Annotated in this window: 48 protein-coding genes and 1 pseudogene (1 of these 49 running past the window's edge); 24 read left to right on the forward strand and 25 right to left on the reverse strand. The window is 72.2% G+C overall.

Translation table 11 applies throughout. From position 1 onward, the window contains the following. The 6 genes and pseudogenes from ACIRVH_RS09150 to ACIRVH_RS09175 form a co-directional block, all read left to right on the forward strand. Positions 1 to 453, forward strand: a 453-nt coding sequence (locus tag ACIRVH_RS09150; RefSeq protein ID WP_403949983.1) for a BMP family protein, incomplete at its 5' end; no start/stop codon positions are given. Between the two features lie 233 nt (positions 454 to 686). Continuing rightward, positions 687 to 2,360: an ABC transporter ATP-binding protein gene (locus ACIRVH_RS09155; protein ID WP_403950953.1), complete on the forward strand. Its 1,674-nt coding sequence runs from the start codon at positions 687 to 689 to the stop codon at positions 2,358 to 2,360. Beyond that, positions 2,357 to 3,478 carry an ABC transporter permease gene (locus ACIRVH_RS09160; RefSeq protein WP_403949985.1) on the forward strand — a complete coding sequence of 374 codons (1,122 nt, stop codon included), beginning with the start codon at positions 2,357 to 2,359 and terminating at the stop codon, positions 3,476 to 3,478. Before ACIRVH_RS09155 ends, ACIRVH_RS09160 begins: the two co-directional genes overlap by 4 nt. Further along, positions 3,478 to 4,740 carry an ABC transporter permease gene (locus ACIRVH_RS09165; RefSeq protein ID WP_403949987.1) on the forward strand — a complete coding sequence of 421 codons (1,263 nt, stop codon included), beginning with the start codon at positions 3,478 to 3,480 and terminating at the stop codon, positions 4,738 to 4,740. Before ACIRVH_RS09160 ends, ACIRVH_RS09165 begins: the two co-directional genes overlap by 1 nt. Before the next feature lie 56 nt (positions 4,741 to 4,796). Beyond that, positions 4,797 to 5,142, forward strand: a pseudogene (locus tag ACIRVH_RS09170) (cytidine deaminase). A gap of 72 nt (positions 5,143 to 5,214) precedes the next feature. After that, on the forward strand, positions 5,215 to 6,498 hold the full coding sequence (locus ACIRVH_RS09175; protein WP_393468036.1) for a thymidine phosphorylase: 1,284 nt from the start codon (positions 5,215 to 5,217) through the stop codon (positions 6,496 to 6,498). 62 nt (positions 6,499 to 6,560) lie between these two features. On the opposite strand, the gene ACIRVH_RS09180 is transcribed toward ACIRVH_RS09175, so the two are convergent. Next, entirely contained in the window at positions 6,561 to 7,481 is a 921-nt protein-coding gene (locus ACIRVH_RS09180; protein WP_403949989.1) for an AEC family transporter, read from the reverse strand. 68 nt (positions 7,482 to 7,549) lie between these two features. On the opposite strand from ACIRVH_RS09180, the gene ACIRVH_RS09185 reads away from it, so the two are divergent. Then, on the forward strand, positions 7,550 to 7,936 hold the full coding sequence (locus tag ACIRVH_RS09185; RefSeq protein WP_403950956.1) for an STAS domain-containing protein: 387 nt from the start codon (positions 7,550 to 7,552) through the stop codon (positions 7,934 to 7,936). On the opposite strand, the gene ACIRVH_RS09190 is transcribed toward ACIRVH_RS09185, so the two are convergent. Together ACIRVH_RS09190 and ACIRVH_RS09195 are read right to left on the reverse strand one after the other, a co-directional pair. Next, a complete protein-coding gene (locus ACIRVH_RS09190) occupies positions 7,820 to 8,833 on the reverse strand; it encodes a sigma-70 family RNA polymerase sigma factor (protein WP_403949992.1) in 1,014 nt (337 codons plus the stop codon). The genes ACIRVH_RS09185 and ACIRVH_RS09190 overlap by 117 nt on opposite strands. Positions 8,834 to 8,984: 151 nt before the next feature. After that, positions 8,985 to 10,274, reverse strand: coding sequence for an MFS transporter (locus ACIRVH_RS09195; protein ID WP_403949994.1), 1,290 nt, complete (start codon positions 10,272 to 10,274; stop codon positions 8,985 to 8,987). 63 nt (positions 10,275 to 10,337) lie between these two features. Between ACIRVH_RS09195 and ACIRVH_RS09200 the strand changes: the two genes are divergently transcribed. After that, positions 10,338 to 11,297 carry a LysR family transcriptional regulator gene (locus ACIRVH_RS09200; RefSeq protein ID WP_403949997.1) on the forward strand — a complete coding sequence of 320 codons (960 nt, stop codon included), beginning with the start codon at positions 10,338 to 10,340 and terminating at the stop codon, positions 11,295 to 11,297. Positions 11,298 to 11,323: 26 nt separating this feature from the next. Here the strand turns inward: ACIRVH_RS09200 and ACIRVH_RS09205 are convergent, their stop codons facing one another. After that, the gene (locus ACIRVH_RS09205; protein ID WP_403949999.1) at positions 11,324 to 12,085 is read right to left on the reverse strand and encodes an alpha/beta hydrolase; all 762 of its coding nucleotides are present in this window, start codon (positions 12,083 to 12,085) and stop codon (positions 11,324 to 11,326) included. 121 nt (positions 12,086 to 12,206) lie between these two features. Between ACIRVH_RS09205 and ACIRVH_RS09210 the strand changes: the two genes are divergently transcribed. Beyond that, entirely contained in the window at positions 12,207 to 13,382 is a 1,176-nt protein-coding gene (locus ACIRVH_RS09210) for an adenosine deaminase (RefSeq protein ID WP_403950001.1), read from the forward strand. 151 nt (positions 13,383 to 13,533) lie between these two features. After that, positions 13,534 to 13,887: an ATP-binding protein gene (locus tag ACIRVH_RS09215; protein WP_403950004.1), complete on the forward strand. Its 354-nt coding sequence runs from the start codon at positions 13,534 to 13,536 to the stop codon at positions 13,885 to 13,887. Between the two features lie 77 nt (positions 13,888 to 13,964). On the opposite strand, the gene ACIRVH_RS09220 is transcribed toward ACIRVH_RS09215, so the two are convergent. From ACIRVH_RS09220 to afsQ1, 5 genes are all read right to left on the reverse strand, one after another. Then, on the reverse strand, positions 13,965 to 14,168 hold the full coding sequence (locus ACIRVH_RS09220) for a PspC domain-containing protein (RefSeq protein WP_403950006.1): 204 nt from the start codon (positions 14,166 to 14,168) through the stop codon (positions 13,965 to 13,967). A gap of 114 nt (positions 14,169 to 14,282) precedes the next feature. Beyond that, the gene (locus ACIRVH_RS09225; RefSeq protein ID WP_403950009.1) at positions 14,283 to 14,840 is read right to left on the reverse strand and encodes a VanZ family protein; all 558 of its coding nucleotides are present in this window, start codon (positions 14,838 to 14,840) and stop codon (positions 14,283 to 14,285) included. Positions 14,841 to 14,933: 93 nt separating this feature from the next. Beyond that, on the reverse strand, positions 14,934 to 15,545 hold the full coding sequence (locus ACIRVH_RS09230) for a hypothetical protein (protein WP_403950012.1): 612 nt from the start codon (positions 15,543 to 15,545) through the stop codon (positions 14,934 to 14,936). Then, positions 15,542 to 17,122, reverse strand: coding sequence for an ATP-binding protein (locus tag ACIRVH_RS09235; protein WP_403950014.1), 1,581 nt, complete (start codon positions 17,120 to 17,122; stop codon positions 15,542 to 15,544). The genes ACIRVH_RS09230 and ACIRVH_RS09235 overlap by 4 nt, the downstream gene beginning before the upstream one ends. Further along, entirely contained in the window at positions 17,119 to 17,796 is a 678-nt protein-coding gene (gene afsQ1, locus ACIRVH_RS09240; protein WP_403950017.1) for a two-component system response regulator AfsQ1, read from the reverse strand. The genes ACIRVH_RS09235 and afsQ1 overlap by 4 nt, the downstream gene beginning before the upstream one ends. A gap of 230 nt (positions 17,797 to 18,026) precedes the next feature. Between afsQ1 and ACIRVH_RS09245 the strand changes: the two genes are divergently transcribed. Next, entirely contained in the window at positions 18,027 to 18,764 is a 738-nt protein-coding gene (locus ACIRVH_RS09245) for a SigE family RNA polymerase sigma factor (protein WP_403950019.1), read from the forward strand. Between the two features lie 148 nt (positions 18,765 to 18,912). On the opposite strand, the gene ACIRVH_RS09250 is transcribed toward ACIRVH_RS09245, so the two are convergent. Together ACIRVH_RS09250 and ACIRVH_RS09255 are read right to left on the reverse strand one after the other, a co-directional pair. Continuing rightward, a complete protein-coding gene (locus tag ACIRVH_RS09250; RefSeq protein ID WP_403950021.1) occupies positions 18,913 to 19,551 on the reverse strand; it encodes a uridine kinase in 639 nt (212 codons plus the stop codon). Positions 19,552 to 19,652: 101 nt separating this feature from the next. Beyond that, a complete protein-coding gene (locus ACIRVH_RS09255; protein WP_403950023.1) occupies positions 19,653 to 20,885 on the reverse strand; it encodes an MFS transporter in 1,233 nt (410 codons plus the stop codon). Between the two features lie 67 nt (positions 20,886 to 20,952). On the opposite strand from ACIRVH_RS09255, the gene ACIRVH_RS09260 reads away from it, so the two are divergent. Together ACIRVH_RS09260 and ACIRVH_RS09265 are read left to right on the forward strand one after the other, a co-directional pair. Next, positions 20,953 to 21,945: an ArsR/SmtB family transcription factor gene (locus ACIRVH_RS09260; protein WP_403950025.1), complete on the forward strand. Its 993-nt coding sequence runs from the start codon at positions 20,953 to 20,955 to the stop codon at positions 21,943 to 21,945. A gap of 84 nt (positions 21,946 to 22,029) precedes the next feature. Next, positions 22,030 to 23,424, forward strand: coding sequence for an FAD-binding oxidoreductase (locus ACIRVH_RS09265; RefSeq protein ID WP_403950026.1), 1,395 nt, complete (start codon positions 22,030 to 22,032; stop codon positions 23,422 to 23,424). Here the strand turns inward: ACIRVH_RS09265 and ACIRVH_RS09270 are convergent. After that, entirely contained in the window at positions 23,398 to 24,630 is a 1,233-nt protein-coding gene (locus ACIRVH_RS09270) for an MFS transporter (protein ID WP_403950028.1), read from the reverse strand. The genes ACIRVH_RS09265 and ACIRVH_RS09270 overlap by 27 nt on opposite strands. Positions 24,631 to 24,774: 144 nt before the next feature. Here ACIRVH_RS09270 and ACIRVH_RS09275 point away from each other — a divergent pair, with 144 nt between their 5' ends. Next, entirely contained in the window at positions 24,775 to 26,142 is a 1,368-nt protein-coding gene (locus ACIRVH_RS09275; RefSeq protein WP_403950030.1) for a hypothetical protein, read from the forward strand. Between the two features lie 101 nt (positions 26,143 to 26,243). Here the strand turns inward: ACIRVH_RS09275 and ACIRVH_RS09280 are convergent, their stop codons facing one another. From ACIRVH_RS09280 to ACIRVH_RS09305, 6 genes are all read right to left on the reverse strand, one after another. Next, a complete protein-coding gene (locus ACIRVH_RS09280; RefSeq protein ID WP_403950033.1) occupies positions 26,244 to 27,497 on the reverse strand; it encodes an ATP-grasp domain-containing protein in 1,254 nt (417 codons plus the stop codon). Beyond that, positions 27,494 to 28,717, reverse strand: a complete 1,224-nt coding sequence (locus tag ACIRVH_RS09285) for an ATP-grasp domain-containing protein (RefSeq protein ID WP_403950036.1) — start codon at positions 28,715 to 28,717, stop codon at positions 27,494 to 27,496. Before ACIRVH_RS09285 ends, ACIRVH_RS09280 begins: the two co-directional genes overlap by 4 nt. Before the next feature lie 85 nt (positions 28,718 to 28,802). Beyond that, the gene (locus tag ACIRVH_RS09290; protein WP_403950039.1) at positions 28,803 to 29,900 is read right to left on the reverse strand and encodes a hypothetical protein; all 1,098 of its coding nucleotides are present in this window, start codon (positions 29,898 to 29,900) and stop codon (positions 28,803 to 28,805) included. A 59-nt stretch (positions 29,901 to 29,959) separates the two neighbouring features. Further along, complete coding sequence (locus tag ACIRVH_RS09295) at positions 29,960 to 31,303, reverse strand: aldehyde dehydrogenase family protein (protein ID WP_403950042.1); 1,344 nt, start codon at positions 31,301 to 31,303, stop codon at positions 29,960 to 29,962. Between the two features lies 1 nt (position 31,304). Next, complete coding sequence (locus ACIRVH_RS09300) at positions 31,305 to 32,522, reverse strand: DUF362 domain-containing protein (protein ID WP_403950044.1); 1,218 nt, start codon at positions 32,520 to 32,522, stop codon at positions 31,305 to 31,307. A 66-nt stretch (positions 32,523 to 32,588) separates the two neighbouring features. Then, on the reverse strand, positions 32,589 to 33,260 hold the full coding sequence (locus ACIRVH_RS09305; protein ID WP_403950046.1) for a cyclase family protein: 672 nt from the start codon (positions 33,258 to 33,260) through the stop codon (positions 32,589 to 32,591). A 459-nt stretch (positions 33,261 to 33,719) separates the two neighbouring features. Here ACIRVH_RS09305 and aroF point away from each other — a divergent pair, with 459 nt between their 5' ends. The 7 genes from aroF (at position 33,720) to ACIRVH_RS09340 (ending at position 41,929) form a co-directional block, all read left to right on the forward strand. Beyond that, a complete protein-coding gene (gene aroF / locus ACIRVH_RS09310) occupies positions 33,720 to 34,766 on the forward strand; it encodes a 3-deoxy-7-phosphoheptulonate synthase (RefSeq protein ID WP_403950958.1) in 1,047 nt (348 codons plus the stop codon). A gap of 473 nt (positions 34,767 to 35,239) precedes the next feature. Further along, positions 35,240 to 36,352: a phenazine biosynthesis protein gene (locus ACIRVH_RS09315; RefSeq protein WP_403950048.1), complete on the forward strand. Its 1,113-nt coding sequence runs from the start codon at positions 35,240 to 35,242 to the stop codon at positions 36,350 to 36,352. Between the two features lie 2 nt (positions 36,353 to 36,354). Beyond that, positions 36,355 to 37,830, forward strand: coding sequence for an isochorismate synthase MenF (locus ACIRVH_RS09320; protein WP_403950051.1), 1,476 nt, complete (start codon positions 36,355 to 36,357; stop codon positions 37,828 to 37,830). Beyond that, a complete protein-coding gene (gene larE, locus ACIRVH_RS09325; RefSeq protein WP_403950053.1) occupies positions 37,827 to 38,729 on the forward strand; it encodes an ATP-dependent sacrificial sulfur transferase LarE in 903 nt (300 codons plus the stop codon). Before ACIRVH_RS09320 ends, larE begins: the two co-directional genes overlap by 4 nt. Further along, the gene (gene larB / locus ACIRVH_RS09330; protein ID WP_403950056.1) at positions 38,719 to 39,531 is read left to right on the forward strand and encodes a nickel pincer cofactor biosynthesis protein LarB; all 813 of its coding nucleotides are present in this window, start codon (positions 38,719 to 38,721) and stop codon (positions 39,529 to 39,531) included. Before larE ends, larB begins: the two co-directional genes overlap by 11 nt. Next, complete coding sequence (gene larC / locus ACIRVH_RS09335) at positions 39,528 to 40,742, forward strand: nickel pincer cofactor biosynthesis protein LarC (protein ID WP_403950059.1); 1,215 nt, start codon at positions 39,528 to 39,530, stop codon at positions 40,740 to 40,742. Before larB ends, larC begins: the two co-directional genes overlap by 4 nt. Then, entirely contained in the window at positions 40,739 to 41,929 is a 1,191-nt protein-coding gene (locus ACIRVH_RS09340; protein WP_403950061.1) for an NAD(P)/FAD-dependent oxidoreductase, read from the forward strand. The genes larC and ACIRVH_RS09340 overlap by 4 nt, the downstream gene beginning before the upstream one ends. A gap of 65 nt (positions 41,930 to 41,994) precedes the next feature. Here the strand turns inward: ACIRVH_RS09340 and hisC are convergent, their stop codons facing one another. Continuing rightward, positions 41,995 to 43,101, reverse strand: coding sequence for a histidinol-phosphate transaminase (gene hisC / locus ACIRVH_RS09345; RefSeq protein ID WP_403950064.1), 1,107 nt, complete (start codon positions 43,099 to 43,101; stop codon positions 41,995 to 41,997). Positions 43,102 to 43,318: 217 nt separating this feature from the next. Between hisC and asnB the strand changes: the two genes are divergently transcribed. The 3 genes from asnB to ACIRVH_RS09360 are packed head-to-tail and all read left to right on the forward strand — an operon-like array spanning position 43,319 to position 48,778. Next, positions 43,319 to 45,157 (forward strand): asparagine synthase (glutamine-hydrolyzing), encoded by a 1,839-nt coding sequence (asnB, locus tag ACIRVH_RS09350; protein ID WP_403950067.1) that lies wholly within the window; start codon positions 43,319 to 43,321, stop codon positions 45,155 to 45,157. Next, positions 45,157 to 46,719, forward strand: coding sequence for an AMP-binding protein (locus tag ACIRVH_RS09355; protein ID WP_403950070.1), 1,563 nt, complete (start codon positions 45,157 to 45,159; stop codon positions 46,717 to 46,719). The genes asnB and ACIRVH_RS09355 overlap by 1 nt, the downstream gene beginning before the upstream one ends. Before the next feature lies 1 nt (position 46,720). After that, positions 46,721 to 48,778 carry a condensation domain-containing protein gene (locus ACIRVH_RS09360; RefSeq protein ID WP_403950961.1) on the forward strand — a complete coding sequence of 686 codons (2,058 nt, stop codon included), beginning with the start codon at positions 46,721 to 46,723 and terminating at the stop codon, positions 48,776 to 48,778. Between the two features lie 49 nt (positions 48,779 to 48,827). Here ACIRVH_RS09360 and ACIRVH_RS09365 read toward each other — a convergent pair whose 3' ends face one another. The 6 genes in view from ACIRVH_RS09365 to ccrA are tightly spaced (at most 49 nt apart) and all read right to left on the reverse strand, a layout consistent with a single transcriptional unit that may run on beyond the window. Continuing rightward, the gene (locus tag ACIRVH_RS09365) at positions 48,828 to 49,754 is read right to left on the reverse strand and encodes a diiron oxygenase (protein WP_403950072.1); all 927 of its coding nucleotides are present in this window, start codon (positions 49,752 to 49,754) and stop codon (positions 48,828 to 48,830) included. After that, on the reverse strand, positions 49,751 to 52,576 hold the full coding sequence (locus ACIRVH_RS09370) for a condensation domain-containing protein (protein ID WP_403950074.1): 2,826 nt from the start codon (positions 52,574 to 52,576) through the stop codon (positions 49,751 to 49,753). Before ACIRVH_RS09370 ends, ACIRVH_RS09365 begins: the two co-directional genes overlap by 4 nt. 49 nt (positions 52,577 to 52,625) lie before the next feature. Further along, on the reverse strand, positions 52,626 to 53,894 hold the full coding sequence (locus ACIRVH_RS09375; protein ID WP_403950076.1) for an MFS transporter: 1,269 nt from the start codon (positions 53,892 to 53,894) through the stop codon (positions 52,626 to 52,628). After that, on the reverse strand, positions 53,878 to 54,126 hold the full coding sequence (locus ACIRVH_RS09380) for an acyl carrier protein (protein ID WP_403950078.1): 249 nt from the start codon (positions 54,124 to 54,126) through the stop codon (positions 53,878 to 53,880). The genes ACIRVH_RS09375 and ACIRVH_RS09380 overlap by 17 nt, the downstream gene beginning before the upstream one ends. Continuing rightward, on the reverse strand, positions 54,119 to 55,645 hold the full coding sequence (locus ACIRVH_RS09385) for an amino acid adenylation domain-containing protein (RefSeq protein WP_403950080.1): 1,527 nt from the start codon (positions 55,643 to 55,645) through the stop codon (positions 54,119 to 54,121). Before ACIRVH_RS09385 ends, ACIRVH_RS09380 begins: the two co-directional genes overlap by 8 nt. Then, positions 55,642 to 56,759, reverse strand: partial view of a crotonyl-CoA carboxylase/reductase gene (gene ccrA, locus ACIRVH_RS09390; RefSeq protein ID WP_403950083.1) — the 3' portion only. It continues 226 nt past the right edge of the window; the window shows 1,118 of its 1,344 coding nt (coding positions 227-1,344); its start codon lies off the right edge, out of view; the stop codon is at positions 55,642 to 55,644. The genes ACIRVH_RS09385 and ccrA overlap by 4 nt, the downstream gene beginning before the upstream one ends.

The raw sequence follows: 56,759 nt of genomic DNA on the forward strand, positions 1-56,759 counted from the left end.
CAGTACCTGACGCAGACCGCCCAGGAGGGTGGCTTCGCCAGCCCGGACAAGGGCGAGAACGCTGCCAACGGCCAGATCGACGCGGGTGCCGACGTCCTCTTCGCCGCCGCCGGCCTCTCCGGCCAGGGTGTGATCAAGTCCGCCGCCGAGCACAAGGTCTGGGCCATCGGCGTCGACTCCGACCAGTACAAGCAGGCCGCGCTGGCCAAGTACAAGAACTACATCCTGACCTCGGCCCTGAAGAACGTCGAGGGCGCGGTCTACAACCTCTCCAAGTCCGTCATCAAGGACAAGAAGCCGCTCTCGGGTGACATCCGCGGCTCGCTGGACAACGGTGGTGTCGGCCTGGCCGACTCCAACCCGACCTTCAAGGGCAACGCCGCCATGCAGGCCGCGGTCAAGAAGGCTGAGGAAGGCATCAAGAACGGCACCATCACGGTGAAGACCTCCTGACGATCCAGTCAGAGGCCTTGGCCAACAGAACGCTGTAATGGCAGCGTTACGGCCACGGAACGGGGTGCGGAGAGGATGACCTGCCCGCACCCCGTTCGCGCGGCAGAATGCTCGGAACGGATCGGATTCTTGCTCGGGGCGAAGTTCTCGATCAAGGTCGGTCAGATCCGGGCACTATTTAAAGCAGGGGCGCTACGCGCGTAGAGCGGCCCCTTTCCCGAGGAGAGTGCGCCATCGACGCGTCCAGCAGCCCTCCGCTCACCGCTCCGTCGACAGTCGCGGTCGAGCTCGCGGGCATCACCAAGCGATTCCCGGGTGTCGTGGCCAACCACGACATCCGCCTGTCGGTCCGCAAGGGCACCGTCCACGCCCTCGTGGGCGAGAACGGCGCCGGCAAGTCGACCCTGATGAAGATCCTCTACGGCATGCAGAAGCCGGACGAGGGCACCATCCAGGTCGACGGCGAGCAGGTGAGCTTCTCCAGCCCCGCCGACGCCATCGCCCGCGGCATCGGCATGGTCCACCAGCACTTCATGCTGGCCGACAACCTGACCGTGCTGGAGAACGTGGTGCTCGGCAGCGAGAAGCTGTACGGCATCGGCGGTGGCGCCCGCAAGAAGATCAAGGAGATCTCCGACCGCTACGGCCTGGGCGTCCGCCCGGACGTGCTGGTCGAGGACCTCGGTGTGGCCGACCGTCAGCGCGTGGAGATCCTCAAGGTCCTCTTCCGCGGCGCCCGCACCCTGATCCTCGACGAGCCGACCGCCGTGCTGGTCCCGCAGGAGGTCGACGCGCTCTTCGACAACCTGCGCGAGCTGAAGTCCGAGGGCCTGTCGGTCATCTTCATCTCCCACAAGCTGGGCGAGGTGCTGTCCGTCGCCGACGACATCACCGTCATCCGGCGCGGTACGACGGTCGGGACCGCGATCCCCTCCCAGACCACCCCGCGCCAGCTGGCCGAGCTGATGGTCGGCAGCGAGCTGCCCACCCCGGAGACCTCCGAGTCCACCGTGACCGACCGGGCGGTGCTGGAGGTCAGGAACCTCACCGTGCACGCCCGCGGCGCCGTCTCCATGGGCACGGAGGAGGAGCCCTCCGCCGAGGGCCTCACCGAGTTCGCGCCCGCCGGCGAGGTCAAGAAGGTCCTCGACGACGTCTCCTTCACCATCCACGCCGGCGAGGTCATGGGCATCGCCGGTGTCGAGGGCAACGGCCAGACCGAGCTGATCGACGCGCTGATCGGCACCAAGCACGCCGACTCCGGCTCGATCCTCTTCCTGGACGAGGACATCACCCCCTGGCCCACCCGCAAGCGCCGTCAGTCCGGCGTCGGCTACATCCCCGAGGACCGCCACCGCCAGGGCCTGCTGCTGGAGGCCCCGCTCTGGGAGAACCGCATCCTCGGCCACGTCACCGAGAAGCCCAACGCCAAGGGCTTCTGGCTGAACCCCAAGGGCGCCCAGGACGACACCCGCCGGATCGTCGAGGAGTACGACGTCCGTACCCCCGGCATCGACGTCACCGCGGCCTCCCTGTCCGGCGGCAACCAGCAGAAGCTGATCGTCGGCCGCGAGATGAGCCACGACCCGAAGTTCCTGATCGCCGCCCACCCCACCCGTGGTGTGGACGTCGGCGCCCAGGCGCAGATCTGGGACCGCATCCGCGAGGCCCGCCGCGAGGGCCTGGCCGTGCTGCTGATCTCCGCCGACCTGGACGAGCTGATCGGCCTGTCGGACACCCTGCGCGTCATCTACGACGGCAGGCTGGTCGCCGACGCCGACCCGGCCACCATCACGCCGGAGGAGCTGGGCTCGGCCATGACGGGTGCCGCGTCCGGTCACCTGGAGCACGAAGAGACCGCCCCCGAGGGCGACGACAACGCCGGTCCGGAGGACGAGGCCCGATGAAGAAGTTCGACAAGGAGCGGGTGCTCGTCGCGGTGGCCGGCCCGGTCATCGCGCTCGTCCTGGCGATCGTGCTGACCTCCGTGGTCCTGCTCGCCTCGGGCAAGAACCCGATCGAGCCGTACATCCTGATGCTCCAGCAGCTGCCGTACTCGGACATCCAGGTGCTGATCATCAACCAGGCGTCCCTGTACTACATCGCCGCCATCGCGGTCGCCCTCGGCTTCCGCATGAACCTGTTCAACATCGGTGTCGACGGCCAGTACCGCCTCGGCGCGGTGATGGCCGCCGTCGTCGGCGCGCACGTGGGCCTGCCCGCCGTGCTGCAGGTCCCGCTGCTGCTGATCGTCGCCATGGCCACCGGCGCGTTCTGGGCCGGCATCGCCGGTGTCCTGAAGGTCACCCGAGGTGTCAGCGAGGTCGTCGCCACGATCATGCTGAACTCGATCGCCACCGCCGTCATCGGCTACGTCACCCTCACCGACGTGTGGGGCGTGCAGGTCGGCGACAACGTGACGACGGGCGTCATGAAGAAGTCCGGCTGGTTCCCGGGCATCAACCTGGGCTCGGACGTCGGTGAGATCTACGGCCTGGTCTTCCTCGCCGTCCTGCTCGGCATCGGCTACTGGGTCGTCCTGAACCGCACCCGCTTCGGCTTCGACCTGCGCGCCACCGGCGCCTCGGAGACCGCCGCCGCGGCCTCCGGTGTCGACGCCAAGCGCATGGTGCTGACCTCGATGCTGATCTCCGGCGCCATCGCGGGCCTGGCCGGCCTGCCGCTGCTGCTCGGCGACACCCACACCTACAGCCTGAGCTTCCCCGCGGGCCTCGGCTTCACCGCCATCGGCATCGCCCTGCTCGGCCGCAACAACCCCGGTGGCATCGCGCTGGCCGCCCTGCTGTGGGCCTTCCTCGACAAGGCCTCGCCCGCCCTCGACTACGCGACCCCCGTGGCGTACGACAAGGAGATCGCGACGATCATGCAGGGCCTGATCGTCTTCGCGGTCGTCATCTCGTACGCGGCCGTCCAGCAGTGGGCCCTGCGCCGCCAGCAGCGCCAGGTCGGTGCCGAGCTGGCCGCGGCCGCCGCCCAGAACACCAACAAGGAGGTGGCTGCCTGATGTCCACCGCGACCATCGCCAAGCCGCAGGCGAAGCAGCCCGGCAAGGGCGGCCGCCGTATGTCCCTCCCGGTACTCCTGCTGGTCATCGCGGGCGTGCTGGTGCTGACCTCGATCGTCCGCATCATCACCGGCGCGGACGGCATCACCTCGGTCGGCCAGATGTCCACCGCGCTGCAGCTCGCGGTCCCGATCGGCCTCGCCGGCCTCGGCGGCCTGTGGGCCGAGCGTGCGGGCGTCGTCAACATCGGCCTCGAGGGCATGATGATCCTCGGCACCTGGTTCGGCGCCTGGGCCGGCTACCAGTGGGGCCCGTGGGTGGGTGTCGTCTTCGGCATCATCGGCGGCGCGCTCGGCGCCGTCCTGCACGCCGTCGCCACCGTCACGTTCAACGTCAACCACATCGTCTCCGGTGTGGCGCTGAACATCCTGGCCCTCGGCGTGACCCGCTACCTGTCGAAGTTCACCTTCGCCAACGCCCCGCAGGGCTCCACCAAGCAGTCCCCGCCGATCGACTCCCTCGGCGAGTTCAGCATCCCGGGCCTGTCGGACTGGCTGAACACGCTCAACGAGAAGCACTGGTTCCTGGTCTCCGACATCGCCGGCCTGCTCGGCGGTCTGGTCACCGACCTGTCGCCGCTGACCGTGATCGCGGTCGCCATGGTCCCGCTGACCTGGTGGGTGCTGTGGCGGACCTCCTTCGGTCTGCGCCTGCGCTCCTGCGGTGAGAACCCGGTGGCGGCCGAGTCCCTCGGCGTCAACGTGTACAAGTACAAGTACATCGCAGTGATCATCTCCGGCGGCTTCGCCGGCCTCGGCGGCGCGTTCCTGTCCATCGTCGCCTCGAACGTGTACCTCGACGGCCAGACGGCCGGCCGCGGCTACATCGGTCTCGCCGCGATGATCTTCGGCAACTGGATGCCGGGCGGCCTGGCCCTCGGCGCGGGTCTGTTCGGTTACACCGACAGCCTCAACCTGCGCGGCGGCACGGTGAACGTCCACGCGCTGATCCTGCTGCTGGCGATCCTCCTGGTGTTCGGCGCCGCCTACCAGGCGTGGAAGAAGAAGTACGTCCCCGCCCTCATCACGGCCGTCATCGCGGTCCTGATGTTCGTCTGGTACTCCTCCACCAACGAGGTTCCGCGCCAGCTGGTGACGGCGACCCCGTACCTCGTCACGCTGCTCGTCCTCTCGCTGTCCGCGCAGAAGCTGCGCATGCCGAAGGCGGACGGCCTGCCGTACCGGAAGGGGCAGGGCAAGTGACCGCCGCGGCCGCCGACTTCGACTGGGAGGCGCTGCGCGCCGAGGCGCGGGAGGCCATGTCCCACGCCTACGCCCCCTACTCGGGCTTCCCGGTCGGTGTGGCGGCCCTGGTCGACGACGGGCGCACGGTCACCGGCTGCAACGTCGAGAACGCCTCCTACGGCCTCGGCCTGTGCGCCGAGTGCGGGCTGGTCTCGCAGCTGCAGCGCACCGGGGGGCGGCCGCCTCACGCACTTCACCTGCGTGGACGGCACGGGCGGGCTGCTCGTCCCGTGCGGCCGCTGCCGCCAGCTGCTCTACGAGTTCGGCGGCCCCGACCTGCTGCTGGACACCCCGGCGGGCGTCCTGTCGCTCTCCGAGATGCTGCCCCAGGCCTTCGGCCCGGACCATCTCACCAAGTAACTCCCGTACGGCCCCCCTGACCTGCGCAGGGGGGCCGTGCACTTCGCACCTCCCGGAAGGAAGCCATCAGCCATGGCCATGGACGCCATCTCCGTCATCCGCACCAAGCGGGACCGCGGTGAGCTGACCGACGAGCAGATCGACTGGGTCATCGACGCGTACACCCGCGGCGAGGTCGCCGACTACCAGATGGCCGCGCTCAACATGGCGATCCTGCTCAACGGCATGAACCGCCGCGAGATCGCCCGCTGGACGGCGGCCATGATCTCCTCCGGGGAGCGCATGGACTTCTCCTCGCTGTCCCGCCCGACCGCCGACAAGCACTCCACGGGTGGCGTCGGCGACAAGATCACCCTTCCGCTGGCGCCCCTGGTGGCGGCCTGTGGTGCGGCCGTCCCCCAGCTCTCGGGGCGCGGCCTCGGCCACACCGGCGGCACCCTGGACAAGCTGGAGTCGATCCCGGGCTGGCGTGCGCTGCTCTCCAACGAGGAGATGCTGCACGTCCTCGACACCACCGGCGCCGTCATCTGCGCGGCCGGTGACGGCCTCGCCCCCGCCGACAAGAAGCTGTATGCCCTGCGCGACGTCACCGGCACGGTCGAGGCGATCCCGCTGATCGCCTCCTCGATCATGTCGAAGAAGATCGCCGAGGGCACCGGCTCCCTGGTCCTGGACGTGAAGGTCGGCTCGGGCGCCTTCATGAAGACGATCGAGGACGCGCGGGAGCTCGCCTCGACGATGGTCGGCCTCGGCACCGACCACGGCGTGAAGACGGTCGCCCTGCTGACCGACATGTCCACCCCCCTCGGCCTCACCGCGGGCAACGCCCTCGAGGTCCGTGAGTCGGTCGAGGTCCTGGCCGGCGGCGGCCCGGCGGACGTCGTCGAGCTGACGATCGCGCTCGCCCGCGAGATGCTCGACGCCGCCGGCGTGAAGGACGCGGACCCGGCGAAGGCCCTGGCCGACGGCTCGGCGATGGACGTCTGGCGCCGGATGATCGCGGCCCAGGGCGGCGACCCGGACGCGGTGCTGCCCACGTCTCGCGAGCAGCACGTCATCAAGGCCCCCTCCTCCGGCGTCCTCACCCGCCTGGACGCCTACGACATCGGTGTCGGCGCCTGGCGCCTCGGCGCGGGCCGCGCCCGCAAGGAGGACCCGGTGCAGGCTGCGGCGGGCATCGAGATGCACGCCAAGCCGGGCGACACGGTCACCGAGGGCCAGCCCCTCCTGACCCTCCACACGGACACCCCCGAGCGCTTCGAGTACGCACTCCAGGCGGTCGAGGGTTCGTACGACATCGCGGCCCCGGGCACGGACTTCACGGCTTCGCCGGTCGTGCTGGAGCGCATTGCCTGATCAGGGGGTTTCCCGCTCGGGCGAAGGGGATCGGTGGATCTGCACCGGTCCCCTTCGTCGTGTCACCCCAGGACCGCCGCAACCGCGACCAGCACCGGCACCGACACCACCGTCGACAGCAGGATCGACTCCCGGGCCAGGGACTCGGCCACCCGGTAGCGGCTGGCGTAGGTGAACAGGTTCTGGGCGGCGGGCAGGGCCGAGGTCACCACCACGTCCAGGAGCGTGGCGCCGTGCAGGTCGAAGACGCCCCGCGCCAGCACCCACGCCACCAGCGGTTGCCCCAGCGACTTCAACGCCACCGACAGCAGGACCGGTCGGCGGTCGCGGCCCCGGCCGGGGGCCTTGCTGCCGTGCAGGGACATGCCGAAGGCCAGCAGGGCCGCCGGGACGGACATGTTGCCGATCAGGGTGAGCGGGTCCATGACCGGATCGGGGACCTTCCAGCCTGCCGCCGACACCACGACGCCCGACAGAGAGCCGACCGCTATCGGGTTGCGCAGCGGGGTCAGCAGACGGCGCCCGAGCGTGCCCTTCTCGCCCATCCCCGAGAGGTCGAGGACCGTCAGGGCGACGGGGGTGACCAGGACGACCTGGAAGAGCAGTACCGGCGCCACCAGGGACGCGTCACCCAGGACGTACGCGGCGATCGGGATGCCCAGGTTGCCCGAGTTGACGTAGCCGGAGCACAGGGCGCCGATCGTGGTGCGGCCCACGCCCCAGCGGCGCAGCGCGCCGATCGCCACGAAGACCCCGGAGACCGCTGCCGTGCTCAGGGCCGTCACCAGGAGCCGGCTGGAGAACAGCACCGACAGGTTGGCCCTGGCCAGGGTCGTGAAGAGGAGCGCCGGGCCCGCCACGGTGAACGCCAGCGCGGTCAGGACCTCGCGGCCCTGGTCGCCGAGCGAACCGCGCCGCCCGAGTACATACCCCACCCCGATGACGACCGCGATCACCGCGAACCCGCTCAGCACCCCCTGCACGGAGCCCACCCTCCGGCGGAGCAGGGGGGCGGGTCAATGTGATCTCCGCCCGGGTGCGGGCCGGCGCGATGAGTTACGGGCTGCTCGCCGGTCTACCGCACGTGGATGAGAGGACACCTGCCGTGCTCGTGCCGGCCGGCCCCGTCACCAGGGACGAGGTGACGGGGCTGTGCGACGACGTACGGGCGCTGCTGCAGGTCACCGGGGCCGGGACCGTCGTCTGCGACGTGGGCGGGCTGGGGCCGCCCGGTCTGGGCGTGGTCGATCTGCTCGCCCGGCTGGAGCTGGCCGCACGGCGGGCCGGGGGCCGGATACGGCTGCGCGACCCGGACCCCGCGCTACACGCCCTCCTCGATCTTGTCGGGCTCCGCTTCCAGGTGGAGGGGGAGGCCGAAGAGCGGGAACCAGCGCTGGGTGTCGAGGAAGAAGTGGAACCCGGTCAGCCGGCCGTCTGAGATCTCCAGGACCTGGATCGACCACGGTGTGAAGCCGCCCGCCTCCGGGTCCGGCTTGTACTGGGCGAAGCCCGGCAGCCCGTTGACCTGCACGGGCAGCAGGCGGGAGCCGGCGCAGGCGGCGCCCAGCGTGGTCATGAAGCCGGTGATGTCGTCGTGGCCGGTCAGCCACAGGTCGAACGGCGGCATCGTCATGACGGCGTCCTCGTGCAGCAACGCCGTGAGCGCCGTCATGTCGTAGCCCTCGAAGGCCTTCACATAGCGCTCCAGGAGCTTCTGCTGCTCCTCGTCGAGCGGGTCGGAGACCGCCGCCTCGGCACCGGCCTGCTCCCGCTCGGCGAGCGTCGCCCGGGCCCGCTGCAGCGCGCTGTTGACCGAGGCGACCGTGGTGTCCAGCAGCTCGGCGACCTCGCTCGCCTTCCAGGCCAGCACCTCGCGCAGGATCAGCACCGCCCGCTGCTTGGGCGGCAGTTGCTGCAGGGCCGCCATGAACGCCAGCCGGATCGACTCCTTGGCGACGGCCGCCTCCGCCGGGTCCTCGACCGTCGGCAGCACACGCGCGTCCGGCACCGGCTCCAGCCAGGTGTTGTCCGGGCGGGGGGCGAGGGCCGCCTGCGCGAGGGGCGTCGAGTCGGTGAGGTCCATCGGGCGGGCCCGCTTGTTCCCGGCCGTCAGCATGTCCAGGCACACGTTCGTCGCGATCCGGTACAGCCACGAGCGCAGGGAGGAACGGCCCTCGAACTTGTCGTAGCTCCGCCAGGCCCGCACCAGGGTGTCCTGCACCGCGTCCTCGGCCTCGAAGGAGGAGCCGAGCATGCGGTAGCAGTACCCGGTCAGCTCGGTCCGGTGCTTCTCCAGTGCGACGTCCAGGTCCGCCGTCGCCGTGCTGTTGCCCATCGTCCACCCACCCCTGTGGCCGTTCTGTTCACGCGCCTTCGCGCTCCAGCACTTCGGAAGCTACCGCAGCCCACTGACAATGGCCCCCCGAGCGCGGAAAAGCGCAGTTCAGACCGGTTGCTTCACGGAGTTGAGCGGACCTGGCGCCGGCTCAGTGCGCCGCCACCGGCTGCCGCCGGGCCGCCACCCGGGCCGCCCGGGAGCCGAGGGCCGTGATCGTCACGACCCCGAGGATCGCGAGGACGCCGACGGTGACCGTGCCGGCCCAGCCGCCCGAGTGGAAGGCCATCGCGCCGACCGTGCTGCCCGCGCTGGACCCGACGTAGTACGCGGACTGGTAGAGGGCCGAGGCCTGGGCGCGGCCTCGGGTGGCCGTCCTGCTGACCGCCGAGGAGGCGACCGCGTGTCCCGCGAAGAAGCCCGCGGTGATCAGCACCAGGCCCAGCAGGACCAGGGGCAGGGAGTCCGCCAGGGAGAGCAGCAGGCCCGCCGCCGTCGTGCCGCCGGCCAGGTACAGCGCACCCCGGCGGCCGAGGCGGCCCACCAGACGGCCCGCGGTCGACGCCGACACCGTACCCACCAGGTACACCAGGAAGATCGAGCCGACGATGCCCTGCGGGAGGGAGAAGGGGGCCTCCGTCAGCCGGTACCCGATCACCGTGTACACACCGCCGAACACGGTCATGAACAGCGCGCCGATCGCGTACAGGCGGCGCAGCAGCGGGTCGGAGAGGTGGTCGCGGACCGTGCCGAGCAGGACGCGGGGGCGCAGCGAGCCGGGCCTGAAGTGCTTCGGCGCCGGCAGCAGCAGCCGGAACGCCACCGCGCAGGCCACCGCGATCGCGCCGATCACACCGACGGCCACCCGCCAGCCCCACTCCTGGGCGACCCAGCCGGTGATCACCCGGCCGCTCATCCCGCCGACGCTGTTGCCCGCCACGAACAGCCCGATCGCCGTGACCAGCGCCTTCGGCCGGACCTCCTCGGCCAGGTACGCCGTCGCGGAGGCCGGCAGACCGGCCAGCGCCGCGCCCTGCACCGCCCGCAGCACCACCAGCGCGCCGATCGACGGCGCGAACGGCACCAGCAGCCCGACGCTCACCGCGACCGCCAGCGAGGCCGTCATCACCGTACGGCGGCCGAAGCGCTCCGACAGGGCGCTCATCGGCAGCACGAACAGCGCCAGACCGCCGGTCGCGGCCGCCACCGTCCAGCTCGCCTCGCTCGCTGCGACCCCGAACTCCCCGGAGATCAGCGGCAGCAGAGCCTGCGTGGAGTAGAGGAGGGCGAAGGTCGCGACTCCGGCGAGGAAGAGGGCGAAGCTCATCCGGTGGTAGCCGGGGCCGCCCGGCGCCATGCGGGAGTCGGACGCGGAGTCGGAGGAACGGACGGGCGAGACGGCGTCCACGCTGGTGGACGCCCCGGTACTGGCGGGAGACATGCCTCGAAGCTACGTACGGATCCGTTCATCCGTCCAATGCATGGATTCGCCATAATCGTTCCCATGGTGCATCAGCAGAGCTCACAGGCACGACTGTCACCGTCCAGTGACACAGAAGACATGGCCGAGATGTCGAGGTTGCTCGCCCCCCGCCTCGCCTATTTCGCAGGCGTCGCCCGCACCGAGCACGTCACCCGCGCCGCCCACGAGATGAACGTCCCCCAGTCGACCCTCTCGCGCGCGATGGCTCGCCTGGAACAGGACCTGGGCGTCGACCTGTTCGCCCGCCACGGCCGTACGGTCTCCCTCACCACCGCCGGCCGCACCTTCCTCGTCTCCGTCGAGCGCGCCCTCGCCGAGGTCGAGCGCGCCGCCGAGGAGGTCCGCGCCGACGCCGACCCGGCCACCGGCAAGGTCGCCTTCGGCTTCCTGCACACCATGGGCGCCGAGACCGTACCCGGCCTGCTGCACGCTTTCCGCGCCGACCACCCGCGCATCCGCTTCAGCCTGGTCCAGAACTACGGCGAGGCGATGCTGGAGCGGCTGCGGGCAGGAGAGCTGGACCTCTGCCTCACCTCTCCGGTCCCCGACGCGCCCGACCTTGTCGCCCGCCGCCTGGACGAACAGAAACTCCGGCTGGTCGTCCCGGCCGACCACCGCCTGGCCACCCGCCGCCGCATCCGCCTGGCCGAGGCGTCGGACGAAACCTTCGTCACCCTGGAACCCGGCTACGGTCTCCGCCGCATCACCGACGACCTGTGCAGAGAGGCAGGCTTCCGCCCGAAGGTCGCCTTCGAGGGCGAGGAGGCGGAAACCCTGAGGGGTCTGGTGGCGGCGGGTCTGGGTGTCGCCCTCCTGCCCCCGCCGACCGTCCCGAGACCGGGCGTCGTGGAATTGACGGTGACGGCTCCGAGGGCGGCCCGGGAGATCGGCGTCGCGTGGCTGGCCGACCGCCCGGACACACCCCCCGTGGCCGCCTTCAAGAAGTTCCTGCTCTCAAGAAGGGGAAGTCTCCTGCCCTGAGGGGTACGGGGCCGTGTCGGACATGCCTACCGTCTCAACGACTTACCGAACCCCGCAGCCAACGGCATCCGAAGCCCGATGGGCGGTGGAGCAGCCAGCGCGTCCTCCACAGGCCGTGACACCGAACACCCGAACAACGCCCCCATCACGAAGTCCACCGCAAGACTCAGCACTTCGTCCCGATGCTGATGCAACCCATGACCGTCGGAGTGCACTTCGAACCGGCACACGTCCCGGTTCGCCTTCTTCGCGCGAGCCGCCAGCCGGAACGACAACTCGGGGTCGGTCCGTTCGTCGTTCGTGCCGTGCACGACCAGCACCCGCCGCCCCACCAGCTGCTTCACCGGCTCGACCGCCGCGGCCACGTCCTCCTCCGGCAGCCAGGGCGCGAGCGCGACGACCGAGTTCACCGCCTCGTGCCCGCCGGCCCGCAGCGCCGCCCGTCCGCCCATGTCGAGTCCGACCAGACACACGGGAACGTCCCCGTACCGCCGTACGACCTCGTCGGCGGCCCACTCCGCGTCCCCCGCGAGATGCGCCTCGCTGCCGTTCCAGCCCCGGTAGCGGTAGTGGACGGCATGGACAGCCAAGCCCTCCGCGCGGCCCGCGCGGGCGAACCTGCGGCCGAGGGAGCGGACGAGGGCCGTCGCCTGGAGGGGCGACGGCCTGCGGGCGGAGACCTCCTCGCCCCCGGGGAGCAGCAGCACCGCTCCGCTCACTGACGTCGGCTCCGGGCCGACTGCCCTTCCCAGCCTGGCCGTTCGGACCGGCGTCGCTTGCTGTCCCATGACAGAACAGTGTCAGAAGCGACGGTGTACGAAACCCGTCCGTGCGGTCACCGTTAAATATCGACGGAAAAGTACATGCCGTACAGCGGCTCTCTACGCGCGTAGGCGCTACAGTGCGGCAATGACGAGCCAGACTGCACCGACTGGGACCGTCCCGACGCACGTCCCGACGCCGGACCAGATCCGCCGGGCCCCCAAGGTTCTGCTGCACGATCATCTCGACGGCGGGCTCCGCCCCGGAACCGTCGTCGAACTCGCCCGGGAGGCCGGCTACTCCCAGCTCCCCGAGACCGACCCCGACAAGCTGGGCATCTGGTTCCGCGAAGCGGCCGATTCCGGCTCGCTGGAGCGGTATCTGGAGACCTTCTCGCACACCGTCGGCGTGATGCAGACCCGGGAGGCGCTCGTCCGGGTCGCCCGGGAGTGCGCCGAGGACCTCGCCGAGGACGGAGTCGTCTACGCGGAGGTGCGGTACGCCCCCGAGCAGCACCTGGAGGGCGGGCTGAGTCTCGAAGAGGTCGTCGAGGCGGTCAACGAGGGCTTCCGGGAGGGCGAGCGGCTCGCCCGGGAGAACGGCCACCGCATCCGGGTCGGCGCGCTGCTGACCGCCATGCGGCACGCGGCCCGTGCCCTGGAGATCGCCGAACTCGCCAACCGCTACCGGGACCTGGGTGTGGTCGGCTTCGACATCGCCGGCGCCGAGGCCGGCTACCCGCCCACCCGGCACCTGGACGCGTTCGAGTACCTCAAGCGCGAGAACAACCACTTCACCATCCACGCCGGCGAGGCCTTCGGACTGCCGTCCATCTGGCAGGCGCTGCAGTGGTGCGGTGCCGACCGGCTCGGGCACGGGGTGCGGATCATCGACGACATCGAGATCCGCGAGGACGGCTCGGTGCGGCTCGGGCGGCTGGCCTCCTACGTCCGTGACAAGCGCATCCCGCTGGAGCTGTGTCCCAGCTCCAACCTGCAGACCGGGGCCGCCTCCTCCTACGCCGAGCACCCGATCGGGCTGCTGCGGCGCCTGCACTTCCGGGCGACGGTCAACACCGACAACAGGCTGATGTCGCACACCAGCATGAGCCGGGAATTCGAGCATCTCGTCGAGGCGTTCGGTTATACGCTCGACGATCTCGCATGGTTCTCCGTCAATGCGATGAAATCAGCGTTCATTCCTTTCGATGAACGGCTGGCGATGATCAATGACGTGGTCAAGCCCGGATATGCAGAGCTGAAATCCGAGTGGCTGTTCCAGCAGACCGCCTCCACCAGCGGTTCTTCCGGATCCGAGGGGTAGCGGCGGGGCGAACGACGGCACGAAATGCGGACGCGCTTTCACAAGTCGTCCGCATTTCGGTGTTTGCGGGCGGCGGTCCGGCATGTTTACGGTCGTGGACCGCTCAGAACGTTTGTTGTCTCCTGTCTCCGCATTCAAGGACGCATTCACCATGAAGCAGTCTGCTGCCAAGACCCTCGGTGTCGCCGCCCTCGGTGCCGCCTTCGCCGCCGTCGGTGCGGGCGCGGCCAACGCGGCCCCGGCCCTTCCCGACACCTCGCAGGCCCTGGACACCGTCACCAGGACGCTGCCGGCCGAGAACGTCGGCAAGGCGCTGCCGGGCGCCACTGAGGCGCTCACCCAGGGGCAGGGTGCCCTCGGTGGTGGGCTGGCCGCCGCGCAGCCGACCGTGCAGAAGGTCCTCGCCGACGGCCCGACCGCGCCGGCCGCCGGCCTGCTCGGCGGACTGCCGCTGCAGGGTCTGCCCACGCACGGTGTGCCGGTGAACGGCATCCCGCTCGGCTGACGTCCGCCGCGCGCACGACGCCGCTGGGGCGCCCCGGAGAGGTCCGGGGCGCCCCAGCGGCGTTCGCGTGCCCGGACTCACCAGGCGGTGGCCTTGGCCTGGTCCTCCGCCGGCAGCAGGATCCACAGCGCTATGTAGAGCAGGAACTGCGGGCCGGGGAGCAGGCAGGAGAGCAGGAAGACGACCCGCATCGTCGTCGCGGAGGTGCCGAAGCGCCGGGCCAGCGCGGCGCACACTCCGCCGATCATGCGGCCGTGGGTGGGGCGGGCGAGGCTGGACATCTGCGGCTCCTTCTGGGTTGATCGCTCGTTCGCTGACGCGTCGGGTGAGGCTCTCCCGTCGATCGCCTCAACTGTCCTCCACGGTACGGAGACGAAGGGGGGCGAAGCGTCGCTCTACGGGGCGATCCCGACCCTGGGAATCGTCGGGGTACGACCCTGAGGGAGGTCCTCCTGGACGGTGACCTGCTCCGCCTCGTGGGGTGCGCGCTCGCCCCGGCGCCGCAGCCAGGCCCGGCCCGCGGGCACCACGGCCAGGTGGGCCAGGATCACTCCCACGGTGTTCAGCAGCAGCGAGTCGACGTCCACGACCCTGCCCGGCACCCCGGTCTGCAACAGGGCAATGCCCAGCGAGATCAGGGCGCCCGTGGCCGCCGTACGGACCAGGGAGGTGAGCGGGGAGACGTCGAGCCTGCCGGACATCGGCAGCAGCACACCCAGCGGCGCGAGCAGCGCCAGCCCCTCGCCGAGGCGTCTGGCGGCCTCGGGCCAGCCCAGCGCCAGATCGGCCCGGATTCCGGCCAGCGGGCGCAGGTTGGCGGGCATCACCCAGGGGACGTCCAGAGGTCGCAGCATCAGCCAGGCGACGAGCCCGAGGTGCGCGACGAGGAGGACACCCCCTGTCACACGGATGCGGATCGCGGCACTGCCGCCGATGGAGCCTTGACGCTGCACGCCCCCCTAGACGCACCCCTGTGCACGATCGGTTCCGCATCCGTCACGCGGATGCACATGAGGTGTCCGCCACACCCGCCCGCGCGCGGCCGTTCAGCCGGCCGTGACCTCGCTGGACGGCGGCTCGGTCGTCCCCGGGCGGTTGCGGACGTCGTCGGTGCACTCGTAGCGGCGCAGCGGGGCGGTGCCCGGGCCGCCCAGGACGACCGAGCCGTCGCCCTCGGTCGCCGCCGAGTCGGACAGCGTGCACACGAGCTGGGCGAGGGCGTAGGAGGTGAGCTGTTCCGGCGCGGTGCTCAGCCTGAGCGTGTCGTCCGGGTCCTTCCGGCCCGGCCCGCTCACGCTCAGGCCGCCCGGGACGTACGTCGTGTAGCCCGCCGCCTTCTGCCCGGCCGACGGGGAGGCTGCGAGCTGGTCCAGCAGGCCCTGCGCCACGATCACCCGGCGCCGCTCGTCCGGCGTGCCCTCCGGGACCCGGACGGTCCGGTCGACGGCGACCAGGGACGAGCCGCACAGCAGGAAGACCTGAACGGCCACCCCCTGCGAGGACTGCGTCGACACACCCGGCCCGGACGGCGTGCACGGCACCCGGGAGGGCGCAGCGCCGAAGTCCGTCGGCACCTCGGTGGGCCGGATCCCGCAGCCGGTGAGCAGCGCGGCCAGGAGGGGCACCGCCAGCAGGCTGTGTACGGTCCCTGCTCTCATGACCCCTCCTTCCCGGAATTCCCGTCGTCGTTCTTGGCGCCCTCGTCGTTCTCCTCCGTCAGCCGTGCGGCGTCCCGCGGCAACCGCAACGTGAACACCGCACCCCCGTCGGGGGAGTTGGCCGCGGTGATCTCACCGCCGTGGATGTGGGCGTTCTCCAGGGCGATGGACAGGCCCAGGCCGCTGCCCTCCGAACGCGGCCGGGAGGCGCTGGCCTTGTAGAAGCGGTCGAAGACGTGCGGCAGGACGTCCTCGGGGATACCGGGCCCGTGGTCGCGCACCGCGATGACCAGGTCGTCCCCGTCGATGCGCACCGACACCCGCACCGGCGATCCGCCGTGCTTGAGCGCGTTGCCGATCAGGTTGGCCAGTATGACGTCCAGGCGGCGCGGATCGAGGCGGGCGTGGGCCCCGCGCTCGGCGTCCAGCTCCACGGCGTCCAGCCAGGCGCGGGCGTCGATGCAGGCGGTGATCTGGTCGGCGATGTCGACGTCGTCCAGGACCAGACGGGCGGTCCCGGCGTCGAAGCGGGTGACCTCCATCAGGTTCTCGACCAGGTCGTTCAGCCGCCGCGTCTCGCTGACCACCAGCCGTACGGCCGGCTCGATCATCGGGTCGATGCTCCCGGCGTCCGCGTCCAGCTCCTCCTCCAGCACCTCCGTGACGGCGGTGATGGCGGTCAGCGGCGTCCGCAGCTCGTGGGACATGTCGGCCACGAAGCGCCGGGACGCGTCGTCGCGCGCGGCCATCTCGGCCACCCGCTGCTCCAGCGCCTCGGCCGCGTTGTTGAACGTCCGTGACAGGTCGGCGAGTTCGTCCGTGCCCGAGACCCTCAGCCGGGTGTCCAGCCTGCCCTCGCCGAGCCGCCGGGCGGCCACCCCGAGCCGGTGCACCGGCTTCAGCACGGTCGTGGCGGCGGCCTGCGCGAGCAGCGCCGAGCCGATCAGCGCGAGACCCGTCGCGATCCCCAGCGACCAGGCCAGCGAGTTGAGGTCCTTGGCCTCAGGCTCCAGCGACTTGGCCATGTAGCCCGTCGGACCGCCGCCGATCAGCCGGGTGCCGGCGACCAGATACGGCGTGCCGTGGTTGTCGACCCGCTGCCAGTACAGGTGGTACGGCGACTCGTTGGAGTCGGTCACCTTCTGCCGCTTGTTCACCGCGGCCCGCAGCGAGCCCGGCACGTCGTCCAGCGCGAAGCCGTTGATGCCGCCCGAGTTGCCGTACACCGTGTCGCCGCTCGGGTCCTGGGCCACCAGCAGCACGCTGAACCGCTGGCTGCTGCCGGCCATCTGGCCCGCCGCGTGCTGCAGTTCGTCCTGCGAGGGGTGCACCGGCAGCGCACCCGCCCGGTTCTGCATCTCCTGCTGGAAGTCGCGCAGCACCGCGTCCTGGGCGCGGGTGAGCACGGCCTCCCGGTTCAGCCAGTACGCGATGCCCGACGCCGACACCGCGGCGGTGAGCGCGACCAGACCGAAGACGACGACCAGTCGCAGCCTGAGGCTGGTGAACCGCAGCCGCGACAGACTTCCCTTGCGCCCCGCGGCCCAGCCGCGCAGCCCCCCTTGCGTATCGGTCACTGAGGAACGTCCAGGCGGTAGCCGACACCACGGACGGTACGGATCAGGGTCGGCGACGAGGGCACGTCCTCCACCTTGGCGCGCAGCCGCTGCACACACGCGTCCACCAGGCGCGAGTCGCCCAGGTAGTCGTGCTCCCACACCAGCCGCAGCAACTGCTGCCGGGACAGCGCCTGACCGGGCCGCCGGCTCAGTTCCAGCAGCAGTCTCAGCTCGGTCGGCGTGAGCTGCAGGTCCTCGCCGTTCTTGGTGACGGTCATCGCGGACCGGTCGATGACCAGGCTGCCGAAGGCCGCCGAGTCGCTGGACTCGCGTTCGCCGCGGCGCAGTACGGCCCGGATCCGGGCGTCCAGCACGCGGCCCTGCACCGGTTTCACGACGTAGTCGTCGGCGCCGGACTCCAGTCCCACGACCACGTCGATGTCATCATTACGGGCGGTCAGCAGGATGATCGGCAGCTGGTCGGTGCGCCGGATGCGCCGGCACACCTCGAATCCGTCGATGCCGGGCAGCATCACGTCCAGCACGATCAGATCCGGTCGCTGCTCACGCAGCAGCTTCAGACCGTCCTCACCGCTGGCAGCGGTGGCCACCCGGTGACCCTGGCGCGTCAGAGAGAGCTCCAGGGCCGTGCGGATGGCGTCGTCGTCCTCGATCAGCAACAGGGAAGGCACGGGCTCATTCTGGCCCATGGACGGGCTCTCGTACGACCTGCCGACACCATGCTCTCCCTACCGCCACCTCCTGTGCGCGCTCTGTGACGGCCCTGGGCCGGACCCCTGTGACAGGTCTGTGACAGTCGACGGACACGGCCATGAAGGTCGCTCGGCAAGCTTTTCGGCACAGGCAAGGAAGTAACGCCGAGCAAGCCGGACACCGGAAGTCCACGACGGGGGAGCGCGAGATGAACACGCTGCACAGCATCAGCACCAGCGCAGTGGTCACGCGTCTGCACGACGTGCACCGGGGTTCCGAGAAGTCCGGCGCCGTGAGCGGGCGGGGGTGCGCTCGCGGCGCCGGGCGTCAGCACACCGGTTACATGACGGTGGTTGACACGTACACGGGGGAGACGCACGGGGGATCCGCGTACAGGGAGGACTCGGGGGAGCGCCGTTCGCTGACCGAGGCGGAGTTCACCGCCTACGTCCAGGAGCGCCGCGCCTCCCTGTACGCCACCGCCTACCACCTGACCGGTGACCGCTTCGAGGCCGAGGACCTGCTGCAGAGCGCGCTGTTCTCGACGTACAAGGCGTGGGACCGGATCAGCGACAAGGCGGCGGTCGGCGGCTATCTGCGCCGCACCATGACCAACCTGCACATCAGCGCCTGGCGGCGCCGCAAGCTCAACGAGTACCCGACCGAGGAACTGCCGGAGACGCCCGGCGAGACGGACGCGATGCGCGGCACCGAGCTGCGCGCGGTCCTGTGGCAGGCGCTGTCCCGGCTGCCCGAACTCCAGCGCACCATGCTGGTCCTGCGCTACTACGAGGGCCGCACGGACCCGGAGATCGCGGAGATCCTCGACATCAGTGTCGGCACGGTGAAGTCCAGCATCTGGCGGTCGCTCCGCCGGCTGCGCGAGGACGAGGTCCTCAGCTTCGGCCGTGACGAGGAGGACGCCTTCGGCGAACTGGTCGCCTGAAGGTTCGGGGGGAACGACGGGGGACCAACGGGGGACCACTGGGGGGTGGGCCCACGGGGGAAACGGGGAAACACGGGGGAGCACCGAGAAGCGGGACTGGAGGGCCGGGGGGTCCGTCCAGTCCCGCTTTGCGTGCTCGCGCGTTCTGTTACGCCGCCGTCTGCTGCCGCGCGTGCCGCCCCGCGGCGGCGGCGGCCGCCAGCCGGCCCAGCGCCTCGTCCCGGTCGCAGGGGTGAGCGCCCAGCGCGACCTGGCGGGTCACGATCGACCGCTCCGCGCGCATCAGCCGCCAGCCGCGGCGCAGCAGGAACGGGACCGACTTGCGGCTCTCCCTGAGGTCGCGCAGGAAGCGCCGGCGGAAGGTGGTGACCGGTCCGCGGGTCAGGCACAGCGCGTCCGCCAGCACCCCCAGTTCACGGCAGCGTTCCACGATCTCCGCGGCGAAGATGCCCTCTGCGATGAACAGCGGGGTGCGCCCGATGTGCAGCGTCTCCTCGCCGGTACGGGCGCTCAGCGAGATGTCGTACACCGGCACCGGCGTCGACCCGGAGGCGCACAGGCGGGTGATGGCCTCGACGGCGACGTCCGCGTCCCACGACTCCGGATGGTCCCAGTCGATGTCCGCACTTCCGTCCACCAGCGGCAGCGTCGGGTCGTCGCCCTCCTTGTAGAAGTCGTCGAGGCGCAGGACCGGAAGGCCGGAGCGGGCGGAGAGAAGGGACTTGCCGGAACCGGACGGGCCGCACAGGAGTACGACCCGGGTTGGTACGGGCGGATGGGAACCCACTGTGCTGTCCTTCTCACCTGCGGTTTCATGGGCGGTCTGGGGGCTCCGGTCGGGAACCCCCGGGCCATTATCCCTGCCGCGGCGCGACCCGGGAGAGGGCGTCACCGGGCGACGGGATCACCGTCCGGTTCCGGTTCCGGCTCCGGCGTCGGTTCCGGGACGGCGGTGCGCCGGTTGATCGCGGGGGCGAGGGCGCCCACGCCGAGGGCGGCGGCCACGCCCGCCACCGCGCTGAACCACCACAGGACGGCGGGCCCGGCATGGGCGTAGACGGCGGTGCCGATGGTCAGCGCGGAGAACCGGGCGATGCCCCACGACCACTGGAAGGCGCCCTGGTAGCGGCCGCGCGCGTGCTCGGGGGCGATGCTCTGGATGATCGAGGAGTGGATGCCGCCGATCGAGGCCTCGCCGACGGACCACAGCACGACCGTCCCGGCATAGCCCCAGGCGGTGTCGGCGACACCGGTCAGCGCCACCCCGATCGCGATGAGCGTGCCGGCCGCCACGTACACCCGCAGCTGCGGCAGGCCCGACAGCACGGACGTCGCGATCGGCTGGAGGATGACGACCAGGACGGCGTTGACCGTGGCCATCAGGCCGAGGACGGTCGGGGACAGACCGTCGTCGCGGATGGCGAGCGGCAGGCCGGCCTCGGTGAGCGAGTAGATCGCGATGGAGACACCGAACAGCGGCAGGAGCATCCGCATCAGCGGATCGCGGAAGACGACGCCGTACCCGATCCCGCCCCCGTCGGCCGCGGTGGACTTCGAGCGGGAGCCCAACGGCAGCAGGGTGGCCGCGATGACGGCGTAGGCGAGCGAGCCGGAGGCGTCCACCAGGAACAGCAGCCAGTAGCCCTTGGTGGCCAGGAAGCCGCCGAGCATGCCGGCGCCCGCGGTGCCGATGTTCACCGCCCAGTGGACCAGCGAGAACGCCGAGCGGCGGCGCTCTGGACCGACGGACTCCGCGACCAGCGCGGACGCGGCCGGGCTGACCATGCTGCCGGTGATGCTGAGGAGTACGGCCGCGAGTGAGAGGAAGAGCACATTCGGCGCGGCGAACAACAGGCCGTGCGAGGCCGCCACGCCGACCAGCCCGGTCACCATGGTCGGCCGGCGTCCGCGCCGGTCCGCGAGGAGGCCGCCCAGGATCGGGCCGACCAGGTTGCCCGCGCCCAGGGCGCCCAGGACGTACGGCACCTGGTCGGTGCTGATGCCGCGCGAACCCAGGTAGTAGACGAGGAACGGGGTCACCATGAAGCCGAGCCGGTTCACGATCGTGCCGGCGAAGACGATCCAGGCCGTTCGGGGCAGGCCGCTGAAGGTGGAGAGCATGTCCGGGATCATCGCGGCTCGGTAGGCTGGCGGCCATCGATTCGGATATACGTGAATCCATGGGGTGATGGAGCTGGCTGAGCTGGCGTTCTCGGCGAGTGACCTGGCGCAGATGCGGTTCGCCGTCTCCCCGATGTGGGAGGTCGTGGCCAGTTTCCGTCTGCTGGCCTCCGGCGCCCCGCATCCCGTGCACCGTGTCTGGATCGAGCAGGTGCGGCCGCGCGTCATCGCCGCCGGACTCGACCACGGATGGCTGGCCGAACTGATCCCGCCGTCGGGCTATTTGCCCGACTTCCTCAACCCGGCCCCCGCCCATCCCGCCCCGGCGCTCGGCGAGGAACTCGCCGCCATCGTGGCCGCCCCCGACGACCGGATACGGCGCGACCTGGACCACCTCTCCGGTCACCTGGGCTCTCGCGGGCCCCGGTCGCGGACCCTGTCCGCCGATCCGGGCGCCTGCATCGGCAAGGTCGCCGAGGAGATCGAGGTCTACTGGGAGCTGGCACTGGCACCCTACTGGGCGCGGGTCCGGGCGGTGCTGGACGCCGATGTCTTCCACCGGGCCCGGCAGGTCGCCGAGCACGGCGCCGGGCACCTCTTCAACGACCTGCACGAATCGGTGAGCTGGAACGACAACGCGCTGCGGCTGATCCGGCGCCGGCGCGGACTGACCCGGCGGGCGGCGGGCTCCGGGCTGCTGCTGATCCCCTCGGCCTTCGCGGGACCCGGTCTGCTCACCCGGGTACGGCAGCCGGAGCCGCCCCAACTCGCCTATCCGGCGCGCGGGGTGGGCACCCTCTGGGAGTCCCGGCCGGTGCTCAGAAGCGACGCCCTGGCCGCCGTCCTGGGGCGTTCGCGCACCCTGCTGCTGGCCGAGCTCCAGGCGCCGGCCTCCACCACCGAACTCGCCCGGCGTACCGGGCTGTCACCCGCCGCGGTGTCCCAGCAGCTGATGGCGCTGCGGGACGCCGGTCTGGTCAGCGCCCACCGGGCCGGCCGGTCCGTGCTCTACGCCCGGACCTCGGTCGCCGAGTCCCTGCTCGGCGCGGCCCTTCCGTAGGATCGGGGAGTTTGCGGGTGGGGCCGGCCCAACAGGCTCTCCACCCGGATGAGTTCACCCGACGATGAGGAGTGGCCGGACCCCGTGGAAACTGATCGTCTCGCCCAGCGGCTCTCGGCCGTGGTCGGGCCCGCCCACGTACTGAGCGCCCCAGCCCTGCGCGCCTCGTACGAGACCGACTTCACCGGCCGCTACACCGGCCGGGCCCGGCTCGTGGTCCGGCCCGCCGACACCGCCCAGGTGGCCGAGGTGCTGCGGCTGTGCCACCAGGCCGCGGCACCGGTCGTTCCCCAGGGTGGCAACACCGGGCTGGTCGGCGGTTCGGTGCCCACCCCGGCCGGCACCCAGGTCGTGCTGTCCCTGCGACGGCTCGACGGCATCGACCCGGTCGACACCGCCGTACGCCAGGTGACCGTGGGCGCGGGCGTGGTGCTGTCCGACCTGCACCGCCAGGTCGCCTCCCACGGGCTGGAGTTCGGCGTCGATCTGGCCGCCAGGGACTCGGCGACCCTGGGCGGCATGATCGCGACCAACGCGGGCGGGGAGCGGGTCGTGCGGTACGGCACCACCCGGGCCAACGTCGCCGGTGTCGAGGCGGTGCTGGCCGACGGCACCGTGCTGGACCGGCTGGCCGGGCTGCCCAAGGACAACACCGGGTACGACCTCACCAACCTGCTGGTCGGCAGCGAGGGCACCCTGGGCGTGGTGACCCGGGCCCGACTGCGGCTGGTGCCCCAGCTGCCGGAGCGGGTCACCGCCCTGGTGGCGCTCGACTCGCTGGACAGCGCCATCGACCTGGTGTCCCGGCTGCGGACGCTGGACTCGCTGGAGCTGGCCGAGTTCTTCATGGCCGACGGACTGGCCCTGGTCCTGGACAAGAGCGGGCTGCCCGCCCCGTTCCGCACCGCGCACCCCGTCTACCTCCTCGTCGAGTGCGCCGGGCAGCGCGATCCGGCCCAGGAACTGTTCGACGTGCTCGACAAGCCGGGCCCGCTGGAGACGGCCGTCGCCCTGCGGGGCGCCGACCGCCGGCGGCTGGCCGCCTACCGGGAACGGCACACCGAGTCGATCAACGCCGAGGGCGTCCCCCTCAAGCTCGACGTCACCGTCCCCCTGGCCGAACTGCCCGGCTTCGTCGCCGGCCTGCCCGTACTGCTGGCAGGACGGGCCCGGCCGTATCTCTTCGGCCACCTGGCCGAGGGCAATCTGCACGTCAACCTGCTCGACGTGGCGGCGGCGGACGAGGAGGCGGTCACCGGGCAGGTGCTGGAGAGGGTCGCGGCCCTCGGCGGCAGCATCAGCGCCGAGCACGGGGTCGGCCGGGCCAAGTCCCGCTATCTGCACCTGAGCCGGTCGCCCGCCGAGATCGCGGTGATGCGTTCGGTGAAGTCCGCCCTGGACCCGGCGGGGCTGCTCAACCCCGGCACCCTGCTGCCCCGGGCGGTGGACGCGTCAGCCGCCGGCCACCACGCCCGCTGACGCCTCGGCATCGGCCCGGGGGCGGGTGCGCACCGCCCACCGGGTCGCCGCCGGCGAGAGCAGGCCGGTGAACAGGAACAAGGCCCCCACCACCGCCCACCCGGGCCGGCCCCAGGACACACACAGGGTGGTCAGCAGCGCGGGCGCGAACGCCCCGCCCAGGCCCATGCCCATGCCCCACAGCCCCAGGTACTGGCCCGTGGCGTGCTCCGGCGCGAGGGCGTAGGACAACTCGAACCCGGCGGCAGAGTGCCAGAGTTCGCCCAGGGTGTGCACGGTCATGCCGGTGAGGAGCAGCAGCGCCGCCGCCCAGCCCGGCGTGCCCTGGGCGGCCGCGAACACGCCGCAGGCCAGCACGAACGCCAGCCCCGCGCGGCGCATCGCGGCGCTCGCGGCGGACGGGCTGTCCACGCCCCGGCTCGCCCGGACCTGACACGCCACCACCAGCGCGGTGTTGGCGAGCATGCCGGCGCCGACGATCCATCGGGGCGCGGCCGTGTGTGTCACCGCCCAGAGCGGGAAGAGCACCGTCACCACCCGGAACTGGATGCTCATCATCCCGTCCAGCGCGGTCACCAGGACGAACGGACGGTCCCGCAACGCCGCCGTCCAGCTCGGCCCGGCCGGTCCCGGCGGCACGGGGGCCGGCGACGGAACGGCGAGCGTCATCGCGGCGGCGGCCAGGAACGACACCGCGTTGCCGGCGATCAGCAGCACATACGCGGTCCGCGTGTCCGCCTGCACGACGGCACCCGCCAGCACCGCCCCCGCCGAGATGCCAATGTTGGTCACCACGCGCAGCTGCGCCCGGAAACGCTGCGGGCGCTCACCGCCGTACGCCCGGACGATCGGCCCGCGGGCCGCCGCGCCCGCGTTCTGCGCCAGACCGCACAGACACGCCACGGCCAGGAACTGCCAGAACCCGTGCACCAGCAGGAACGAGGCCATCCCCAGACCACCGGCGACGAGGGTCGCGGCATAGACCCCGCGCGCCCCCCGGCGGTCCGCCAGATGCCCGACCGGCACCCCGGCCGACAGCGCGACCAGACCGGCGATGCTGAGCCCGGCACCCACCTGGGCGGCCGAGAGCCCGGTCACGCGGAGGAAGTAGAGGACGCCCGCGGTCATGTACATCCCGTTGCCGACCGTGTTGACCAGGACCAGGAGCTTCAGGGTCCGCCGCACCGCGCCGTCGTCAGGAGTCATGGCCAACGATCATGACAGGCGCCCGCGGGAACCGGCCCCGCGCGCGCGAGGACCGGCAGGAACCTGCCGAACGCTCGCCCCGGGACGCGGTGTTCGCAAGGCTTCGGTTCGGGTATGCCGACGGCAGTAAGGAAGGGTCCGTTCATGGATCGCGTCTCTTTGACGACGCAGTATCTGGCCAGAGTCGCCGAAAGCGGCGCCAGGGCCGGTGAGTTGGTGGGCAGGCAGCCGGAGTCCGAGCTGCTCAACACGTTCTACAAGGGCAAGTACCTGTCCCGTCCGCTCTTTCTCGGTCACGACGAGCGGATCCGGCTGCACGCCGACCTGGAGAACCTGCTGTCAGCGCTGGGCAGCCTCCCCGACCGGCTGTTCGGCGGCGACCTCGCCGCGTTCGCGCGGGCGGTGGGCATGACCGAGGTCCAGGTCTCGGCCATCATGCGCGGGCGGGGACCGTCGCTGACCCGGCAGACCCGGGCCGACCTGTATGTTGACGACAGCGGCTTCAAGCTGCTCGAACTCAACATCGGCAGCGCCGTCGGCGGCATGGACAACGCCGACATGTGCCGCGCCCTGCTCGAACACCCGGTGCTGGCCGACTTCGCACAGGAGCGCGGGCTCGGATACGTCGACACCCTGCGCGAGCAGGTGAACAACATCATCGTGGAGAGCGGCTTCAGGCCCGGGGACAACCCCGTGGTCGCGCTCACCGACTGGCCGAGCAGCTACGACAACATGATCCCGTACATGAAGCTGCTGTGCGGGCGCTGGGGGGAGCTCGGGCTGGAGGCCCACCCCTGCCACATCGGCCAGCTGGAGGTCCGCGACGGCCGGGTGTGGCTGGGCCGGCGGCCGGTGGACATCGTCTTCCGCACCTTTTTGATCGCCGATCTGCTGGAGTCACCCGAGGCCCCGGCCCTGATGGATCCGGTTCTGGATGCCGCCGAGCGGGGTGAGGTGAAGATCTTCACGCCGATGGACTGCTCCGCATACGCCAGCAAGGGCGCGCTCGCGATGCTCTCGGACGAGCGGAACCGGCAGCTGTTCAGCGCGGAGGAACGCGACAGTCTGGACCGCATCCTGCCGTGGACCCGTATGGTCCGCCCGGGGCAGGTCATGCTGGAGAGCGGCGAGCGCGTGGACCTGGTCGAGTACGCGCTGGCGAACCAGCAGGACCTGGCGCTCAAGCCGACCCTGATGTCCGGCGGCAACGGCGTGGTGCTCGGCTGGGCGCCCGGACTGAGCGCACAGGAGTGGCGCGAGCAGATCACCGCCGCGCTCGACGGGCCCTACGTCATCCAGCGCAGGATCCGGCCGGCGCTGGAGCTGTTCCCCGACGACGACGGCGAACTGAGGCCGTGGACGGCTCTGTGGGGGGTGTTCACCGTGGCCGCCGGCTACGGCGGCGCCTTCGCCAGGGCGACCACCGTGGACTCCGGTGAGGTCGTGGTGAACACGGCGGGCGGCGCGCACGCGGGCGCCGTACTGCACGAGGAGGCCGAGCCGGCGGGCTGACGACCGGTACGACGGGAAAGGCACGGCAGGAAAAAAGAGGGGCCGGGCGCGAGAACCTCGCGCCCGGCCCCTTCCCGCGGTCCGCTTCCACGAGGGCCGGGTCAGTCGATCTCGTAGAAGCCCTCGCCGTCCATGTACCGGGTGGTCAGGGCGTCGCGGGCGACCGTGGCCGCCGTCGGGTGCAGCAGGTACACCCGCAGCGGGAAGGTCCAGTCGTCGACCGAGCGATGGACCGGCGCCCCGGGGCGCACCCGGTACAGCACGTCGTGGAAGCTCTCCAGCGCCCGGAGTTCCTCCATCCTCGGATACGACACCAGGGTCCCGGCGCCCGGCGAGACCATGTTGACGATCCGTGCATGCCGTTGCACCTCATAGGGGGTGTCGCAGCGCTTCCGGAATCGCTCGGGGTCGACGCAGGCGTCCACGGCCCAGTCCAGCTGGCTCTCCCCGAGCGCGGCCCCGGTCGGCACGTGCACGTCGGCTCCGCACACCCGGGCGCCCGTCTCGACCAGACGCGGGCCCTGAGGCGTCAGTTTGAGCTCGGTGTGGGCCGGGCCGTTGCGGATGCCCAGGGCGTCGAGCACCTGGAAGGTGTGCTCGGCCAGCTGGTCCTGCTCCTCGCCGTGCCGGGACATCAGTTCCGCACCGGCCGGCAGGTCCTTGACGCCGTTGGCGCTCAGGTGGTGCATCTTCCAGATGTCGGTGACGTGGTGACGGCCGTCGCGGCTCACGGTGTTGACGATGTACTCGCCGCCGACCAGGTACTCCTGGGCCAGCACCGCGTGATTGTCCTGGCCCAGCGCGCTCCTGGTGCCGATCAGCGCCTCGAACGCCTTGCGGACCTCGGCGGGGCCGTCGCAGAAGTGGACACCGTCGCTGCCCGCGCTGCTCACCGGCTTGAGCACCACACGGCCGCCGCCGGACTGCTCGTACCAGCTCAGCAGCGTGTCGGCGTCGGAGACCAGGATCTGCTCGATACCGGGCACACCGGCCTCGCGGACCGTCTCGATCATCAGGAACTTGTCGCGGCGGGCGGAGCTGAGCGCGGTGCCGTTCGTGGGCAGGCCCAACTCCTCGCCCAGCTCGTCCGCGAGGACGACGGCCCGCTCGATGCCGGCCAGCAGACCGACGGGGGCATGCCGGGCGATGGCGGCGACGGTCTCGGCCACGTTCCCGTCGTGCACGATGTTGTCGACGAAGTCCTGCGGCTGGAAGCTCGGCGCGTACGCCGCCGGAATCGTCGGAGTGCTCTGCACGTGAACGCAGTCGTAGCCACGGGCCCGGAACAGCGGGGCCAGGCAGCGCGCGCTCGCGAAGGCGTCGACGATGACGACCGTACGGGAAGCGGTGGTCACGCTCGTTCTCCTGCCTCACCGGCGACGGTGGTTTCGGGGGTGGTCGTGATCCGGATGCCGGCCACGGCCTTCTCGCAGCGCGCGGCGGCGTCGGCCGCGTCGGTCCCGACCGCGATCACCTGGCCGCAGACCCGGTCGACGGACCAGGTGAGCGGCGGCACGACCATGCCCGGGCGGGCCTTCACATCGAGGGTGACGCCCTCGGGCATGTCGTCGGACACCTCGACGCCGGTCACCACGCCCGGCTCCGCGGGCACGAACCGGATGGCCGACCCGGCGACGGCCGGGGGCACCTCGGGCTGCCACGGTTCGATGCCGAGCGGTACCGCGACCGCGCTGCGCACCAGGTCCACGCCGTAGGCCAGCCGCACCAGTTCGGGGATGCTGTCGCCGCCGGCGCGGTTGTGGGACTCGATGATCCGCAGCCCGGAACCGGTGATCATGATCTCGGTGTGCGAGGGTCCCTCCACGAGCCCGACCGCGTCCAGCAGCCGCGTCGTCAACTCGACGATCCCCTGCCGGGCGGCCTCGTCGACACGGGCCGGGACGGAGTGACCGGCCTCGATGAAACCGCCGGCGCCGAGCAGCTTGTCGGTCACCGCGACGACCGTGTGCACGCCGTCGTCGGTGAACGCCTCCACACTGACCTCGTGGCCGACCAGGAACTCCTCGGCCAGCATGCGGGTACGGCCCGCCGCCTCGGCCTTCTCCCAGATCCCGGCGGCGTCGGCGGCGGCGTCGACCCGGTAGACGTGCGCGCTGCCGCCGTAGTCCAGCGGCTTGACCATCGCGGGGCCGCCCAGCTCCGAGAGGAACCCGGCCAGTTCCGCCGCGCTGTGCACCACGCGGAAGCGCACCGGGGAGAGACCGACCTCGGCCAGCCGCCGACGCATCGCGGACTTGTCCTTGAGCAGTCGTACGGTGCGCACGGAGTTGCCGCCGAGACCGAACTCCTCGTTCAACCGGGCGGCGGGGACCAGGCCCAGCTCGCTGGGCGAGAAGAAGCGGACCACCGACTGCCGGGCGAACAGCGCGCGGCCCGCGGCGACGGCCGCCTCCTCGTCGGCAAGGGGGGCCTCGACCACCTCCGCGCAGTACCGCGCGGCGGCGTCGGTGTCGTACCTCCCCGGTGTGTGGACGAGGACGACTTCGCAGCCCAGGTCCGAGGCGGACTTCAGCACGGTGGGCCGGCCGCCCAACAAGGCGATGCGCGGAGCCATTACAGGAACCTCCCAGGTAGGCGACGCCGGGCCGACGGACCCGGCGGCGCACAGATTTCTGACGGGACGGGGCTGCTCGGGCCGGTCAGGCCTCGATCAGCGTGACCGGGTCACCGAACCGCATCAGCTCCCGGTAGGTCTCCGCGCGGGTGTGACGCATGGTGCGCAGTACGGCGATCGCGCTCTCGGCGGACGCCTCCCCCTGCACGATGGAGCGGTCGTCGCCGACCAGGGCCGCGGTGACGGCGATGTGCCGCTCGATGTCCTGGAGGTCGGCCTCCAGCAGGGCGTCGCGGGCCAGCGCCAGCTCCACGTCGGTCTCGGCCAGCTCCGCGAAGGGCTCCGCGGACACCTTGACCAGGGTGCGCATCGCCTTGCGGTAGGCCTTGTGCTCCGGCTGCGTACGGCCGGTGAGGGCCACCGGCACGGCCGGCGGCTGCATGGTCGGGCGGACCATCGCGTCGTAGCACGGCGCCGACATGTCACCGGAGTGCATCATGGCCGCCGTGAACCCGCGGACGTACACGGTGGCCTCGTCGAGCGCGGCGCGGGCGGTGTCCCGGTCCGACTCCTTCAGTGCCGCCGTCGCACGGGAGACGGCGTCCGCGGCCGCGAGGTTGAGCACGAAGTAGAAGTGGTGGGTGACGACCCACCGGGTCAGTTCGTCGCGGCCCACGACGTACGGGGCGGGCGGCTCGGCACCGCCGTCGGCCTCCTCCGCCGCCCGCGGGGCGTCGGCCGGAGCCAGGCCCGCGAGGACCTGGACCATCGAAAGGACCTCCGCCGCCTGGTCGTTGAGGTCCAGCCGGGCCTCGCACAGGTCGGTGAGCGCACGCGCGACGATCGTCGTCACCTCGCAGACGAGGCGGGCGTCGTCGACGGGGGCCGTCCGCACCCCGAAGTACTCGTGGTTGGGGACGATCGGGACCAGCGAGGCGGTGTCCATGGGGGTGAGGCGGGCCACTGCGGCGAGGCGGTCGGCCCGCTTCACCGCCGCATCCGCCGCGTCCTTCACCGAACCGCCCGCTCCGGCCGGGTTCAGCAGCTCGGCGCGCAGGCTCAGCAGGGCCTCGATCGTCTCCGTCAGGGCGGACTCGACCGGGACGGCGGGACGGGTGCGGGCACGCACCAGCTGGTTCTCGGGCAGGACGACGACCGGGAAGTCGGGGCAGGCAGCAGACATGTCTCAATCACCTCGGAAATGTTCGGAATTGCCGTGCGGACGCCGGACGGGCGGCGGCCTCACGAAGCGGCGTAGCCGCGTGCCTCCTGGAGGAACTGCCCCAGGTATCCGTCGTGGGGCAGGAAGGGGTCCTTCCACCAGCCGGGAACCCGGCCGTGCAGCACGGTGCGGACGCCGGGGGACTCCAGGGCCTCCTGGACGAGCGCGGTGTCGTCGGTGAGCAGGGTCAGGGCCAGCGAGTCGTCCAGCGGGCCCACCCCCTCCGCACGGCGCCAGGGCGCCACCCACACGCAGGGGAACGGCAGTTCCACGCCCAGCCCGGGGTGGTCGGAGCGGTCCACGCACAGCACCGCCGGTCGCAGCGCCGCCGCGTTCGAGCCGATCGTGCCCAGCGGACCGTCGCTGTAATGACGGGCCGTCACCTCGACCGCACCGTCCAGCGACCTGTCGAGCGCCGCCCTGAGACCCTCCGCCTCCCGCAGGGGCCGCACCGGCAGGACCGCCCGGTCGTCGGTGACCGGGTGCACCGGCAGCCGGGCGAGCCGCTCCGCGAGGGCCTCGGCCAGTTCCCGGGGGTCGCCGCTGGTGAGCACGGCTGTGGCGTTGGTGCAGCGCACGCCGCCGTCCGCGGCGATCTCGGTGACGAGGTGGTCGAGCGTGGCGTCGTCCAGCGGACCGTCGACGAGGACCTTGCTGCGTCCGGGGCCGCGCACCAGGACCCGGTCGTTGCCCCGCATCCGGGCGACCGTGTCCTCGCCGCCGTAGACCAGAGCCAGGTCGACCGCGTCCACGAGCGCGTCGGCCGAGGCATGGCTGCCCGGCAGCAGGGCGATGCCCTCCGGGTCCAGGCCCGCTTCGAGCAACGCCCGGATCAGGCGCAGCGGGGTGATCGGGTCCCGGGTGCCCGGCCGTACCGCGACCTGGTAGCCCATCGCCACGGCCTGCAGCCAGGCGCCGTGCGTCGCCGGGTGGTTGCTGGGGGCCACCACGCCGAAGACCCGGCCGCGGCGCACCCAGCGGGCGGTGCGGCCGGCTCCCACCGGAGCCTGCCGGCCGACGACCTCGCCGAGCAGCGCGCAGTCGTTGCCGATGCGGTCGAGCGTGGCCCGGGCCACGGACACGGGGACGCCGGAGGCCAGCGACTGGATCCGGCAGTACTCCTCGGGTGTCTGCCCGCCCGGCGTGCCCTTGGCGAACAGCCGGCCGGCTTCGGCGAGCACCGCCAGCCGTTCGTCGCGGGCCATCGGCGAGGCCTGCCGCATGGCCCGCACCGTCAGCTTCGTCACCAGGGCGGGAGCCTCGTGGACCTCGGCGAGCGGTGCGCCGTGCACGTCGTGCAGGACGCGGGTGTCGCGCGAGGTCCGCTCCTGACCGCTCCGGAGCACCGGTATGGACGGCAGCATCTCAGATCAACTCCTCGGGTGCCGGCCAGGGCAGGCCCTCGGTGTCCGGCCCGTCGTGCGACGGGACCCGGAACTGGGTGCGTTCCTGGTCGGTGACGGAATGGCCCATCGCATGGCGCAGTCCGGCCGTCTGGATCGCCCGGGGCGGGCAGCCCTCCAGGTAGACGCCGGCCTCGCGGTGCTCGTACATGGCGTTGCCCACCAGGACCATCGCGCCCCGCGGCTCGGGAAGCCGTTCCATGGGGCCGGACACGATCGTCAGCTCTCCCGGGTGACGCAGCAGTTCGTCGCGGAGCAGGTGCAGGGCGGCGGCCAGCCAGCGGCGGCAGTCTTCGCACGCCGTGTCGGCGTGGATGTGGATGCCTTCCCGGGGCGGGGTGAGGTCGACCGGGGCGCGGTCGAGCTTGAACGCGACCTCCGCGACGGAGGCGCCGCGCACCTCGATGTCCCGCAGGTCGCCCGGTCCCAGGCCGCGGCGGTGGGCGTCGCGCAGATAGGCGAGTTCCCAGGTCTCGACCCCGGCGACCGCGGCCATGGTGACATCCAGGGCGACGGCGTTGCGCGAGGCGGCGACCAGGCCCACCGCGCGGGTGCTGCCCGCCATCGGGTAGTTGCCCTCGATGACGGTGATGGCGTCGCAGACCACGAGGTGCTGCGGGCGGAGCAGATTGAGGTCGACGATCGACTCCTCGACGCCGGCCATGTGGACGATCCGGGTGGTGAACCCGGGGAACAGGCCCACCAGGTTCTTCATCGCGTTCGTGAGGACGACGCTGGAGTGCGTGCGCAGTTGGGGGGCGCCGATGAAGAAGTCGCAGTCGGTGACGAGGTCGGGCATCGCCACCGGCACCCGCAGCGAGGTGGCGCCCGGGACCTGCACCACGCGCAGCGGCCGGTCGTCGAAGCTCACCACCTGCGCGTAGCGGTGCAGGGGGCTGCCGTCGAGGATCTCCTTGAGCACATGAGTGCGCTCCGCCACGAAGACCTCGGCGCCGCGCGCCGACGCCCGCTTCGCCACGGCGAGCAGGAGTTCGGGGCTGGTTCTGAACCCCGGTTTGCGCTGGAACATGTTGGGCTTGATGACGACCCGGTCGCCCTTGCCCACGTCCCGCAGCGGATCGCCGAGCAGGTCCAGAGCCTCCTCGACCGCCCGGTCGACCGAGGCGGTCGTATCGGACTCGGTTCTGGTGAGCGCGACCGCCGTGCGGTCCCCCGTCATGACAACTCCCTGACCTTGTACGTGACCTCGTACCTGTGACGACTCTTCGTCAGAACTGTCCGTGCGTCAGAACTGCCATCCGTCGAAGACGACGGCGCGGGCCGGGGCCGCCTCCACGTCCGAGATCTTGATCGGCAGGGCCATCAGCTGTACGACCGGGTTGGTGATCTTGTCCAGGTTCTGGATGTTCTCCAGGATCGGGATCCCGGCGGACAGCAGGCGGCGGTGCACCTGGCCGCTGCGGTCGGTGGGGCGCTCGGTGATGCAGTCCATGCCGACGAGGGAGGCGCCGTTGTCCACCATCCAGTCCGCGGAGGACAGGGTGAGGTACGGGGGGTTGTCCCAGTAGTCCGGCCGGCCCAGGTAGCGGTTGGGGTGGTCGGTGCGGACCAGCAGGCGGTCGCCCGGCTGCCACACGTCGCGCAGCGCCTTCTCCAGGTCCTCACCGGTGACCGGGTCGAGGTCGCGCTTGTAGGAGAGGTCCGCGACGCAGGTGCGGCCGACGAAGGTTTCCAGGGGGACCTCGTCGATCTTCTCGCGGTCCTCGAAGAAGTGGTAGCCCGATTCCACGTGGGTGCCGTTGTGCGGGAAAATCTGGAGGTCCGAGAAAGTGCGGCCGCCGCGCGCCGGATCGGTCTCCGGGGTCATGGCCCGGCGGATTCCGAATTCCGGGTACCAGGGTGCGTCGTAGGACGGCATTCCCTCGTACCAGCCCTGGCTGATGTCAATCATCTGCATGATCTGGATCCCTTGTTCCGACTTTGCGGGGGCTATGGGTTCGATGTGTTCTGGGCGCCGGTGAAGAGGCTCGAACGCGCGCTGTCGATGCGGCGGCGGGCGGGGCGCCCAGGTGACCTTACGGACAGGTTTCCGCCATGGCAAGTGCCATTCTTTGCGCCGCCCACTGTTCTCAATCTGTTTGCCATGTCGCCTCTGACCTGCAGAGACTAAGCGGAATGGAAGATTCCTGAACTACTGTCCGGAAGTTGCCGGCCGAAAATAGATGCCGCTCGGATGCCTCGGTGGCAGCTTCCTGACAGGAACACGTGAAAAGCTCCCGGTGGCTCATTGTCTGGGCTATGTTGATCATGTTGGAAACGAGTTGCAGTGCCAGAAATGTTCGCGTTAGCTTGCGGCGGCTTCTGAATCCAGAACATGAACGACGGCCCCCATGGAAGGTGCCCGCCAGTGATTGTGATGTTCGATCCGAGTGCAACTCGCGAACAGGTAAATGCCGTAATCCAGATACTTCACGAAGAGGGTCTCTCCTCCGTCTCCGCAGTCGTGCGCGATACCGTGACCGTCATTACGGAAGGCAGCGGTACCCAGGAACTGGCGAGCCGGTTGGAGAAGTCGCCGGGCGTCGAACGCGTGGCGGTCGTCCTTGGCGCGCAGCGGCTCACCAGCAGGGCGTTCCGCGAGGAGGGCACCCAGGTGACCGTGGGCGCCCGCGCGGAGACGGTGATCGGCGGCCCCGGGTTCGCCGTGATCGCCGGGCCCTGCGCGGTGGAGACCCGCGAGCAGATGACGGCGGCCGTGGACGTGGTCGTGGCCGGCGGCGCGGTGATGCTGCGCGGCGGGGCCTTCAAGCCCCGCTCCTCCCCGTACAGCTTCCAGGGCCTGGGCCTGGCCGGGCTGACCCTCCTCGCGGAGCAGCGCACGCGCACGGGGCTGCCGGTCGTCACCGAGGTGGTCACGCCGAAGGACGTGGAGTGTGTCGCCGAGGAGAGCGACATGCTGCAGATCGGCACCCGCAACATGCAGAACTTCGAACTGCTGCGGGAGGCCGGGGCCGCGGGCAAGCCGGTGCTGCTCAAGCGCGGGATGGCCGCCACGATCGAGGAGTGGATGCTCGCCGCCGAGTACGTCATGCACGCGGGCAACGGCGATGTCGTGCTGTGCGAGCGGGGGATTCGCAGCTACGACCGCAGCACCCGGTTCACCCTCGACCTCAGCGCGGTGGCGGAGGCGAAGCGGATCACTCATCTTCCGGTGATCGTCGATCCCAGCCACAGCACCGGCCGGCCGCACCTGGTCGCGCCGATGTCCCTGGCCGCCGCGGCGGCGGGTGCGGACGGTCTGATCGTCGACGTGCACACCGACGCGCGCAGCGCGCTGTGCGACGGGGCGCAGGCGCTCAGCGGGGAGCAGTTCACCACGCTGATGAGCCGTCTCGGGCCGGTGGTGGAAGCCGTCGGCCGCACCCTGGCGCCGGCTTCCGCCCCCTCCCTGGCCTCCGTCTGACCGACGGACCGCGTCCGGCCCCGTTCCCACCCGGGGCCGGGCCGCGCCTCTCCTGATCCCTGCCCGTCCGCCCGGAGCGGGACCGGCGGACGGGCCCGGCTCGCCCTCGCGGACCGTACGCCGACCGGCCGTGAGCCGGCTCGATGCCGCATCGACACGGCTCCGCACGGCCCGGATCGGCCCGGATCGGCCCGGATCGGCACGGCTCGGGCGGGGCGTGGGGAGCCCGGGCCCGGTCGCGGCGCCTCGCCGCGTGGACCCGCACCGATCCCGGCCCTGGCCCGCCCCGGCGCGAACGCGGACCAACCGGCCCTCTGCTCGGCCGACTTCATCCACCGGGAAGCCGTCCGCCTCGGGGGACGCGCCCGCCGCTTCGCTCGCCGTTCCCTTCGGCGGCCTCTCCACTCCCTCTCCGACTCCCCTCCACCCCTCCCTTCGCACTCTCCCCTGGTCACCCCTCTCTGGAGGCAGACATGATCGACAGCACGGCAGAGCCCTTCGGCGCGGATCTCGCGCCCGACGACTTCGTCCAGGCCGCGATGCGGTGGCACTTCTCCCCGGCGACCGGCTCGCCGTTCTGGGTGAAGCGTGCCGCGCGGCTCGACTTCGATCCGCTGACCGACATCCGCACCTGGGCGGATCTGGACCGGTTCCCGGACGTCAGCGAGGAGTGGCGGGACGTCCCCGTCGACGAACTGGTGCCGGTCGGAATCGACCGCGGGGGCTGGGACTTCCAGGTGTTCGACAGCGGCGGCACGACCGGCCGGCCCAAGCGCATCGTGGAGTCGAGGTCCCGGCGCAACGGCGTGCTGTGGGTGAGCGAGGTGCTCGCCGAACACGGCATCCCCGGCGAGGACGAGGGCCACTGGCTGCACATCGGCCCCACGGGTCCGCACATCGTCGGCCGTTCCGTCGGACTCCTGGCCCAGCTGCGCCGCACGTTCTGCCACTACATCGACTTCGACCCGCGCTGGGTGAAGAAGGCGGTCAAGGAAGGCCTGCGTGACGAGGCCGGCCGCTATGTGCGCCACATCCTGGCGCAGGCCCAGGACGTGCTCTCCACCCAGCCCGTCTCCGTGCTCTTCGCCACACCCCCGGTGCTGGAGGCGCTGGCCGCCGACGAGAAGCTGCTGGACCTCGTCCAGCGCAAGGTGCGCGGCATCATCTGGGCCGGCACCAGCGTCAGCCCCGAGACGTTGCGCGCCTTCGAGGAGGAGATCTTCCCGAACACGCCGGTCGTGGGCCTGTACGGCAACACCATGATGGGCATCGCCCCGCAGCGCCCGGGCGGCCCGGAGGGACTGGACACCGGCGCGGGCGGCGAGGGCTGTGTCTTCGTGCCCTTCCACCCCTTCAGCCGTGTGACGGTCGTCGACCCCGACAACCCCGTCGTACCGGTCGGCTACGGCGAGCGCGGCCAGGCCAGGATCTCCCTGGTCACCCGGGACCTGCTGCTGCCCTGGACCCTGGAACGCGACTCCGTCATCCGCGTCGAACCGACCTCGCGCTATCCGCAGGACGGGCTGGCGGACGTCCAGCCCCTCACCGTGGACGGCGGCTCCAGCGTCGTCGAAGGGGTGTACTAGACATGGCGGCCCCCACCGAGACAGCGCCGGTCGGCGACTTCGACGACACCGACCGCGCGAGTCTGCTCGACACCTGCCGCGAGGGCCACGCGCGGGCCGGACGGGACGGCCGCCCGGTGCTCGTCAGCTGGGCGAAACCATTGCCGGCCGTCGACCCGATGGCGGTATGGCGCCGTGCCCGCCCGCTGACCCGGCGCTCTCTGCTGTGGCGGTCGGCGTGGGACCAGGGCTGTGTCGTCGCCCTCGACACGGCACACGAGCTGCCGGGCCGGGGCGCCGCTCGCGTCCAGTCCGTCCGGTTCGCCTGGGCACGGCTCTCGCGCGACCTGGTCCACGGCGGCACCGCCGACCCCGCACAGCCCTCGGGCGACGGCCCGCTGGCGATCGGCGGGTTCGCGTTCAGCCCCGACGGCACCGGACCGGAAGGGCGGCTGCCCGACACCCTGGTCTGGGTGCCCGCGTTCCAGCTCCGCTCCCGGGCGGCCGACGCCGGTGACCGTCCGGGCCCGGCCGAACTGCGCCTGAACGCCGTCCTGACCCGGGACGACGACCCGGAGCAGACGGCCAAGGAACTCGGCCGGATCGCCGAGCTGTACCTCGCCGCCGAGGACGAGCCCGGCGTGCCGTCGACGCCGACGGCACGGCGCACCTGGCACAGCACCGAGAAGCCGGCCGCCGAGGACTGGCGGGACCTGGTCCGCCGCGCCACCGGCCGGATCCGCGCCGGGGACTTCGAGAAGGTGGTCCTGGCACGCGAGGTGCAGGTCACCGCGTCCGCCGCCTTCGACATACCGGCCGCGGCGGACCGGCTGCTGGCCGCCAACCCCGGCACCACCGTCTTCGCGGTCGGCCACGACGAGTACACCTTCCTCGGCGCCACCCCCGAGTACCTGGTCCGCGTCGAGGGCCGTGACGTACACGCCCTGGGTCTGGCCGGAACCACCCCCCGCGGCGGCACGCCCGAGGAGGACGCGGCCCGCGAGCGCGAGCTGGTCGGCAGCGCCAAGATCCAGCACGAGCACGATGTCGTGGTCCAGATGCTGCGCGACGCGCTCGCCGACGGGTGCGTCGAGGTCACCGCCGAGACACCGCCCCGCGTGGTCAAGCTCGCCCATGTGCAGCACCTGTCCACCAAGGTCCGCGGGAGACTGGGCGCGGACAGCGGCACGGGCATCCTCGACTTCGTGGAGGGGCTGCATCCGACGCCCGCGCTCGGCGGCCAGCCGCGTCGGGAGGCGCTGAGCTGGCTCACCGAGAACGAGGGCTTCGACCGCGGCTGGTACGCGGGCGTGGTGGGCTGGGCCGATCCGTCCGGACAGGGGCAGTTCGCCGTCGCCATCCGCTCCGCCCTGCTGGCCGGGGCCTCCGCGTCGCTGTACGCCGGCTGCGGTCTCGTCGCCGACTCCGACCCCGCGGTGGAGTACGCGGAGACCTGCGCGAAGCTGCGCCCGATGCTGTCCGCGCTGGAGATCGAGTGACACCGACACGCGAACCGGCCCAGCGCGCCGATGTCCTGCCCGAGCTGCCGGCCGGCCGGCTCGACGCGCTCCACGCGGAGCTGACCGCCCTGGGCTCGGTGGTCGTGGCGTTCTCCGGAGGCGCCGACTCCGCGCTGCTCCTGGCGGCCGCGCTGCGCGCGCTCGGCCCGGACCGGGTGCTCGCCGCCACCGGCGACTCGGCCAGCCTGTCGCGCACCGAGCGCGCCGCGGTCCAGGACATCGCCCGGGAAATGGGCGCGCGCCACACCTTCGTCCCCACCCACGAGCTGGACTCGGACGGCTACCGGGAGAACTCGCCCGCGCGCTGCTGGTTCTGCAAGGACGAACTGGCCGGACGGCTGCGCGCGCTCGCCGCCGAGCAGGGCTTCGCGCACGTGGCGACCGGGACCAACGCGGACGACCGGGTGGACCGGTTCCGCCCCGGTATCCGGGCCGCCGCCCGGCACGGCGTGGTCACACCGCTGGCCGACGCCGGACTGACCAAGGACCAGGTCCGCGCGGTGAGCCGTGCCTGGTCCCTGCCGACCTGGGACAAACCGGCCTCGCCCTGTCTGTCCAGCCGGGTCGCCTACGGACTGGGTATCACCCGGGAGCGGCTGGCCCGGATCGACGACGCCGAGCGGTCGCTGCGGGCCAGCCTGCGGCGCGCGGGCATCGACAGCTACAACCTGCGGGTGCGTGACCTCGGCGAGCGGGCCCTGATCCAGGTCGACCGGTCCGCGGTGCCCGCCGTACAGGCCTGCGCGGACGCGCTGGACTCCGTACGGCGCGCGGGCTTCGCCACCGTGGACGTCGACCCGCGTGGATTCCGGTCCGGCTCGCTCAACGAGACCTCGGGGACCGGGACGGACGAGGAGCGGCCGAACCATGGATCGTGACGAGGTGCGGGCCCTGCTGGAGCGGGTGTCCGCGGGCACGGCGACGACCGACGAGGCGCTGTCGACGCTGGTGCGCGGACCGCTGGGCGGCGGTGCCGGAACCGGCGCCGAGGACCTCGGCTTCGCCCGCCTGGACACCCATCGCGCCCTGCGCACCGGCGACCCCGAGGTCGTCTACGGCGCGGGCAAGACAGCGGACCAGAACGTCGCCCTGCTCCGGGCGCTGCGGGAACAGCCGGGACACCGCTCGGCGCTGGCGACCCGGCTGACGGACGAGGCGCTGCGGGCGATCGGCGAGGCGTTCCCCGACGCGCGGATCGATCCGGTGGCCCGCTGCGCCGCCCTCGGCGAGCGGGCGGACTCGGGCGGCAGGGTCCTGGTGGTCAGCGCCGGGACCTCGGACGAACCGGTGGCCCGTGAGGCCGCCTTCGTCGCGGCCGAGTTCGGCTGCGCCACCGGCCAGGTGCGCGACGTCGGTGTGGCCGGCATCCACCGGGTCCTCGCAGTACGGGACGAACTGGACGCCGCGGACTGTCTGATCGTGGTGGCCGGCATGGACGGCGCCCTGCCCAGTGTGGTCGCCGGGCTGGTCGGCGTGCCGGTCGTGGCGGTGCCCACCAGCGTGGGCTACGGCTGCGCCCTGGGCGGCATCGCGCCGCTGCTCACCATGCTCAACTCGTGCGGCCCCGGTGTGCTGGTGTGCAACATCGACAACGGGTTCGGCGCGGCCGTCGCGGCGGCCCGGATGACCCGCCGCATGGTGCGGGCCCGGGCGGCCGAGCCGGGGCGGGTGAGCGCGTGAGCACGCGGACCACCGCCTGGTTCGACTGCTCGTCCGGGGCGTCCGGGGACATGCTCCTGGGAGCCCTGATCGACGCCGGGGCCTCCCCGGCGGCGGTCCGGCGGGCCGTCGAGGCGGTCGCACCCGGTGCGATCACCCTGCGGACCGAGCAGGTCACCCGCTGCGGACTGGCGGCCACGAAGGTGCACGTGGACACCGCCGTCCAGCCCCCGCACCGCACCTGGCGATCCATCCGGACACAGCTGGCGGAGGCACAACTGCCCGAGCCCGTGCGGGAGTCGGCGCTGTCCGTCTTCTCCCGGCTGGCGCACGCCGAGGCGGCCGTGCACGGCATCGCCGTCGACGACGTCCACTTCCACGAGGTCGGCGCGCTCGACGCGATCGGGGACGTGGTCGGCGCCTGCGCGGCCTTCCATGAGCTGGGCATCGGCACGGCGACAGCGACCCCCCTGACCCTGGGCGGCGGCCGTACCCGCAGTGCCCACGGGGAGATCCCGGTGCCCGTGCCGGCGGTGCTGCGGCTGCTCGCCGATCACGGGGCACCGGCGCACTCCGGTGACCTGCCCTTCGAGATGTGCACCCCGACCGGCGCCGCACTCGTGCTGGAGTTCTGCTCGGGGTGGGGCGGTCTGCCCCCGCTGCGGGTGCTCGGCACCGGCACGGGCGCCGGCACCCGGGACCTGCCGGGCGTCCCCAACGTCGTACGGGTGGTCCTCGGCGAGGAGCGGCAGTCGACACCGGCGGCCCGGGAGGCGATGGTCGTCGAGGCCAACGTCGACGACCTCGACCCGCGGATCTGGCCGCGGGTCCTGGCCCGGCTGATGGACGACGGCGCCTTCGACGCCTGGCTCACCCCCGTCCTGATGAAGAAGGGACGGCCCGCGCACACGCTGTCGGTACTCTGCCCGCCCGCGCTGCTGCCGGCCGTCCGGGAGACCGTGCTGACCGAGACCCCCACCCTCGGGCTGCGCGAGTACCCGGTGGCCAAGCGCGAACTGGAGCGGGCGTTCGTCACCGTCGACGTGGCCGGTGCCGCCGTCCGGGTCAAGGTCGGCTCCTACCGGGGGCGCGTCGTCAACGCCCAGCCGGAGTACGAGGACGTGGCCGAGGCGGCGCGGCAACTGGGCATACCGGTCAAGCGGGCGCTGGCGAAGGCGGTGGCCGCGGCCGAGGACACCATCGACAAGCAGGAACGGGAGCTGGACCGATGAAGAAGGTGATCGTCGTCGGTGGCGGTCTCGCCGGGCTGCGCGCGGTCGAGGCACTGCGCGAGCGGGGCTTCGAGGGGGAACTGACCCTCGTGGGGGCGGAGATCCACGAACCCTACGACCGGCCGCCGCTGTCGAAGGCCGTGCTGTCCGGGGAGAGCGGGGACACGACGTTCCCCGTCGACTGGGGACGGCTGGGCTGTGCGCTGCGGCTCGGGCACCGCGCCGAGGAACTGCGCCCGCACCCGGACCGGCCCGGCGGGGTGCTGCGGACGTCCGCCGGATCGCTGGACTTCGACGGGCTGGTGATCGCCACCGGTGCCGCGCCGATGAGGCTGCCCGGCACCGGACCCCAGCACGTCCTGCGGACGGTGGACGACGCGCGGGCACTGCGGGCCGCCTTGCACGAAGGCGCGCGGGTGGTGATGGTCGGCGCGGGCTGGATCGGGGCCGAAGTGGCCACACTGGCGGCCCGGCGGGGCTGCCGGGTGACCGTGCTGGAGGCGGGTGACGCCCCGCTGGCCGGGGTGCTCGGCAGCCCGGCCGGCGCGCTGACCGCCGGCTGGTACGCCGAGGCGGGCGTCGAACTGCGGTGCGGGGTCAAGGTCGTCTCGGTCGACCACGGCGGACTGACCACGGCCGACGGGGAGTTCCTGCCGGCCGACGCGGTGGTGGCCGGCATCGGCGCCCGCCCGGAGGTCGCCTGGCTGGAGGGTTCGGGGCTGGACCTCGACCGCGGGATCGTCGTCGACGGCTCGCTGCGCACGTCCCGGCCCGAGGTGGTGGCGGTGGGGGACTGCGCCGCCTGGTGGTCGGCGCGCTACAGGCGACGGCTCCTGGTCGAGCACTGGGACACGGCCCTGAACGCTCCCGCCGTCGCCGCCGCCGCGCTGCTGGGCCAGGACGCCGCGTACGACCCGGCACCGTACTTCTGGTCGGAGCAGTTCGGCCGGATGGTGCAGTACGCCGGTCATCACCAGGCCACCGAACGGATGGTGCTGCGCGGCTCTCCCGACGACCCCGACTGGGCCGTGCTCTGGTTCACCGGCGACCGGCCGACGGCCCTGCTGACCGTCGACCGCCCGCGCGACATGGTCCAGGGCCGCCGGCTGATCGAGGCCGGAACCGCGCTGGACCCGGACCTCGCCGCCGACCCCACAGTGCCCCTGCGCAAGGCGGTACACGCCTGAGGAGGCCGTGCCGGCGGGGCCCGTGGCGCGGCGGTGTCGCACGGGGCCCGCCGGCCGGCGTGGGATCAGCCGTGCCGGACGGTGAAGGCGGCCGCTGCCGTGAGGAACGCGTCGTTCTCCGTGGGGGAGCCGATCGACACACGGACCCCGTCGTCGGCGAAGGCCCGCACGGCGACGCCCGCGGCCGCGCAGGCGGCGGCGAAGGCGGCGGACCGGTCGCCCAGCTCCAGCCAGAGGAAGTTGGCCTCGCCGGCGGGTACCGTGTAGCCCTGCTCGATCAGTGCCGTGCGGACGCGTCCGCGTTCCTGGACCGTGGTCTCCACCCGTGCCATCAGCTCCGCCTCCGACCCGAGCGCGGCGAGCGCGGCGGCCAGGGCGACGCCGTTGACGCTGAAGGGGAGATGGGCTTTGCGGACGCCCGCGATCAGCGCCGGGTCGCCCACCGCGTAGCCGACGCGCAGCCCGGCCAGGCCGTACGCCTTGGAGAAGGTGCGCAGCACCAGCACGTTGGGCCGGCCCGCCAGCAGGGTGAGCCCGTCGGGCACGCGCTCGTCACGGACGTACTCGCGATAGGCCTCGTCGAGGACCACCAGGCAGTCGGCCGGCACCCGGTCGAGGAAGGCCGCCAGCTCGGCCCGGTGCACCGCCGTACCGGTCGGGTTGTTCGGGTTGCAGACGAAGACCAGACGCGTCCGCTCGGTGAGGGCGTCCGCCATCGCGGCGAGGTCGTGCACCCCGTCCCGCAGCGGAATCTGGACGGACGTGGCGCCCGACAGCGCGGTGAGGAGCGGATACGCCTCGAACGACCGCCACGCGTACATCACTTCGGCCCCCGGCTCCGCGACGGCCTCCAGCAGCATCTGGCAGATCCCGACCGAACCGCACCCCACCGCGACGGCGTCCTCGGCGACACCGAGATGCCGGGAGATCTCGGCGATCAGCTCGGTGGCGGCGTCGTCCGGATAGCGGTGGACGCCCAGCGCGGCCTCGCCGATCGCCTTCACCACCGCGGGCGGCGGCTCGTAGGGGGATTCGTTCGACGCCAGCGGATACGACCGCCCGTCGGGGGAGCGCACCGCCCCGCCCGGCTTGTAGCTCACGATCCTGTCGAGCACCGGACGCAGACGCGCCGCAGGCTCGGTGCGAGGGGTTTCGTGGGTGGGTTCGGACATGCACTCTCCAACTTCGGGTTCTCCCGAAGACCTTCCGCGCGCGACAAGCGCATCCGGAAGCCGGAACACGAGACCTGGCAACTAGCTGCCATCCGGGGTGACGCGCGGGGCGCCACGCGTGATCCTCGTCCTCCAACACCGTCTTTCACCCCCGGGTCCTCGCACCCGCCTTGATCCGAGGCCCGTGCGGGGCACTGCGAGCTGGGAGCGCTTTTCCATGTGCGGCATAGTCGGCCTTGTCTCCTTCACCCAAGACCTCTCGCACCGGCCCGACCTGGCCGAGTCGATGCGTGGCGCGCTCGCTCTGCGCGGTCCGGACGAAGTGAGCGACTGGTCCTCCCCGAGAGCGCTGTTCGTGCCCCGCCGGCTGGCCGTGGTCGACCTGGAGGGCGGCCACCAGCCCGCCGTCGCGACGGACGAGGCCGGCCGCGAGACCGTCGTCCTGAGCTACACCGGCGAGGTCTTCAACTTCACCGAGCTCCGCGACGAACTGCGCCGCCGCGGCCATCAGTTCCGCGACCGCAGCGACACCGAGGTGGTGCTGCGCGCCTACCAGGAGTGGGGCCCGGCCTGCGCCGAACGGCTGCGCGGCATGTTCGCCTTCGCCGTGTGGGACGTGCGGCGCGAGGAACTCGTCCTGATCCGCGACCGCTTCGGCATCTATCCGCTGTTCTACGCCGAGACACCGGACGGCTTCGCCTTCGGTTCCGAGCCCAAGGCGCTGTTCACCACAGGACTGGTCGACCCGGTCGTGGACCGGGCCGGCCTGCTGGAGGCGCTGTCCTTCACCCCCACGCCGGGCCTGTCGGTGTTCCGGCACACCCGTGAGGTGATCCCGGGCGAGGTGGTCCGTTACTCGCGCGCGGGCGTCAGCCGCGCCCGGTACTGGAACTTCACCCCCCGCGAGCACACGGACGACCTCGCCACCACGGAGCGGACCGTGCGCGAGATGCTGGAGGACATCATCCGGCGACAGGTGACGGCGGACGTGCCGATCTCCTCCATGCTCTCCGGCGGCCTGGACTCCAGCGCGGTCTGCGCCCTGGTCAACCGCTCCCTGGGCGGCAACGAGCAACTGCGCACCTTCTCGATGGAGTTCGCCTACCACCTGGAGAACTTCCGCCCCGACGAGGTGCACGACTCCCCGGATGCCCCGTACGTCGCCAAGATGGCCGCGCACCTGGGCAGCGAGCACCGAGAGCTGCTGATCGACAGGGACCACCTCGCCGACCCCGAGGCCCAGGCGGCCGTGGTGCGGGCCCACGACCGGCCCGTCGCCGGACTCGACATGTACGTGTCGCTGTACCGGCTCTCCCAGGAGGTCCGCCGCTTCTGCACCGTCACCCTCACCGGCGACGGCTCGGACGAGCTGTTCGGCGGTTACATGTGGTTCCACGACCCGTTCTACGTGAAGTCCCGGACCTTCCCCTGGCTCGGCGCCTCCCACCGGATGGAGTTCCTGTCCGGACTGCTGGACCGCGAGCTGTACCACGAGCTCGACTTCGCCGGGTACACGCAGTCTCGCTACGAGGAGGCGCTCGCCGAGGTCCCGCTGACCGGTGAGGAGTCCGCACACGAGCGCCGGATGCGGGAGATCACGTACCTCAACATGACCCGCTACCTGCGGGTCATCCTGGACCGCAAGGACCGCCTCGGGATGGCCGCCTCGATCGAGGGCCGGGTGCCGTTCTGCGACCACGAACTCGCCGAGTACGTCTACAGCGTGCCGTGGGAGATGAAGGTCGCCGACGGGCGGGAGAAGAGCCTGCTGCGCGCCGCGGTCCGCGATCTGCTGCCGCAGTCGGTGCTGGAACGCAAGAAGTCCCCGTACCCGACCGTCCAGGACCCCGCCTACCGCACGGCGCTGCGCGCCCAGCTGAAGGACATCACCACGCAGTCCGGGGCCCGGGTGAACGACCTGCTGGACCCGGCGCGGGCCGAGTCCGTCCTCGGCGACCCGACCTTCGGCCTGCGGGCCGGCGTGACCCGGATGAGTATCGAGGCGGCGGTGCAGCTGCACCACTGGTTCGAGTCCGGTGTGCGGGTCGAGCTCTGATGCCGCTCATCGACCTGCTCGTCACCGCCGGCGAGAAGTACGCGAGCCGGATCGCGGTGGTGCACGCGGACACCGAGTACACCTACGCGCAGCTGGACAGCGCCTCCGCCCGGATCGCGGCCGGGCTGGCCGAGCGGGGCGTGGTTCCCGGCCAGGCGGTCGGGGTGCTGGCGGCGCGCGGCTGGTGGCGGTGCGCCGCCGTGCTGGGCGTCTGGCGCGCCGGCGCCGCGGTCGTCGCCCTGGACCCGGGCCTGCCGGCACAGCGGCTGGCCCGGATCACCGGGGCCGCCGGCGTCCGGCTGGCGCTGACCGACGGCGGGTCGCCCGCCGTCGGCCTCGGCCCGGAGGTGACCGTGCTGGCGGCCGGGGAACTCGCCGTGGCCACCGGCCCGGACCCGGCGCCCGACGTGACCGGTCCGGTCGCCTACGTCGTCGCCACATCCGGCTCCACGGGTACGCCGAAATGCGTGGCGGTCCCGCCCGTGGTGCTGGAGGATCTGGCGGCCTGGCACCTGGACGCCTGGGACCGGCCCGAGCCGCCGCGCACCGTGCACGCCGCGTCGGTCGGTTTCGACGTCGGTTTCCAGGAGCTGGTGGCGACCTGGGCCGCGGGCGCGACGCTGGTCGTGGCCGACGACGTGACACGCCGGGACCCGTTCCTGCTCGCGGCCCTGCTGGAGCGGTACGACATCGCCCGCGCCTTCCTCCCGGTTGCCTCCCTGCACGCCCTGGCCGTCGCGGTGCCGGTGACCGGCCACCGCCTGCCCGCGCTGCGGGAGGTCGTCGTCGCGGGAGAGCGGCTGGTGGTCAACGAGGAGGTACGCGCGCTGTTCGCGGGCCTCGACGCGACCCTGGTCAACCAGTACGGCCCCAGTGAGACCCATGTGGTGACCGAGTACCGCCTGCCGGCGGATCCGGCGGTCTGGCCCGCGCACCCGGCGCTGGGCGGCCCCGTGGCCGGGGCCGGCCCGACGCGGCTGCGGGAGGGGATCCTCGGGCCCTTCGAGGAGGGCGAGGAGGCCGAACTCGTCGTCACCGGCCGCTGCCTGGCGGCGGGTTACCTCGGCGACGAGCGGCTGACCGAGGAGCGGTTCCGCGAACTGCCGTACGTCACCGGCGGCACCCGGCGCGGCTATCTCACCGGCGACCTGGTGCGCCTGGAGAACGGTCTGCTGCACTTCGTGGGCCGGATCGACGACCAGCTCAAGGTGCGCGGATACCGCGTGGAGCCGGGTGAGATCGAGGCCGTCCTGAGTGCGGTCCCCGGCGTGCGCAGGGCCGCCGTGGTCGGACACGGAGTGGGCCGGACGACGGCGCTGCACGCCTACGTCGTACCGGCCGCCGAGGACGGCGCCCACGAGGACGGCGCCCACCGGTTGGACACCGCGACACTGCGGGCCGCCTGCGCCGCCGCCCTGCCCGACTACATGGTCCCGGCCCGCTTCGTCGTCGTGCCGGAGCTGCCGTTGACGGCCAACGGGAAGATCGCCCGGCGGGAACTGCCGGGCACGGCGAGGACGGGGACGGCGAGGGCGGGGACGGCGGGGGCGGACCGTGGCTGAGATGACGGAGGCGGCCGGCGCCGCACCGCACCTGGTGCGGCTGTCCCCGGCGCAGGAGGCGATGTGGCTGGAGCAGCAACTGCATCCGCGGTCCATCAACGGCGGCTTCCTCTCGGTCCTCGTCACCGGCGAGGTGACCGCCGAACAGGTGCGGGCGGCCTGCCTGACCGTGTGCGAGGACAACCCACAGCTGCGCGGGCTGGTCACCGACACCACCGAGGCCCGGCTGGCCGTCCACTCGGCCCAGGCCGTGCTGCAGTTCGAGGAGCGGCCCCTGGCGGCCGCGCCGGGCGAGGAGCTCACGGCGGCCCGTGCCTGGTACCGGGAGCACCGCGTCGGACCCTGGGACCTGACCACCCGCTCGCCCATCACCTTCTCCCTGCTCACCCACGCCCCGGACCGGCACACCCTGGTCGTCGGCGTCCACCACATCGCCTTCGACGGACGCTCCAAGTTCGTCTTCGCCCGTCAGTTCCTGCGTGCCCTCGCCGGCGTCCGGGCGGTCGGCCCCCGGCCCCCGCGCGAGCAGCGGACGGTGCCCGAGCACCCGGCGATCGACGAGGAACTGGAGCAGGTCGTCCGGTACTGGCTGACCGCCGACCTGGCGACCCTCCCCGGCCTCGTTCTGCCCAGGGCCGCCGGGACCGAGCCGGACGGCAGGGTACGGCCGACGCCCCGCTTCGATCTGCCGGCCGAGCACTGCGCCCGGCTGCGCGAGCTGACCCGGAGTGCGGACGTCAGCTTCTTCACGGGCCTGGTCGCCTGTGCCGCGGCGGTGCTCCACGAGTACGGCAACCGCCGCTTCGTCCTGGGCATCCCGGTGGACACCAGCATGCCCGAGACCAGGGACCACATCGGCCTCCAGGTCAACGTCGTCCCCTGTCTGATCGAGGTGGGGCCCGAGGCGACCTTCCGGGACCTGCTGGCGAGCAGCGGGGAGGCACTCGGCCTCGTCCACCGGCACCGCCGGGTCCCGTTCAGCTGGGTGCTGCGCGAACTGCGCCGGCGGCACGGCGTGGATGTCAGCCAGGGCGCCTTCGACCGGATCGGGGTGTCGTACCCGTCGGTCGCGCGGGATCTCGGCGAGGTGCCGGGGCTGGAGTTCGACTGGGACTTCTTCGCCCCCAACTCGACGCGGTCCTTCGATCTCATCCTGCAACTGCGTCGCGAGGGCGACGCGGCCTACGGGCGCCTGGACTTCACCCCGGCCGCCCTCGACCGGGCGGGCGCGGCCCGGTTCACGGCCGACGTCACCCGGCTGCTCGACGTGCTCACCGACCGGCCCGACGCACCGCTGCACACCCTCGCCGAGACATGCGTACGCCCCGCCGGGACGCGCGTACACCCCGCCGAGGCGGACCAGCCGCCCGTCGCGCGCGGGTCGTTCCCCGAACTGGCCGCCGTGGCGGCGGCCGGACCGGCCGGCACGCCGGTCGCCCACTGCCCGGTCGAGCAGTTCCTGCCGACGCCGGCGGTGGCCGCGTATTCCGCCGCGGGCGGCCGTGTCCTGCTGGATGTCGTCGACCCCGTCGTCGGGCGGCTCGGCGTATGCGCCTGGCGGGCGGGGGACCCGTACGGTATGTGGCTCACCGACCCGGCCCCCGGCCGTCGGCTGCGGGTGACCGACCCCGCCGGGCGCACCCTGCCGCGCGGGGTCGCGGGACTGCTCGGTGTCGCCGACGACCCGCGCCCCGGCGTGTTCCGCGCCTGGATCGACCCTGAGGACCGTGTCCGCCTGTCGGGAACGGCGGACCAGATACGGCACTGGATCGGGCGCACCCTGGACCGTGCCGAGGCCGAGGCGGCGATCGCCGCGTTGCCCGGGGTCCACGAGGCCGCGGTCGTCGTCGCCTCCGGCACCGGGGGAGCGCCCAGGGTCCGGGCGGCCGTCGTGCCGTGCACGGGCGCGGACACCGAGGCCCGCCTCTGGCGCCGCGTCGTCCGCCGCGCCTGGCCCGCGGGCTGGCCGCCCCCCACCGTGCACGTCCTCGACAGGCTCCCCCGGCTGCCGTCCGGCCCGGTGGACGCCGCCGCGCTGTCGGCGCTGGTGGAGGAGTGACCTCCGGGTTCCCGGAGCAGGGCCCACGGCGGCCGCCGCCGGGGGCCGGTCAGTCGGCGAGGCCCAGCAGCTGCAGTTGCTCGCGGGCCTCGGGAATGTCGAACGCGCCCACGGACTCGCACAGCCGCAGCGTGTGCCGTCCCGCGTCCCGCACACCCGCGGTCAGGACCTCCTCGCGGTAGCAGTCGCGCAGGACCTCCTCCGCCCGTTCGGCGGGCATGCCGACCGAGAGCAGAGCGGCCCGCACCGGGGCGATGTCCGGTCGCAGGCAGTCGTTCACGAAGTGCGGCATGCTGCACGCCACCTTCACCCGTGTCGCCGGCGTCAGACTCGCCCACAGCTCCTTGAAGTAGCGGGCGAAGTAGGCGTGGTGGTGCACCTCGTCACGGACGTGGTCGCCCACGACCTCGCGCACCACCCTGAAGACCGTCTCGTCGCGCGGTATGCGGGCCAGCATCCTCGTCACCACGGTCTCGAAGGCGACCACCTGGAGGATGTGCGCCAGTGTGCCGTGGTCCGGCAGGAACACCCGCCCGGTCCGGTCCAGCCGGGCCATGCGCGGGCCGAAGTCGTACGGCAGCACGGGTACCGCCGTGGCCTTCTCCACCTGCTGGACCACGTCAAGGCTGAACAGCGCGTGGTAGGCCTCGTCGCTGTAGATCTTGAGCGCGTCGAGCCGGGCGTCGGGACCGAGTTCGACGTCGGTCTCCCCGTGCGCCACGAGTGCCGCTCCCCGGTTGACCACCTTGGTCTCCAGGTGCGAGGTGAACAGCATGTACTGGTAGAAGTGCTGGGTGAGCAGGGCCCGGCGGATGTCCGCCCCGGCGCCGGCCAGCCCCTCGTGGTGCAGATGCGGGACAAGGTGCTCGGGAAAGACCGTCAGGCCGGCCTCGCGGTCCTCCTCCAGCATCCGGCGCGGGCCACCGCGCACGCCGGCGCTCTCGTACCAGTCCGGGGCGACCCTGGGCTCCGTCATGACCTTCCGATCCGCTCTGTGAACGCCTCCGCGATCTGCTCCACGGCGGGAGAACCGAGGACCTCGATGTGCGTTCCCGGCACCCGGCGCAGCTCCAGTTCCCCGCTCAGCCCCTCCCAGCTCGCGGCGAGCGCCTCCGGGTAGCCGGCCGGGTTGTCCGCACACAGGAACAGCTGGACCGGCGCGGCCGTCTTCGCCGGATCGCACTCGGCCACCAGCCCGAGCAACCGGCCCCAGTCCCGCAGCATTCGCGCGGCCTGGTCCGCCGGCGTCTCGCGCAGCAGGTCCAGGTCCACGCCGAAGCGCCGCATCAGCAGCCGCTGTTCGGCGGTGGTCCCCAGCACCCCGGTGCCGTCCCGGCTCACCGACTCGGCGAGCGCGAACAGCTCCGATCCGGTCGCGGACATCCGCTCGGCGTCGTCGTCGGTGCGCTGCGCGAGCGAGTCCAGCAGGGCCACCAAGGCGACGTCGTGGCCGAGTTCGGTCAGCCGGTCGGCCACCGAGTGGGCCAGCACACCGCCGAGCGACCAGCCCAGCAGCGCGATCCGCCGGTCGGGCAGGGCCTCGGCCAGGGTGGTGGCGTACCGGTCCACCAGGTCCGCGTAGGAGGCATCGTCGGGGTGGACACCCGCCACCCGCTCCAGGCCGACGACCTCCGTGTCGCCGGGGAGCAGGGCGACCAGCTCGCCGTAGCACATGAGGGTGCCGCCGACCGGATGGATCAGCGCCACCGCCACGTCGCCGGGACCCGACGCGGGAGTCCGCAGCCGCACCAGGCCGCCGGGCTCGGCTGCGGCGCCCTCGGCTAGGACGCGGGCCAGCGCCGCCACCGTCGGGTTGTTCATGAACACGCCCACGCCGAGCGGCCGGCCCAGCTCCTCGGCGACCCGGGTCACGAGCCGTACCGCCAGCAGCGACTGGCCGCCGAAGTCGAAGAAGTTGTCGTGCCGGCCGAGGCCGGGCACTCCGAGCAGTTCCTCGAACAGCTCCACCAGCCGCCGCTCGACCGCGTCGCGGGGCGCCTCGTCGTCGGGACCGGCCGGTTCCTGCTCCGCCTGCGGACGCACGGCGGTCAGCACGGACGTGTCAAGACGGCCGTCCGCCCCGGTGGGGAGCGAGTCCAGGACCACGATCCGCTGGGGGAGGAGGTGAGCCGGCACCCGGGCCCGCAGATGGGCCGACAGCTCCCGCTGCCCGGGCCGTTCGGCCCCCGGACGCGGCACGACGCAGGCCACGGCCTGTTCGCCGCCCTCGCTCCCGTCGCCGCGCACCACCGTGGCGGCCAGCACCCCGGGGTGGGCCGCCAGGGCCGCCTCGGCGGGGTCCCGCCACAGTTCGAACCGCCCGTCCAGGGCGAACCGGCCCCGCTCCCCGGTCGGCACCAGCTCCCCGGTCGTCGGATCCTGGGCGTGCACGGCGCCGTAGAACCCGAGGGGCAGCGGACGCAGCCGCTCGTCCAGCACGTACCGGCCGGCCTGCGCGCCGAGTGCCCCGACCCGTTCGCGTTCCTGATCGTCCATCAACTCCACGTCGCCGACCGGCGCGTCCGGGTCCGACAGCAGGCCGTCGAGCAGCCGCAGGAACACCGAGACCAGCCGTTCGGCCGTCGCCCGGGAGAACCGCTGCGCGCTGTAGGCGAAGTCGCCCTTGAGTACCCCGTACTCGTGCAGCAGGGTGAGTGCCAGATCGAAGTGCGAGGTCGGCCACGGGAACGGCAGCGGCTCCACCGTGAGACCGGGCAGGCCCCAGTCCTGTTCGACCTTGCGGCGGTTGAAGACCAGCGCCACCTGGAACAGCGGGTTGCGCGTGGACTCCCGGGACGGCCGGGTGGCGTCCACGACCGCCTCGAAGGGCACATGCTGACGCTGGAGACTTTCGAGCACGGTCCGCCGGGAGGCCTTGAGCAGCGCCGCGAAGCTCTGCTCCGGGGCGACCTCGCCGCGCAGCACGACCGTGTTCTGGAAGAAGCCTACGGTCTCGGCGAAACGCTGGTCGATCCGGCCGCTCATCGGCGTGCCGACCGCGATGTCCGCTGCACCGGTCCACCGGTGCAGCAGCACCAGCAGCGCGGCGTGGAACACCATGAACTCCGAGACCCGGTGCGAGCGGCTCACCTCGGCGAGCCGCGCGGAGACGGCCTCGGGCACCGTGAAGCCGACCCGGTCACCGGTGAACAGCCCATGGTCCTCGGGGACATGCTCCTCGGGCAGCGGCAGCACCGGCAGCCCGGCCAGCCGCTCCTTCCAGAACCGCAGGCCCGCAGGGTCGGACTCGGTGAGCAGCCCGGAGCAGAAATCGGCGTACGAGTGCTCGGGCCCCGACTCGGGAAGGGCGGCCGGATCGGCGTACAGCCGGTGCAGTTCGCCGGCCAGCGCGGTCGCCGCGACCTCGTCGATGATCAGGTGGTGGAAGCAGAGCGCCATCGCGTGCTCCTCGGGCCCCAGCTCCACCACGTCGACGCGCAGCAGCGGGCCGCGCACCACGTCGAAGGGCCGGCCCGCGTACCGGACGACCTCGGCGGCGGCCGTGGGCAGGTCCGCGCCCGGCAGCCGGGTCCAGTTCACCTCGACCCGGGGCGCCGAGGCCGCCGGGTGGATCACCTGGAGCACCTGGCCGTCGCTCTCCCGGACCGTCAGCCGCAACGCCTGATGCCGGGCCACCAGGACGTCCACCGCGTCCTGCAGTCGCGCACGGTCCAGGCCGCCGCGCACCCGCAGCACGATCGGCACGTTGTACACCGCGCTGTCCGGGGCCAGGCAGTGCAGGAAGTACACCCCTCGTTGCTGGGGCGTCAGAGGCAGCACCAGGGGTGCCCTCGTCATGGGGTTCTCCTTCTGGGGATGCGGTGGCCTGCCGGAGCGTGGCGGCGCGTCACTCCGCAGCGGCGGACGCGGAGTGCGTCTGCGCGGCGGGTCCGGGCTGCGGCGCGGTCGTGAAGGTCCGCACCCGCAGGCCGAGATAACAGGAGCTGCCCACGATCAGGACGACCATGACGCCCAGCAGCACCCGGTAGTCGACGGCGGCGATCAGCGCGGCGCTGGTGGCCACGGCCAGCACCTGGGGCGCGGTCGCAAGCATGCTGGCGGCCGACGCGACGCGGCCCTGGAGTCCGTCCGGGGAGTTGCGCTGCACGGATGTGTACAGCCCGACGACCGCGCCGGGGATGCCCAGGCCGATCACGAACACGCCCGCCAGCGCCACCGCCACTCCGGGCAGGATGAGCAGGGCGCAGCCGAGGCCCATCGTGCCGAGCCCGAGGACGGTCAGCATCGCCTCCCGGCCCGGACCCACCCGCTTGAGCACCCGGCCCCCGGCCACACCGCCCAGCACCGAGCCGACACCCTTGGAGACGGTGAGCACACCGACGAACGTCGCGCTGCGGTGCAGTCCCTCGTCGGCGACCGCGTAGATCAGGGTCTCGATGAAGCCGAAGCCCAGCAGGCCGAACCCCATGGCCACCGACACCGCGCGCAGCCGCGGGGTACGCGCCAGGTGCCGTACGCCGGCCAGGAGTTCCTGGCTGAGCCGGCCGTCCGGACGCTGCGGCTCGGGCTCGTCCACCCGTACCGCGAGCACACACACGGCGCACAGCAGGAAGGTCACCACCTCCAGGGCGGCCACGGCGCGCGCGCCGACCATGGTGTACAGAAGCGTGCCGACGGCGGGCGCGACGAGCATGCCGCCCTCCTGGAGCGTCCGCATCAGCGCGTTGGTGGTCCCCAGGTCGTCGGGCGGGACCAGACGGGTGAGCAGCGCGCTGCCCGCCGCGTTGTGCATGCCGACGCCCAGGCCGATGCCGAACAGCACCAGATACAGCAGCCACGCCTGGTCCTTGTCCTGGACGAGGAAGGCGAGGCAGACCCATCCGGCAAGGACGAAGTTGATCAGTGCGATCAGCGGCCTGCGCCGGTAGCGGTCCACGGCCAGACCGAGGAACGGGGCGCCCAGCCGGGGCACCACATACGCGGCGAAGGCCAGCCCGGCCGCGCCGTTCGAATCCGTCAGGTCCTTCATCCAGATGCCGAGGGCGATCCACAGCGCGGCGTCGCCGAACAGCGAGACGCTGGTCCCGGCGATCCACAGCCGGACGTCCCGCTTCCCCGGGGTCCGGGCCTGGGGCGCTTCAGAATCGGTCGGCATGGGCCTTCTCCAGTTCGGTGGTGAGTTCGTCGACCGTGGGGTGGTCGAACACCATCAGCGGGGAGACCTCGACACCGAGCCGCTCCTCCAGCAGAACCGTGAGCCTGGTCGCCACCAGCGAATCCCCGCCGAGGTCGAAGAAGTCGTCGTCGGGTCCGATCCCGTCGATGCCGAGCACCTCGGTCCAGACCGCGGTGACGGTGTCCGCCAGCCGGTCGCGCACCTCAGACATAGTTCTCCTTACGTCGCCACTCGGGGGTCGGCAGGGCGGTCCGGTCGACCTTGCCGTTGGCGGTGACGGGCAGCGCGTCGATGGCCGCGAAGAGGGTCGGGACCATGTAATCGGGCAGCTTTCGGCGCAGCGAGGCGCGCAGCGCCCGGCGGTCCAGCGGGCCGGTGACGGTCACCCAGGCGACCAGCTTCGGATCGCCGACGAGGTTGGTGCGCACGCCCACGACGGCCTGCCCGATGTGCGGATACTCCGCCAGCAGGTTCTCGATCTCGCCCGGCTCCACGCGGTGCCCGAGCAGCTTGACCTGTCCGTCGATCCGGCCGAGGAACTCGTGGGCACCGTCGGCCCGGCGGCGGGCCAGGTCGCCGGTGCGGTACCAGGTGCGTCCGGAGTCGTCCGCGACGAACCGCTCCGCGGTCAGATCCGGGCGGCGCCAGTAGCCGAGGCCGACCCCCGCCCCGGTGATCCACAACTCGCCCTCCGCGCCCTCGGGTACGACCGCGCCGGAGTCGTCCCGCAACTCCACCTCGGCGCCCTGGACCGGCACGCCGATCGGCACCGAGCGGGGGAACTCCTCGTCCGGCGCGATCCGGTGGCACAGCGAGAAGGTGGTGGCCTCGGTCGGGCCGTAGCCGTTGACGATCTCCAGGCCCGGGGCGGACTCCCGGAGCCGGCGCACGTGCTCCACGGACAGCACGTCACCGCCGGCCAGCACCACCCGCAACGAGCCCAAAGACCGTGCCGAGAAGTCGATCTGACGGTGGAAGAGTGCGGCGGTCAGCCACAGGACGCTGATCCTCCGTGCCCGCAGCAGCTCGCCCAGCGAGGCCGGGTCGAGCGGGCCGGGCGGTGCCACCTCCAGCCGGGCGCCGTTGAGCAGGGCACCCCAGATCTCGAAGGTGGCCGCGTCGAAGGCAACCGGGGCGAGCTGGAGGAGCCGGTCGCGGGCGTCCAGCGTCACGTAGTTCGGTTCCCGCACCAGGTTCAGCACCGCCCGGTGCGGCACCATGACGCCCTTCGGCCGGCCCGTGGACCCGGAGGTGTACATCACACAGGCGACGTCCTCCGGGGCGGCCCGGAGCGCGGGGCCGGAGCCGGCGTCCGCACCGGGCTGGTCGTGGCGGAGCACCGGCACGTCGTGGGCGGCCAGCACGTCGCCGCCCGCCGCGTCGCACAGGGCGAGCCGCACCTCGGCGTCCGCGACGATCCCCGCCAGCCGTTCGGGCGCTTCGCCCAGGTCGACCGGAAGGTACGCGGCCGACGCCTTGAGCACCGCGAGCAGACCGACGACCAGCGCGGCCGACCGCTCCAGGCACACCAGGACCCGGTCGCCCGGCAGGACACCCCGCGCGATGAGCGCTCGTGCCAACGCGTCCGACCGGCGGTCGAGTTCGCGGTAGCTCAGCTCCGCGTCCGCGGTGGCGACGGCGATCGCCTCCGGCGTGCGGGCGGCCTGCCGGCGGAACGCCTCGGCGATGCTGCGGGGCGGCTGCGCCGGGATCGACTCGACGGTGGTCACGACCGCGCCACCTGCCCGGCGTGGTCACGGAAGAGCCGCAGCCGGTCCTCGCCGATCCGCTCACGCAGCCCGGGGTCCTCCACGCCCTGGCCCTCGGCGGTCGCCAGGTTCAGCAGGCCCACCTTGCCCTCGTGCGCGTTGAGCTGCACCGAGCGGGTGGCTTCCGGCGCCTGTTCCAGCGGGAAGACCCGGGACAGCGCGGGCACGACCATGCCCAGCCGCAGCAGCCGGTTCGCCTCCCACGCCTCGTCGATGTTCGCGCCGTGGCTGCCGATGACCCGCTTGAGCTTCATCCAGAGGTAGCGGTTGTCGTAGACGTGCCGGTACCCGCTGCTGGAGCCGCACGTCACCACCACACCGCCGCGCCGCACCACGTTCACCGAGGTCTCGAAGGTGGACCGGCCGACGTGCTCGAAGACGACATGCGGGTCCTCGCCGAGTTCCTTGCGGATGACCGAGCCCAGCGCCCGCCACGCCGACGCGTCGTCGTCCTGGTCGCCCAGGCCCACACTGTTGCGGTCGATGACGAGATGACAGCCCAGCCGGTCCACGAGGTCGCCCTTGTCGCCGGAGCCGACGACGCCGACGGCGATCCCGCCCGCCTGGCGCACGAGCTGCACGGCGTAACTGCCGAGCCCGCCGGCCGCACCCCACACCAGCACGACGTCCCCGGCCCTGATCCGGGCGCCGTGGTCACCGATCAGCATGCGGTACGAGGTGCCGAGGCACAGCGTGTTGCAGGCGGCCTCCTCCCACGACAGGTGCGGAGGCTTGGGGACGAGCTGGGAGGCGCGGACCACGGCGAAGTCGCCGAACGCGCCGAAGTTGGTCTCGAACCCCCAGGCGAGCATGCCCGTGGTCAGCATTCCGTCCCGCTGGGCGACCGGATCCTGCTCGTCGATGTAGGGCGGGTTGACCACCACCCGGTCGCCGGGCGCCCAGTGCCGTACGGCACTGCCCACCCGGACCACCACGCCGGCCGCGTCGGATCCGACGACCTGGTAGTCGCGGTCGTGCCGTGCCTCCCAGCGACCCTGGCGGGCGAAGTGGCGGAGGAAACGGAACGTGGAGAGCGGCTCGTACAGTGCGGACCAGACGGTGTTGTAGTTGACGG

The sequence above is a fragment of the Streptomyces sp. NPDC101165 genome (assembly GCF_044768135.1).
Taxonomy (GTDB): Bacteria; Actinomycetota; Actinomycetes; order Streptomycetales; family Streptomycetaceae; genus Streptomyces.

What these genes read in the sequence shown, in the direction of transcription:
- ACIRVH_RS09295 (WP_403950042.1), bottom strand. Translation starts at nt 31,303, where the DNA reads ATGCTGCCGTCCATACCGGTGCTCCGGAGCGGTCAGGAGCGGACCTCG.
- ACIRVH_RS09260 (WP_403950025.1), top strand. Translation starts at nt 20,953, where the DNA reads ATGGAGCTGGCTGAGCTGGCGTTCTCGGCGAGTGACCTGGCGCAGATG.
- ACIRVH_RS09365 (WP_403950072.1), bottom strand. Translation starts at nt 49,754, where the DNA reads ATGACGGAGCCCAGGGTCGCCCCGGACTGGTACGAGAGCGCCGGCGTG.
- ACIRVH_RS09290 (WP_403950039.1), bottom strand. Translation starts at nt 29,900, where the DNA reads ATGTCTGCTGCCTGCCCCGACTTCCCGGTCGTCGTCCTGCCCGAGAAC.
- ACIRVH_RS09220 (WP_403950006.1), bottom strand. Translation starts at nt 14,168, where the DNA reads ATGTCCAGCCTCGCCCGCCCCACCCACGGCCGCATGATCGGCGGAGTG.
- ACIRVH_RS09315 (WP_403950048.1), top strand. Translation starts at nt 35,240, where the DNA reads ATGATCGACAGCACGGCAGAGCCCTTCGGCGCGGATCTCGCGCCCGAC.
- ACIRVH_RS09370 (WP_403950074.1), bottom strand. Translation starts at nt 52,576, where the DNA reads ATGACGAGGGCACCCCTGGTGCTGCCTCTGACGCCCCAGCAACGAGGG.
- ACIRVH_RS09355 (WP_403950070.1), top strand. Translation starts at nt 45,157, where the DNA reads ATGCCGCTCATCGACCTGCTCGTCACCGCCGGCGAGAAGTACGCGAGC.
- ACIRVH_RS09165 (WP_403949987.1), top strand. Translation starts at nt 3,478, where the DNA reads ATGTCCACCGCGACCATCGCCAAGCCGCAGGCGAAGCAGCCCGGCAAG.
- ACIRVH_RS09230 (WP_403950012.1), bottom strand. Translation starts at nt 15,545, where the DNA reads ATGAGAGCAGGGACCGTACACAGCCTGCTGGCGGTGCCCCTCCTGGCC.
- ACIRVH_RS09245 (WP_403950019.1), top strand. Translation starts at nt 18,027, where the DNA reads ATGAACACGCTGCACAGCATCAGCACCAGCGCAGTGGTCACGCGTCTG.
- ACIRVH_RS09380 (WP_403950078.1), bottom strand. Translation starts at nt 54,126, where the DNA reads ATGTCTGAGGTGCGCGACCGGCTGGCGGACACCGTCACCGCGGTCTGG.
- ACIRVH_RS09175 (WP_393468036.1), top strand. Translation starts at nt 5,215, where the DNA reads ATGGCCATGGACGCCATCTCCGTCATCCGCACCAAGCGGGACCGCGGT.
- ACIRVH_RS09160 (WP_403949985.1), top strand. Translation starts at nt 2,357, where the DNA reads ATGAAGAAGTTCGACAAGGAGCGGGTGCTCGTCGCGGTGGCCGGCCCG.
- ACIRVH_RS09255 (WP_403950023.1), bottom strand. Translation starts at nt 20,885, where the DNA reads ATGCTCTCCACCTTCAGCGGCCTGCCCCGAACGGCCTGGATCGTCTTC.
- ACIRVH_RS09200 (WP_403949997.1), top strand. Translation starts at nt 10,338, where the DNA reads ATGGTGCATCAGCAGAGCTCACAGGCACGACTGTCACCGTCCAGTGAC.
- asnB (WP_403950067.1), top strand. Translation starts at nt 43,319, where the DNA reads ATGTGCGGCATAGTCGGCCTTGTCTCCTTCACCCAAGACCTCTCGCAC.
- ACIRVH_RS09190 (WP_403949992.1), bottom strand. Translation starts at nt 8,833, where the DNA reads ATGGGCAACAGCACGGCGACGGCGGACCTGGACGTCGCACTGGAGAAG.
- ACIRVH_RS09210 (WP_403950001.1), top strand. Translation starts at nt 12,207, where the DNA reads ATGACGAGCCAGACTGCACCGACTGGGACCGTCCCGACGCACGTCCCG.
- ACIRVH_RS09305 (WP_403950046.1), bottom strand. Translation starts at nt 33,260, where the DNA reads ATGCAGATGATTGACATCAGCCAGGGCTGGTACGAGGGAATGCCGTCC.
- ACIRVH_RS09270 (WP_403950028.1), bottom strand. Translation starts at nt 24,630, where the DNA reads ATGACTCCTGACGACGGCGCGGTGCGGCGGACCCTGAAGCTCCTGGTC.
- ACIRVH_RS09300 (WP_403950044.1), bottom strand. Translation starts at nt 32,522, where the DNA reads ATGACGGGGGACCGCACGGCGGTCGCGCTCACCAGAACCGAGTCCGAT.
- hisC (WP_403950064.1), bottom strand. Translation starts at nt 43,101, where the DNA reads ATGTCCGAACCCACCCACGAAACCCCTCGCACCGAGCCTGCGGCGCGT.
- ACIRVH_RS09215 (WP_403950004.1), top strand. Translation starts at nt 13,534, where the DNA reads ATGAAGCAGTCTGCTGCCAAGACCCTCGGTGTCGCCGCCCTCGGTGCC.
- larB (WP_403950056.1), top strand. Translation starts at nt 38,719, where the DNA reads ATGGATCGTGACGAGGTGCGGGCCCTGCTGGAGCGGGTGTCCGCGGGC.
- ACIRVH_RS09185 (WP_403950956.1), top strand. Translation starts at nt 7,550, where the DNA reads ATGAGTTACGGGCTGCTCGCCGGTCTACCGCACGTGGATGAGAGGACA.
- ACIRVH_RS09205 (WP_403949999.1), bottom strand. Translation starts at nt 12,085, where the DNA reads ATGGGACAGCAAGCGACGCCGGTCCGAACGGCCAGGCTGGGAAGGGCA.
- ACIRVH_RS09375 (WP_403950076.1), bottom strand. Translation starts at nt 53,894, where the DNA reads ATGCCGACCGATTCTGAAGCGCCCCAGGCCCGGACCCCGGGGAAGCGG.
- ACIRVH_RS09360 (WP_403950961.1), top strand. Translation starts at nt 46,721, where the DNA reads ATGACGGAGGCGGCCGGCGCCGCACCGCACCTGGTGCGGCTGTCCCCG.
- ACIRVH_RS09285 (WP_403950036.1), bottom strand. Translation starts at nt 28,717, where the DNA reads ATGGCTCCGCGCATCGCCTTGTTGGGCGGCCGGCCCACCGTGCTGAAG.
- ACIRVH_RS09340 (WP_403950061.1), top strand. Translation starts at nt 40,739, where the DNA reads ATGAAGAAGGTGATCGTCGTCGGTGGCGGTCTCGCCGGGCTGCGCGCG.
- aroF (WP_403950958.1), top strand. Translation starts at nt 33,720, where the DNA reads ATGTTCGATCCGAGTGCAACTCGCGAACAGGTAAATGCCGTAATCCAG.
- ACIRVH_RS09275 (WP_403950030.1), top strand. Translation starts at nt 24,775, where the DNA reads ATGGATCGCGTCTCTTTGACGACGCAGTATCTGGCCAGAGTCGCCGAA.
- ACIRVH_RS09195 (WP_403949994.1), bottom strand. Translation starts at nt 10,274, where the DNA reads ATGTCTCCCGCCAGTACCGGGGCGTCCACCAGCGTGGACGCCGTCTCG.
- ACIRVH_RS09320 (WP_403950051.1), top strand. Translation starts at nt 36,355, where the DNA reads ATGGCGGCCCCCACCGAGACAGCGCCGGTCGGCGACTTCGACGACACC.